At 54.7% G+C, this 47,767-nt stretch carries 36 protein-coding genes and 1 pseudogene; 13 read left to right on the top strand and 24 right to left on the bottom strand.

Annotation, left to right across the window (positions count from 1 at the left end):
- Window positions 1-191: 191 nt before the first annotated feature.
- From C4520_06785 to C4520_06745, 9 genes and pseudogenes are all read left to right on the top strand, one after another.
- The gene (locus C4520_06785; GenBank protein ID RJP23251.1) at window positions 192-956 is read left to right on the top strand and encodes a four helix bundle protein; all 765 of its coding nucleotides are present in this window, start codon (window positions 192-194) and stop codon (window positions 954-956) included.
- 30 nt (window positions 957-986) lie between these two features.
- Window positions 987-1,232, top strand: coding sequence for a hypothetical protein (locus tag C4520_06780; protein ID RJP23250.1), 246 nt, complete (start codon window positions 987-989; stop codon window positions 1,230-1,232).
- Window positions 1,233-1,294: 62 nt separating this feature from the next.
- The gene (locus tag C4520_06775; GenBank protein ID RJP23249.1) at window positions 1,295-1,561 is read left to right on the top strand and encodes a 4Fe-4S dicluster domain-containing protein; all 267 of its coding nucleotides are present in this window, start codon (window positions 1,295-1,297) and stop codon (window positions 1,559-1,561) included.
- Between the two features lie 219 nt (window positions 1,562-1,780).
- The gene (locus C4520_06770; protein RJP23254.1) at window positions 1,781-2,905 is read left to right on the top strand and encodes a 2-oxoacid:acceptor oxidoreductase subunit alpha; all 1,125 of its coding nucleotides are present in this window, start codon (window positions 1,781-1,783) and stop codon (window positions 2,903-2,905) included.
- A pseudogene (locus C4520_06765) lies at window positions 2,902-4,393 on the top strand (hypothetical protein). Before C4520_06770 ends, C4520_06765 begins: the two are co-directional and overlap by 4 nt.
- Window positions 4,390-7,764: a 4Fe-4S dicluster domain-containing protein gene (locus C4520_06760; GenBank protein ID RJP23248.1), complete on the top strand. Its 3,375-nt coding sequence runs from the start codon at window positions 4,390-4,392 to the stop codon at window positions 7,762-7,764. Before C4520_06765 ends, C4520_06760 begins: the two are co-directional and overlap by 4 nt.
- The gene (locus C4520_06755) at window positions 7,677-8,210 is read left to right on the top strand and encodes a hydrogenase iron-sulfur subunit (protein ID RJP23247.1); all 534 of its coding nucleotides are present in this window, start codon (window positions 7,677-7,679) and stop codon (window positions 8,208-8,210) included. Before C4520_06760 ends, C4520_06755 begins: the two co-directional genes overlap by 88 nt.
- Window positions 8,186-9,355 (top strand): (Fe-S)-binding protein, encoded by a 1,170-nt coding sequence (locus C4520_06750; protein RJP23246.1) that lies wholly within the window; start codon window positions 8,186-8,188, stop codon window positions 9,353-9,355. The genes C4520_06755 and C4520_06750 overlap by 25 nt, the downstream gene beginning before the upstream one ends.
- A 14-nt stretch (window positions 9,356-9,369) precedes the next feature.
- Complete coding sequence (locus C4520_06745; GenBank protein RJP23245.1) at window positions 9,370-11,805, top strand: hydrogenase iron-sulfur subunit; 2,436 nt, start codon at window positions 9,370-9,372, stop codon at window positions 11,803-11,805.
- A 50-nt stretch (window positions 11,806-11,855) separates the two neighbouring features.
- On the opposite strand, the gene C4520_06740 is transcribed toward C4520_06745, so the two are convergent.
- Window positions 11,856-12,242 (bottom strand): DUF2267 domain-containing protein, encoded by a 387-nt coding sequence (locus C4520_06740; GenBank protein ID RJP23244.1) that lies wholly within the window; start codon window positions 12,240-12,242, stop codon window positions 11,856-11,858.
- Between the two features lie 51 nt (window positions 12,243-12,293).
- Entirely contained in the window at window positions 12,294-12,752 is a 459-nt protein-coding gene (locus tag C4520_06735; GenBank protein ID RJP23243.1) for an Hsp20/alpha crystallin family protein, read from the bottom strand.
- Window positions 12,753-13,054: 302 nt separating this feature from the next.
- Between C4520_06735 and C4520_06730 the strand changes: the two genes are divergently transcribed.
- Window positions 13,055-15,238 carry an ATP-dependent RecD-like DNA helicase gene (locus C4520_06730; GenBank protein ID RJP23253.1) on the top strand — a complete coding sequence of 728 codons (2,184 nt, stop codon included), beginning with the start codon at window positions 13,055-13,057 and terminating at the stop codon, window positions 15,236-15,238.
- A 12-nt stretch (window positions 15,239-15,250) separates the two neighbouring features.
- A complete protein-coding gene (rlmB, locus tag C4520_06725; GenBank protein RJP23242.1) occupies window positions 15,251-16,030 on the top strand; it encodes a 23S rRNA (guanosine(2251)-2'-O)-methyltransferase RlmB in 780 nt (259 codons plus the stop codon).
- Here rlmB and C4520_06720 read toward each other — a convergent pair.
- The 10 genes from C4520_06720 to C4520_06675 form a co-directional block, all read right to left on the bottom strand.
- On the bottom strand, window positions 15,979-17,664 hold the full coding sequence (locus tag C4520_06720) for a hypothetical protein (protein ID RJP23241.1): 1,686 nt from the start codon (window positions 17,662-17,664) through the stop codon (window positions 15,979-15,981). The two genes, rlmB and C4520_06720, sit on opposite strands and share 52 nt — an antisense overlap.
- A 28-nt stretch (window positions 17,665-17,692) precedes the next feature.
- Entirely contained in the window at window positions 17,693-19,180 is a 1,488-nt protein-coding gene (locus C4520_06715) for a radical SAM protein (protein ID RJP23240.1), read from the bottom strand.
- A 22-nt stretch (window positions 19,181-19,202) separates the two neighbouring features.
- The gene (locus C4520_06710) at window positions 19,203-21,218 is read right to left on the bottom strand and encodes a hypothetical protein (protein RJP23239.1); all 2,016 of its coding nucleotides are present in this window, start codon (window positions 21,216-21,218) and stop codon (window positions 19,203-19,205) included.
- A gap of 3 nt (window positions 21,219-21,221) precedes the next feature.
- A complete protein-coding gene (locus C4520_06705; GenBank protein ID RJP23238.1) occupies window positions 21,222-22,004 on the bottom strand; it encodes a class I SAM-dependent methyltransferase in 783 nt (260 codons plus the stop codon).
- Window positions 22,005-22,034: 30 nt separating this feature from the next.
- Window positions 22,035-23,021, bottom strand: a complete 987-nt coding sequence (locus C4520_06700; protein ID RJP23237.1) for an NAD-dependent epimerase/dehydratase family protein — start codon at window positions 23,019-23,021, stop codon at window positions 22,035-22,037.
- A 42-nt stretch (window positions 23,022-23,063) separates the two neighbouring features.
- Window positions 23,064-24,071, bottom strand: coding sequence for a class I SAM-dependent methyltransferase (locus C4520_06695; protein ID RJP23252.1), 1,008 nt, complete (start codon window positions 24,069-24,071; stop codon window positions 23,064-23,066).
- Window positions 23,836-24,897 (bottom strand): radical SAM protein, encoded by a 1,062-nt coding sequence (locus tag C4520_06690; GenBank protein RJP23236.1) that lies wholly within the window; start codon window positions 24,895-24,897, stop codon window positions 23,836-23,838. Before C4520_06690 ends, C4520_06695 begins: the two co-directional genes overlap by 236 nt.
- Before the next feature lie 140 nt (window positions 24,898-25,037).
- Window positions 25,038-26,231, bottom strand: coding sequence for a glycosyltransferase (locus tag C4520_06685; protein ID RJP23235.1), 1,194 nt, complete (start codon window positions 26,229-26,231; stop codon window positions 25,038-25,040).
- 152 nt (window positions 26,232-26,383) lie between these two features.
- On the bottom strand, window positions 26,384-28,486 hold the full coding sequence (locus tag C4520_06680; GenBank protein ID RJP23234.1) for a hypothetical protein: 2,103 nt from the start codon (window positions 28,484-28,486) through the stop codon (window positions 26,384-26,386).
- A complete protein-coding gene (locus tag C4520_06675; protein RJP23233.1) occupies window positions 28,483-30,837 on the bottom strand; it encodes a hypothetical protein in 2,355 nt (784 codons plus the stop codon). Before C4520_06675 ends, C4520_06680 begins: the two co-directional genes overlap by 4 nt.
- A 448-nt stretch (window positions 30,838-31,285) precedes the next feature.
- Between C4520_06675 and C4520_06670 the strand changes: the two genes are divergently transcribed.
- Both C4520_06670 and C4520_06665 read left to right on the top strand, forming a co-directional pair.
- The gene (locus C4520_06670) at window positions 31,286-32,869 is read left to right on the top strand and encodes a radical SAM protein (GenBank protein ID RJP23232.1); all 1,584 of its coding nucleotides are present in this window, start codon (window positions 31,286-31,288) and stop codon (window positions 32,867-32,869) included.
- Between the two features lie 269 nt (window positions 32,870-33,138).
- Entirely contained in the window at window positions 33,139-35,508 is a 2,370-nt protein-coding gene (locus tag C4520_06665) for a spermidine synthase (protein ID RJP23231.1), read from the top strand.
- Window positions 35,509-35,524: 16 nt separating this feature from the next.
- On the opposite strand, the gene C4520_06660 is transcribed toward C4520_06665, so the two are convergent.
- From C4520_06660 to C4520_06605, 12 genes are all read right to left on the bottom strand, one after another.
- Window positions 35,525-36,310, bottom strand: coding sequence for a response regulator (locus tag C4520_06660; GenBank protein ID RJP23230.1), 786 nt, complete (start codon window positions 36,308-36,310; stop codon window positions 35,525-35,527).
- Between the two features lie 7 nt (window positions 36,311-36,317).
- Window positions 36,318-37,841 (bottom strand): HAMP domain-containing protein, encoded by a 1,524-nt coding sequence (locus tag C4520_06655; GenBank protein RJP23229.1) that lies wholly within the window; start codon window positions 37,839-37,841, stop codon window positions 36,318-36,320.
- A complete protein-coding gene (locus C4520_06650) occupies window positions 37,838-38,830 on the bottom strand; it encodes a protein kinase family protein (protein RJP23228.1) in 993 nt (330 codons plus the stop codon). The genes C4520_06655 and C4520_06650 overlap by 4 nt, the downstream gene beginning before the upstream one ends.
- A 180-nt stretch (window positions 38,831-39,010) precedes the next feature.
- The gene (locus tag C4520_06645; GenBank protein RJP23227.1) at window positions 39,011-40,165 is read right to left on the bottom strand and encodes a menaquinol oxidoreductase; all 1,155 of its coding nucleotides are present in this window, start codon (window positions 40,163-40,165) and stop codon (window positions 39,011-39,013) included.
- Window positions 40,166-40,172: 7 nt separating this feature from the next.
- Window positions 40,173-40,946 (bottom strand): 4Fe-4S dicluster domain-containing protein, encoded by a 774-nt coding sequence (locus C4520_06640; GenBank protein RJP23226.1) that lies wholly within the window; start codon window positions 40,944-40,946, stop codon window positions 40,173-40,175.
- Complete coding sequence (locus C4520_06635; GenBank protein ID RJP23225.1) at window positions 40,943-41,329, bottom strand: cytochrome C; 387 nt, start codon at window positions 41,327-41,329, stop codon at window positions 40,943-40,945. Before C4520_06635 ends, C4520_06640 begins: the two co-directional genes overlap by 4 nt.
- Window positions 41,322-42,950 carry a (Fe-S)-binding protein gene (locus C4520_06630; GenBank protein RJP23224.1) on the bottom strand — a complete coding sequence of 543 codons (1,629 nt, stop codon included), beginning with the start codon at window positions 42,948-42,950 and terminating at the stop codon, window positions 41,322-41,324. Before C4520_06630 ends, C4520_06635 begins: the two co-directional genes overlap by 8 nt.
- A gap of 2 nt (window positions 42,951-42,952) precedes the next feature.
- Complete coding sequence (locus C4520_06625; GenBank protein ID RJP23223.1) at window positions 42,953-43,990, bottom strand: menaquinol oxidoreductase; 1,038 nt, start codon at window positions 43,988-43,990, stop codon at window positions 42,953-42,955.
- The gene (locus C4520_06620) at window positions 43,987-44,553 is read right to left on the bottom strand and encodes a hypothetical protein (protein ID RJP23222.1); all 567 of its coding nucleotides are present in this window, start codon (window positions 44,551-44,553) and stop codon (window positions 43,987-43,989) included. Before C4520_06620 ends, C4520_06625 begins: the two co-directional genes overlap by 4 nt.
- A 354-nt stretch (window positions 44,554-44,907) precedes the next feature.
- The gene (gene tusE, locus C4520_06615) at window positions 44,908-45,225 is read right to left on the bottom strand and encodes a TusE/DsrC/DsvC family sulfur relay protein (GenBank protein RJP23221.1); all 318 of its coding nucleotides are present in this window, start codon (window positions 45,223-45,225) and stop codon (window positions 44,908-44,910) included.
- 81 nt (window positions 45,226-45,306) lie between these two features.
- On the bottom strand, window positions 45,307-46,170 hold the full coding sequence (locus C4520_06610) for a nitrilase (GenBank protein ID RJP23220.1): 864 nt from the start codon (window positions 46,168-46,170) through the stop codon (window positions 45,307-45,309).
- A gap of 15 nt (window positions 46,171-46,185) precedes the next feature.
- Complete coding sequence (locus tag C4520_06605) at window positions 46,186-47,631, bottom strand: cobyrinate a,c-diamide synthase (GenBank protein RJP23219.1); 1,446 nt, start codon at window positions 47,629-47,631, stop codon at window positions 46,186-46,188.
- Between the last annotated feature and the right edge of the window lie 136 nt (window positions 47,632-47,767).

The raw sequence follows: 47,767 nt of genomic DNA, 5'->3' as shown, positions 1-47,767 counted from the left end.
CAATTCGGAAGAATCATAACGCTGATGCTCAATTTCCCTCAGCATGCAATGCCTTAACAGGTCTGAGCATCTTGAAAAACATAATTATGGGACAGCCTCATAAAGCATGTTTAGCAGGTTCTTCAGCCGCTCCTAAAGCGGACGCAAGAATTCAAGAGGCGGAATGGAAGAAAAAGGATTAGGACAAGCAAATGTCTGGCGATAACACACTGATTCCGAAGCACGGCGGATATCGAAAACTGAAGAGCTTTCAGCTTGCGCAGTTGATTTATGATCTTACGGTTCGTTTTTGTAACCGCTACGTCGATAAGAACAGCCGGACGCGCGACCAAATGATCCAGGCGGCGCGGAGCGGAACTCAAAACATCGCTGAAGGCAGCCAAGCGTCAGGAACGTCAAAGAAGATGGAACTGAAACTGACAAACGTGGCGCGGGCAAGTCTGGAGGAGTTCCGGCTGGACTATGAGGACTTCCTTCGGCAGCGGGGGCTGGAGGTATGGACGCCAGGCCATGCAGTTCTGGTGCGTTTCAGGAAAAGGCGCTGGGCAACGCTGGATGAGGTCAGGGCATGGGTCGAGGAAGAAAGACGAAGACCAAAAAATGAGAAAGGACGAAAACTTCCGAATACGATCGAAGAACACAGACGAACACAGACCGACACAGATGGCGGGACCGTTTCAAATCGCACAGAAAAAGTCGCTCAACAGGCCGTGGTTCGGACAAATATGGGTAGAGAAGGCAGCAGAGAATCTCGCGTGTCCTTATCCGTCCGTGAAAGTCCTTGTCAGTCCGTGCCATCTTCGGCGCTGGTGGCCAATGCGGCCCTCTCACTGCTGAATCTCTGCGTCTATTTCCTTGACCGCCAGATCGCGGCACAAGCCAAGGCTTTCGAAGATGAAGGCGGTTTCACAGAACGACTCTACCAAAGGCGGACAAGCAGAAAGCGAGGCAAATGAATTTCCGAAAGAGCCGGTTTCAGAGATAACATGGATGAGGTCTGCCCTATGATGTTTACGGACGCCTTACAATCCCTTCCAAGCACCTTCGGCATAACCGGGAGGCCGTTCAGCTCGCAAAGGATCAAGGCCTTTCCTCCCCCCCTCTTGAATCCGACCCGATTCTTTAAGTGCTCGTTTGGCCATTTTTGGGTTTACTTTTCGCCCGCTTTCATGGTAAAATATCGCCACTTCGACCTCGATTTCTCGCTGCATCGCCAATATCCTCTGCGGTAAGCGAATGAGTTCCTCGCGCAGTATGAAATCCGATGTTCAGCAACGGTGAGGGAAGTGTATATATGAAATATTGGCGGACTCCACTGGACCTGCATACCATCCAGACGAGCAAGGGAAAGGTTGTCGTTCTGCGGGAACGATGCAAGGGGTGCCAGTACTGCATCGAGTACTGCCCGCGCAACGTGCTGGTCCTTTCGAAAGCGTTCAATCTCAAAGGATACCATTACCCTGAGGTGGAGGACGAATCGCAGTGTGTCAACTGCCATTTCTGCGAAGTCATCTGCCCCGATTTCGCCATATATTCCGTTGAAGCTCCCTCCAAACCCTGACCCATTTTGAATTTTAATCCCGCTCTTCGCGGGATTGGATTGAATAGGAGATACCCAGGGTTTAACAAGGACTACGGAAAAAGATTAGGATCCGCGGTCCCGCAGGGGGATCGATGACGTACCCCCCGGCGGATCGAATCTGCAGATGAAGATGAAATTAACACAATTGGAGTGACGAATACCGTGGCGGCGAAGGCGGTCCTTATGGGTACACATTTCATGAACGGCGACTACGCGTGCTGCGAGGGCGCGCTTGCGGCCGGCTGTCGCTTCTTCGGCGGATATCCGATCACGCCGGCTACCGAGGTTGCCGAGCGGATGTCGGCGCGCCTGCCGGATATCGGCGGCATCTATATTCAGATGGAGGATGAGCTTGCTTCGATTGCGGCGGTCCTCGGCGCAAGCTGGGGCGGCATGAAAGCGATGACAAGCACCTCCGGTCCCGGTTTCTCGCTGATGATGGAAAATATCGGGCTCGGCCTGTGCACCGAGACGCCGTGCGTGGTGTGCAATGTTCAGAGAGCCGGCCCGAGCACAGGGTTGCCGACGCTGGTCGGCCAGGCCGACATGATGCAGGCTCGATGGGGCTCGCACGGGCCGTACGAGATTATCGCGGTTGCGCCCTCAAGCCCGCAGGAGATGTTCGACTTCACCGTCTGGGCGTTCAATTTGAGCGAGAAATACCGCTTGCCCGTGATGATAATGGCGGACGAAGTGGTCGGCCACATGACGGAGAAAGTGGTGATTCCGGCGGAGGATGAGATCGAGATCGTCTCGCGCCCGAAGCCGACTGTCGCGCCTGCTCAATTTCTTCCGTACAAGCCGGATTCCGACGGAGTCGCTCCGATGGCAAATTTCGGCGACGGCTACCGCATCCACGTAACCGGCCTGACTCACGACGAGCGCGGATATCCGGTGATGGATGACGCGACACAGAAGCAGATGATAGAGCGGCTCGTCAACAAGATCAAGAACAACGCCGATAAGATCATTCGGTATGAGACGGCGGCTTTGGATGATGCCGAGGTGGCGGTGGTCGCTTACGGCATAAGCGCGAGGTCGGCCCGGCGCGCGGTCTGCGAGGCGCGCGCGAAGGGGATGCGCGCCGGCTTACTGAAGCTGAACACTGTTTGGCCGTTCCCGGAAAAGGCGATCGAGGACCTTGCCGGCCGGGTAAAGGCAATGATCATGCCGGAAATCAACATGGGGCAGATGGTGTTGGAACTCGAGCGGTGCGCGCGCGGCAAGTGCGATGTGCGGCTGGTGCCGCATGCGGGCGGCTCGATTCTCAGCCCGCGCACGATTGTTGCCGCTGTCGAGGCGGTGCTGGAGGAGCGTAAATGACAAAGAAAACGAAGCAACATGCGCCGGTGCATCCTCAGGATGAGATACTGCGCACCGATCGCATCCCGCACATCTGGTGCTCGGGCTGCGGCATTGGCACCGTTTTCGGCTGCGTCCTCTCGGCAATAAAAAAATCTACGGCGCCGCTTGACGATGTCGCGATGGTATCCGGCATCGGCTGCACGGGCCGAATGGCGGGTTACATAAAGGTCGACTCATATCATACGACTCACGGGCGCGCGATTCCGTTTGCCACGGGCCTGAAGCTGGCGCGGCCGCAGTCGCGCGTGCTCGTGTGTTCGGGTGACGGCGACCTGCTGGCGATCGGCGGCAACCATTTCATTCATGCGGCAAGACGGAACATGGACCTCACGGTCATCTGCGTGAACAACTTCAACTACGGCATGACCGGTGGCCAGCTTGCTCCGAGCACTCCGTTCGGGGCGAAGACGACTACCAGCATCATCGGATGTCCGGAAGAACCCTTCAATTTCTGTTACATGGCGGCCGCAGCGGGAGCGGTTTATGTTGCGAGGTGGACGGCGCTTCACATCAGGCGGCTGACCGACTCGATTACCGAAGCGATGAACAAGAGGGGATTCAGTTTTGTCGAAGTTCTCTCGCCGTGCCCGACGTCGTTTGGCCGCCGCAATAAGATGGGAAAAGGCATCGACATCGTGAAGTATTATCACGAGAAGTCGGTGATTCGAAATGACGTGGACCCGAAGGAGGCGACGCTCGATTTCAATAAGAACCTTGTGGTAGGCAAATTCATCGATATCGAGCGGCCGACGTTCCTCGATAATTATCAGCTTGTCAGCAGACGCGAGGCGCCCGCCTGGCCGGCGGGCGAAAAGCCGGCGGCGAAACGCGAGCCTGCGAAAGAGGCGAAAACTCATGCAGGATAAGAAGGAAAGGGAAATCCTTATCAGCGGTTTTGGCGGGCAGGGCATTGTGCTGGCCGGCAACATATTGGGGAAGGCCGCCGCATTGTATGACGGCAGGCATTCGACCCTCACCCAATCGTATGGGCCCGAGGCGCGCGGCGGCTCGTGTTCGGCTCAGGTGATGATCAGCGATGAGGAAATTCTGTTTCCATACGTTGAGGAGCCGCAGGTTCTGGTATGCATGAGCCAGGAAGCCTACACGAAGAATATAGACTTGCTGATCCCGGGAGGCCTGTTCATCTGGGATTCGGATTTGATTCAGGTCGGCGAGCTTGATCCGAGCCTGGTCACATACAACATTCCGGCCACCCGATTCGCGGGGGAGCTGGGAAACGAGATGATGGCGAACATCGTCATGCTCGGATTTCTTTCGGCGGTGAGCGACCTGGTAAACCCTGATTCGCTTCTGAAGGCGGTTCTGAGTTCGGTGCCACCACAGACGAAGGAGAAAAACCAGAAGGCATTCGAACGCGGCCGCGAGTATGGCGAGGCCATTTTAAGAAGCCTCTCGAAACAAGATGAAATCCGGAATGGAATATGACGCCGCGGAAAGCATCGAAACAGCCGAAGAAGGCGATCCTGCTCGTCGGCTCGGGCTACGGCGCGCTCAAAGCGGCCGAAGACCTGGCGCAATCGGGCATTCCGGTCGTGTGGGTGACGAACGCGCCGCATTTTCTGAAGTTGCCGGGCGGAACCGAGACCTTTTCCGAATGGCCGGACGACATCAACTTCCAGTTTCGCCCGCTCTATTTGCGCGTCACGCGCCATCCGCTGGTCACGCCGCTGACCGGCGCCCGGCTGGAATCGCTCGAACAATCGCCGGTCGGCATCCGGGCGGTTGTCACGCAGAATCCGCAGTACATTGATTATGATCTCTGCACCGGCTGCGGCCGCTGCATGGAGGTCTGCCCGCTCAACAATTCCGATCATCCTCCCCTCAGCAGGAGTCCCGCATACTGTCCCTCGCGAGCGTTAGAGTTGAATAAACGCAAGCTCGCAGAATGCCGCGTGAACTGTCCGCTCGGAGTCAACGTGCAGGCGTACATGGCTCTAGCGGCAGCCTCGCGTTTCGAGGAAGCGTTGCGTGTAATAAAGGAGGATAACCCGCTTCCCGGCATCTGCGGCAGAGTTTGCCATCATCCGTGCGAGGCCTCGTGCCGCAGGAAGGAACTGGATGAGCCGATCGCCATTCGCGACGTGAAACGATTCCTTGCCGACTACGAGGCGGAACACGGCCCGGTGAAACTCGACAGTGCGAAAAGCGACCATAATGGAGAGCGCGTGGCAATCATCGGGTCCGGACCCGCCGGCCTGACGGCGGCGCATTTTCTCAACCGGGCCGGCTTCTCGGTCACCGTTTTCGAGGCGCTGCCGGAAGCGGGCGGCATGCTGCGAGCCGGCATCAACTCGTTCCGGTTGCCGCGGAAAGTGCTCGATGCGGAAGTACTGGCCATTGCGGGTTCCGGCGTCGAAATCCGAACCGGCCACAAGATAGATTCGGCTGCCGCTCTTCTCAAGCAGGGATTCAAAGCCATCCTGCTTGCGACAGGCACGCATGAGGACTTGCGGCTGAATATACCGGGCGAAGATTTCGAGGGCATCGAGCACTGCGTCGCGTTTCTCAGCAGAATGAACCTTTATAAAGAAGGAAGAGTGAAAGCGCGAACCGTCGTGATCGGAGCGGGCAATTCCGCAATGGATGCCGCGCGGACCGCTTTGCGGCTGGGGGCTGAAGAAGTCACTATCCTGGCAATAGAAAGAGAGAATGAGATGCCCGCCCATCCACGCGAGATCCGGGAGGCGCGCGAAGAGGGCGTCAAGTTCGTTCTGGGGGCGGCGCCGGTGGAATTCGAAGGCGCGGCAAATCAGGTTAACAAGATCATCTGCAGGCCGGCTCACTGGTCGGAACCCGACTCTCAAGGTGCGCGGCGGATAGCATACGATTCAGACGAGACTTTTGCAATCGAGGCGGAGACGGTGATCGTCGCGATCGGACAGCGGCCCCATTTGAAGGAATTCGGCTTGGCGCAGGAAGGTTTTTTAACCGACAAGGCAGGCCGTATTCAGGCGGGCGATGATTTTTCAACCTCGATCCCCGGCGTTTTCGCGGCCGGCGACGTCGTGACCGGTCCGTCTACGGTCATCGGCTCGATGGCCTCCGGCCGGAAGGCCGCGGCGTTCATGATCGAACATCTCACAAGAAACCGGTCTCAATTTTCCGAGCTGACGGCCGAGAGCAGAGGCGTCGGCGAATATGTTGAGATATCTGAAGACATTCCGAAGCAGTCCCGGCCGGAGATGGCTCAGCGCCAGCCGAAAGTGAGGCGGCGCGATTTTGAAGAGGTCGATTTCGGGCTGACGCCGGAACAGGCAGTGGCCGAGGCAAAACGGTGCCTGCAGTGCGGCGCGTGCTGCGAGTGCAGGGTTTGCGAGAGCGTCTGCACCGATATCGGAGCGATCGACCATTTTCGCGAAGGAAGACGATTCGAATTTTCGTGTCCCAGCGTCATTATCGCGGATTCGCAGGAAATCGGCAGCATTGATCATGTCGAGGGCAAAAGGATTTTCCATCTGAGCGATCTCAAGGCGGAAATCGATCTGGTCGATGTGCTGGTATCCGGAAGCTCGGCCGCGGGCCGGGCGATGACAGAGGCCGCTCCTTTGAGAGTGACCGCCATTCCGAATGAAGTCGAGCCGCCCGAACCTGCGGGGGACGAACGCCTGGGAATCTTCATCTGCAACTGCAATGGCGCGATGGCCCCGAAGGCGGTAATGGATCGCATCATGGACCTGGCGGCGCGCGTGCCGTCGGTCGCCCATAGCGAGATCATTTTCTCCGCATGTCATCCGCGTGGGGCCGATCAAATCGCGCGCTCGGTTCGTGAAAAACGGCTGAATCGCGTGATTCTCGGCTCTTGCGTCTGCTGTCCGCTCGAATTTCAATGCATCTCGTGCAACGATCAGAGAACGCGCGCCCGCATTCATCTGTTCGACCGGCTTGGTTTGCCGCGGAATCACTTCGAGATGATCAACATCAAGGATCATCTGCTGCCGGGAGGACAGACGGACGATGAGATATTCGAGAAGGCCCGTGAAATATTAAAGGGAGCCTTGATCCGAGTGCATTTGCTCGGCCGTCTGCGACAGGGTATCACCGAGATCGGCAAGAACATCATGATCCTTGGAGGCTCCGAAGTGGGAATCAGTTGCGCGATGAACTTGAGCCTGCAGGGATTTCACGTGCGCCTGATCCACAAATGTACCACTGCCGGCGGTGCGAGACTTCCCGATTTCATCGCACGAAGGCCGATTGATGGGAAGATCGGCCGGTCCATCACTCATGTGGAAGAAGCGGAGATACAGGAAATCAGCGGCCATCTGGGCGATTTCAGGGTTTCCCTTGTTTCCGGCGGCGTTCATCACACCTGGCGCGCGAGCGTGATCTGTTTGACGGATGAGAACGTGCTTCCGCTCGCGATCCAGGAGAACATGATGGGACTGAAGAAACTGTACCGGTACAATTTTGCCTTTTTCCATACGCCCCAACTCGGGCTCTATCGGGTATTGCCGCGCACGTTAAAGCGGGTGAACGCGTTCGAGGCCGGCACGGCGCTTGCCGCGGAAGTGGCGACGGTGACGGCGGAAGCGTTCTTGAAGGATCACGAGCTGAGTCCGCGCGTTGATCCGGAGCTGTGCCGCGGGTGCGGGCGGTGTGCCGAAATCTGCCCATTTAACGCGATCAAGATGGTATCAAGCCAGCACGGCATCTATACCGCGGAGGTCATCCGTCACAACTGCGTCGGCTGCGGCGGGTGCGTCGGCCGATGCCCCGTTACGGCGATGGATATTCCCTATTTTTCGAACCAGCTTCTCGAAGATATCGTCATGAAGACGTTTTCCGGAGAACGATGATGGGACAGGTCAATCTGCTGGGAATCTGCTGCAACTGGAGCCCATATGCCTGCTATAATGCCGCCGGCATGGCCAAGCTGGAGATCCCCCGCAATTTCCGATTGGTGCGGGTGATGTGTATCGGCCGAATCAATCAGGCGCTCATTCTCCGGGCGTTCGAATACGGCGCCGATGGCGTCATTTTGCTCGAATGCAAGGATGAGGATTGCCGGTATGGACCGGGACCGGAAGTCGGGCATGTCAACGTAGAGCGAGTGCGCAAGCTCCTTCGTCTTCTGGGGATCAGACAAAAGCGGCTTGTTGAGCGGAATTTTGCCACGCACGAAAAAGAGGAATTTGTAAAGGCTCTTTGGGATTTTGCCGCCCGGATAGAAGCGCTGGGCCCGAATGAAGCGAAACCACGCCAGGAAAGAGAAGCATCGTGGACGACTTCGATAAAAGAATAGACGAAATAATCCGCAAGCACTCGCTCCACCAGTGTCTGGAGTGCGGGAAATGTTCCGCGTCGTGTCCGCGCCTGATTGCAGGAAAAGAGTATTCGCCTCGGCTCCTGGCGCACAAACTGATCGCCGAGCGCGAGGACGAGACCTTTATCGAGAGCTCCGTGTGGGAATGCCTGACGTGCGGACTGTGCGAAGAGCGCTGCCCCTCGGGCGTCGATATCAGTCATCTGATCCTGGAGATGCGCACGCTGCTGGCAAAATCGAAGGGGCTGAGAGGATATCGCGCTCATGACGGCGCGCTTCACTCGTGGATGCGAATGATGACGTCGCCCGAACTTCAGCAGGAGAGACTGGGATGGGTGGATCCGCGGGTAAAGACGGCGACTCATGGGCCTATCGCCTTTTTTACCGGCTGCGCCCCGTATTTCGACGTTTTTTTCTCCGGGATCGAGGTTGACACGCTTTCAATCATCCGCGACAGCGTGCGTCTTCTGAATTTTCTCTCAATAGAACCGGTGCTTCTTGCAAATGAGCGATGCTGCGGTCATGATCTGCTGTGGACTGGCGACCAGGAAAACTTTGAAACCTTGTGCCGCCTCAACTATGAGGAATTCAAAGCGGCAGGTGTTGAAGAAGTCGTGGTGACGTGTCCTGAATGCTACCATACGCTCGGCACATACATGCCGAAGGTCATTTCGGGCTTCGACATAAAAGTAACGTTGCTGATTCACCTCCTCGAGCGAGAAATAAAGAAGGGTGGCGTCGCGTTCAAGCCGTTCAAGCGCAAGCTGACGTTCCAGGATCCGTGCCGCCTTGGCAGGATATCCGGATGTTATGATACGCCGCGCACGCTGCTGTCGTTGATTCCGCAGGCGAGGCTTCGGGAAATGGAGAATTCAAAACACAGCGCGCTCTGCTGCGGCAACAACGCGTTCATAAACTGCGACGCCTATTCCAAGCGGGTCCAGGTTCAGCGCCTGAAGGAGGCGAAATCGACAGGAGCCGAGACATTGATTACCGCCTGTCCGAAATGCATGATCCACCTGACGTGCACGATGCGGGACCCTTACAGCCGCGGTTCGTTGAAGTTGGAGATACGGGATTTGGTGTCGGTGCTGGCGGACCATATCGAATGGTCGGGGAAATAGGGGGAAGGAGCGGAATGCAAGAAACGGGAACAAATGAGACGTGCCGAATCGGCGTGTACGTGTGCCACTGCGGGTTGAATATTGCGGGCGTGGTCGATTGCGAGGCTGTGGCCGAGCGTGCAAAACAGCTTCCCGACGTCGTTCTCGCGCGACATGACGGCTACCTGTGTTCGGAGCCGGGCCAGAACCTGATTAAGAAGGACATTCAGGAAGAGGGCTTGAACCGGATCGTGGTCGCCTCATGCTCTCCGAGACTGCACGAGCCGACGTTCCGGCAGTGCATCAGCGAGGCCGGCCTCAATCCGTACCTGCTCGAAATGGCGAACCTGCGCGAGCAGTGTTCCTGGGTCCACGGCCACGATCGGGAAGGCGCAACCCTCAAGGCGGGCGACCTCGTCCGATCGGCGGTCGCGCGCGCGCGCCGCTTGAAGACGCGGGCGGAGACCGAAGTCCCGATCCGGCGCTCGACGCTGGTGATCGGCGGCGGAATCGCCGGCATACAGGCCGCGCTCGATCTGGCCGATTCCGGCTATAAGGTCATCCTCGTGGAGAAGGAGCCGAGCATTGGAGGGATCATGGCCAGGTTGGATAAGACGTTTCCAACCATGGACTGCTCCATATGAATACTCGGTCCGAAGATGACTGATGCCGGTCGGCATCCAAACATAACGCTGCTCACCCTGAGCGAAGTCAAGAAGGTCACGGGGTACGTCGGCAACTTCCACGTGCAGGTGCTCAAACGGGCGCGGTACGTAAAGGAAGGCGAATGCACCGCCTGCGGCGACTGTATTAAGGATTGCCCTGTCACCGTTCCGGATGAATTCAACATGGGGCTGAACACGCGCCGGGCGATCTATTCTCCGTTTCCCCAGGCGGTTCCTTCCGCATATGTCGTCGACATGAAGAATTGTCTCGGCCACAATCCGATAATCTGCGGCAAATGCATCTTGAAGTGCGAGAAACACTGCATCGACTTCAACATGAATGATGAAATGCTCGAATTCGACGTCGGCACAATAATTGTCGCCACCGGCATCGATATTTATGATCCGACGATCCTTGACGAGTACGGATACACCAGGTATGAGAACGTCGTCACGAGTATCGAGTTGGAACGTCTGATCAATGCGGGGGGCCCGACCAAGGGAGAGGTAGTTCGCCTCACGGATCGCCGACAACCGAAATCTATCGCGTTCATCCAATGCGTCGGCTCGCGCTCGCAGACGCGCGGGCGTCCCTATTGCTCGAACATCTGCTGCATGAACACGATCAAGAGCACGCTCATGTTGAAGGAGCACTATCCCGATATCGAGGTGAAAGTGTTTTATATCGATATTCGGGCGTTCGGCAAGGGGTTCGAGGAGTTGTTCCGGCGGAGTAAAGGGACGGGCGTGCGCTACATACGCGGGCTTCCCGGCTCAATCAAGGAAGACCCGAAGACGCGCGACCTGATTCTGACCGTCGAGAATACCGCAAGCAACGAACTCGAAACACACCGGGTGGAAATGGTGGTGCTGGCGGTTGCCCTCCAGCCGCCGGAGGACATGAACATTGTGCAGGAGATGCTGACGCTGCAGCGCACGTCCGAAGGGTTCTTCCTCGAAGCGCATCCCAAGCTTCAGCCGGTCGATTCCGCCACGCGCGGCGTCTTTTTCGCCGGCTGCGCCGACGGACCGAAGGATATCCGCGAATCGGTGACGCAGGCGTCCGCCGCGGCGGCCCGGTCGATGCGGCTGATGAATCCAGGACGCCTGAAGGTCGAGTCGATCACGGCGGAAGTCAATCCGGATTTGTGCACCTCGTGCGGCCTGTGCGCGAAAGTATGCCCGTATAATGCCATCGATGTCGATACGCGCGCGAAAAAGCCCGCTGTTGTCACGACCGCCGCCTGTGCGGGCTGCGGGACGTGCGCGGCCGAATGTCCGGCTGGCGCCATCGAGATGCATCATTTTACCGACGATCAGATCGAGGCGCAGATCGATGCCATCCTTGAAGAGCAGCCGGCGGAGCGGATCCCGGTTTTCGCCTGTAACTGGTGCTCATACGCGGGCGCCGATTTCGCCGGAGTGTCGCGGCTTCAGTATCCGTCCAACGGCCGGTTGATCCGCACGATGTGCTCGGGACGCGTTCATGAGAAATTCGTGTGGCGCGCCTTCGAGAAAGGGGCGCCGGTCGTTCTGGTTTCCGGCTGCCATATCGGCGACTGCCATTATATAAATGCGAACCATTGGACGGAGCGCCGCATCGGCAAGTTGTGGAAGAAGATGGACAAGCTCGGAATCCGCAAGGAACGACTGGCGCTCGAGTGGATCAGCGCCGCCGAAGGCGTGCGGTTCCAGGAAGTGATGCAGCGCATGGAGCGCCTGCGCAAAGCCGTTACACCCGAGGAGATAGCCGAAACACAGCGAATCCTGCAAGGACAGAAGGCGGAAAGCCCCGTCGAAGGATAACGGAAACTCCGTATTCAAAAAGGTAGTTTCTGCAGCCATTTCCCTTTTTTTCAGGCGCTCTCGATCGTTGCTTTCCAGTCCGATGGGAGCGCGTGCTCCAGCTCAGACATCGTCTCGTCGCCAAGCAAATCTTTAGCCAGATGCAGAACAGTCTTAATAAGGGTTTCGGCCTGATCGCCCGCTATGCGGAACTGCTGAGCGATCTCGATGATGTATTCTTCAACGGAAATCTTCTCTGGCCGCACCTGATGGCCCCGCAGCCGCTCGAGGGTCAACGGGCCCGGAAGCTTCTCGACCAGTTTTTGCGCCTCCGCCTCTTCGAGCCGGCTCGCCAAAATGCCCAAGACTGCCTTGACGGCGGCATCGGCAGTGTCGCGATTAGGAATAAACTCCAGATTCTTGACTTCCTCTATGAAACGATCATATTCCATTCCCATCCTCCTTCCGGTAAGCAGGGAGAAGGGGCGCGCAAGAGAATCTGAAAGAAATCATTCAGTCTTTACTTTTATCTGTTTTGGTTTTGCCTCTTCCTTTTTCGGCATCTCTATTTCCAGGATGCCGCTCTTGAAGGAGGCTTTCACTTTTTCTGTATCAACCGCAGTCGGCAGCGGAATCGACCGCTGAAAAGCGCCATATGTCCGCTCGATCCGGTAATAATTCTTTTCTTTTCTTTCTTCCTCTTTCTTTTTCTCACCCTTGATGACCAGATTGCTGTCAATGACATTCACGTCGATATCCTTGTCGGTCAGTCCCGGTAATTCCGCTTTCACAAAGATATTATTTTCGTCCTCGTATACATCGACAGCAGGAGCCCATTCGGCCTCGATCCCCCGTCGTTCAGGAAATCCGAGCGAGAGATCGAACAAACGGTTGATCTCGTCCTGAATCCTCATCAGGTTCCGAAACGGTTCAAGCTCAAAACCGGGACGCCATCTGACCAGTGCCATGTTTTATCCCTCCTTTCAAAAAAGAGTTCGCCTAAATCCTCTTGCGACGTATTTGTTTGTCTCTTCTTCCCTCAATACTAGTATTACTCTGTTAACTCTTCAGTGCAATTATTCATTATTGTTTAACAACCAGCTCCGGGTGCCCCGGGACGTGCTGTGTTAGGGGGGCTTTCTTACCGCCGTTTATCCCAATCCTGAAAAATCTCCGCCCCGCATCAGCGCACCGTAAATTGGTTGAAGGAGGAGATTGCGATGTCTTATAATGAATTTGCGTAGAGGTGTTTGTGAAGTGGATCATTTCCATGACTACTAAAGAAAATGAAATAAGTCTTCGGGGAACACTCGAAAAGATCATTTACATGAACGCTGAAGACGGCTTTACCGTAGCCCTTTTGAACGTGAGCCGAAAGGGAGGAGCCGTCACAATCGTCGGCCATTTGAGCGGTGTGCGCGAGGGCGAGCAACTGCAGGCGCTCGGCAGTTGGGAGACCAACCAGAAGTTCGGCGAGCAATTCAGGGTCCACAGTTGCCAAATCATCCCTCCATCGACAACGGAGGGCATCGAGAAATATCTTGCGTCGGGGGTGATTCCCGGAATTGGGCCGGTGATGGCCGAGCGGATCGTACACCGATTCGGCATGAAGACGCTCCATGTTATGGAAGAGAGCCCGCAACGGCTCAAGGAAGTTCCCGGAATCGGGAGGAAAACCTTAAAGAAGATACTTGCAGCATGGGAGCAGCACAAAGACCTGCGCGATACAATGATCTTCCTGCAGTCGCTGGGTATTTCCGCCGCATATGCCGGGAAAATCATCAAGCAGTATGGCGGAGATGCATCACGCATCGTGCGGGAGAATCCTTACCGGCTGACCTATGACGTCTACGGCATCGGTTTCAAGCAGGCTGACGCCATCGCGATGCACATGGGTATCGCGCCGGATTCGCCGGAGCGAGCGGCGGCGGCGGTCGCGCATGTTCTCTCAGGGGCGGCGGCCGAGGGACACGTCTTTTGCCCGCTGCACGTTGTCCGCGAGCGCTGCCAGCGGCTTTTGGCGGCGCCGCCTGCCGTGATCGAGTCGGGAGTTGCCGCTCTGGTTACCGAACGAAAGGTTGTTATCGACAGGATGAATTCTCAAGACGCGGCGTATCTGGTTGCGCTTTACACGGCGGAAACCGGCGCCGCCGATTTCCTGCGAAGCCTGCGGGAAACGCTGAGGCTGATGCCGCCGATTCATGCGGGCAAAGCGACGACCTGGTTTGAGAAGCGACACCGGATGACGCTGAACGCGCGACAGCGGGAGGCGCTCGCCAAGGCGGTCAGCAGCAAGCTCCTCATCATCACGGGTGGTCCGGGCACCGGAAAGACCACGATCATCCAGGCGCTGGTCGAGATATTCCGCGCGAAAGATCAAAAAGTGGTTTTGGCGGCGCCTACCGGACGCGCCGCCAAGAAGATGGAGGAAAGTGCCGGAGCGACAGCTATGACGATTCATCGACTGCTCGAATACAGCCCGCTGTTTTCGGGCTTCTTGCGCGATCAGGCGAACCCGATCGAGTGTGACGTCCTGATCATAGATGAGGCTTCGATGCTGGATATCGTCCTCCTGTACCATCTGCTGAAAGCGGTCCCTTCTGAGGCCGGAGTCATTTTGATCGGAGATATCGATCAGCTTCCATCGGTGGGCCCGGGAAATGTGCTCAAGGACCTGATCGAGTCGCATATTGCCGAAGTGGTCCGTCTGACGGAGATTTTCCGGCAGGAGGCGGACAGCCTCATCATAGCTAATGCGCACAAAGTCAATCGCGGGGAAATTCCGATGATGCCGCGCGGCGAGGCGTCGCCGAAGAGCGATTTTCACTTCATCGAGCGCTCGAATCCCGATGAGGTTGTCGCCACCATCGAAAACCTCGTGAGTCAAAGGATACCCAATGCGTTTCATCTGGACCCGCTCCTCGACATTCAGGTTCTCAGCCCGATGCATAGAGGGCCGGCAGGCGTTGCGAATCTGAATCTGCGGCTTCAGCACCTGCTTAATCCTTCAAATCATGAAATCAAACATGGCGCCCGCGGATTCAGGCTGCGCGACAAGGTCATGCAGATACGGAACAATTATGAGAAAGAGGTGTTTAACGGCGATATCGGTCTGGTTTCCGAGATCGATCCGGAGGCCGGGCAGGTGGGGGTCGATTTCGATGGAAGAATTGTGGATTATGAACAGAACGAGCTCGATGACCTTGAACTGGCCTACGCGATATCGGTGCACAAGTCGCAGGGGTCGGAGTACCGCGCAGTGGTGATGCCGATGGTGAATCAGCATTATATGCTGCTCCAGAGGAATCTGCTCTACACGGCCATCACGCGGGCGAAGGAGCTGGTTGTTCTGGTCGGCTCAATCCAGGCGCTCTCTCAGGCCGTGAAGAACGCGAATGTGCAGTATCGGAATTCGGGTCTGGCCTCGAGATTGAAATCACATTCGGGCGGATGAGGCGAAACGGATATGGAAGAGACGGGATACGTGTATGGACGGCGAGCGGTCATGGAAGTGCTGACCTCTTCGCCCGAGCGAATAAACAAGATATTTCTTGCTGAAGGAGACCACGGCCGCATTATCAGCGAGATTCGCGAACTGGCCAAACAGCATCACATCGTTTTGAAGTTTGTCCCGAGGCGCGCTTTAGAGAAATATGTTCCACACGGAAGCGCGCATCAGGGGATAGTCGCGTCGGTCGCTCCCGTCGAATACGCCGATCCTGAAGGTATCATGCAGCCATTCAAAGGAACTACTCCCGCGCTGATCGTGGTGCTCGACGAGATATCCGATCCGCAGAATCTGGGAGCGATCCTGAGGACGGCCGAGGCCGTCGGAGTTTCCGGAGTGTTGATTCCGCGCCACCGATCGGCAGGGCTCACGCCCGTTGTTGCAAAGCATTCCGCGGGCGCCTCACAGTACGTGCCGGTTGCGCGGGTGACGAACCTCGCTCAGACCATCGATGCCTTGAATGAGAGCGAAGTATCAACGGTGGGGGCCGCCGGCGACGCCGAAAAGACCCTTTATGAGATGGATTTCGCCGTACCGACTGCGATCGTGATTGGGAGCGAAGGGGCGGGTTTGAGGCCGCTTGTCCGCCGCCAATGCAGCGAACTGGCCCGCATCCCGATGGTGGGGAAAATCGAATCGCTGAATGCAAGCGTCGCGGCCGCTGTCTTCCTTTACGAGGCCTTTCGTCAGCGTCGATTTACCTCGTCGTCGCGCTCGAGCACCTCGAATCCGCCGTAACTTCCTTTTGCTTTGTAGTTCTCAGAAATATAGTTCAGCAAAGGATTCCGCTCGAAATCCTGGAGGCGGGCATATGGTAGCGCCGCCTGATATTGTTGCCAATCGGCCAGCGGATCAAGAATGATTATTCGGGGGTTCTCCCTCCGCAACTCCTCGATCACCTCCGCCATCTGATCTTCATCATTGAGGCTCGACATGAGCATCGGGAATTTTGTCGCGTTCTCCCGTTCGCTCAGATAATACAAGAAAGGGGACGAAGGCATAACAAAGATTTTTTCGCTCTCGTCGGTGGAGGTTTTCAGGAAGAGCAGCAGCTTTTCCATGGGAGCGAGCGCCATCGATCTCTCTACTTCGCCTGAACGCGCGGCTAGCAGACCCAGCGGAGAACCCAATTCAACGACCCTTACGAGAGACGCGGACGCAATGCTTGCGATTCCAATCCACAGGGCCGGAACGAGCACGACTGCGGAAAGCAGCCTTCCGGAATATCGAGATAAGCGGCCGGACCCAAATGACGAAATGCAATAGCTGAACGTCAGCAACGCCGGCGGGAGCGCAGTGAGGAGATGGTGGAAATCCGGCCTGCCAAGCGAGGCCGCAAAACATGAGAGAGCCGCCACCGATGCAAAGAATGGGATTTGAAATTCCGGCTTTGCCGGCGATGTTTTTCTGATGATCAGTCCGAGCGGAAGCAAGACGGCGGATACGGGAGCCGCGAAAGCCATAAAAGCGTACACCACTTGCGTAGAGATGGCATTGATTATCGGGGTTCCGAAGATATCCGTAGTTCTTGCAAGCAAACCAAGCGAGTACGCGCCGTAGGGGGCGCTGTAGTTCGGATTCGCGATGCCGGCCAATTCTTCGGAAGGAAAAACGATGATCGCGTCCCAGGCGTCCTTCAACAGACCCATTGCGGCCAAACATGCAAACGTTGCTCCCACGAACAGGATCGGGCACAAAGAATAGATGGAAGCCTGGCTGACGAATTCTCTTTTGCGCGACCGTCCATCGGGCGGCGCCGAGATGACTGCAAGCCCCAACACCAGCAGCCCTCCCACGAGAAGGGGAAGTCCCTTATGGAGTTGGAGCAGTAATGTCGTTCCGGCGAAAAAACCACTTAAGCCCAGGAAGATGTATTTTCGTTCCTTCAGGAAATAAGCCATGAAGAGGGCGCCGGCTACGACGGAAAACGTGCTGGTCCAATGGTGGCCGAAAACCGGCCACAGGTTGACTCCGACTGCGATAAAGAGCAGGCATGCAACAGCCGAATAGAATTTCGACATGAACGTGCGGCCCAGCAAATATATCATTAAGGTTGTAACAGAGGCGCCCGCTATCAATACCAGCCTCAGCGAGAACAACGACTTTCCCAGCAGCACAAACGATGATATGACGAGAAGAAAGATACCCGGCGGATAAAAGACCCAAAAATCCCGGTAAATGACTTTTCCCTTCATCATCTGAAGAGCGCCATAGATATATATTGATTCGTCCGCCTGAACCCCTTGCGTTTTCCAGCAAACCAGCAGCACCCCAAGGTTTATCAAAGACAAGACGAGAGCGATCACGATGTCGGAGAAGACCCTGGTGAGAATCGTGTTTGTGGTTTCAGGCTTTTGCAGTGCGTTTTGCATAGGGAGCGGGAGTTTTTCAGCCCCCGTACTATTTCTCCTGCACCCCTTTTCGGGAAGCAGCAGTTTCCGCCTTGGTTTGCGGACAGGCTGCCGACCCCTGCGCGCTTGCGGAGGAGATCGAGGTTCCCCACCGCTTCCAGAAGACCGCGGGGATGGCGCGGCTGATGGTTTTCAAGCGGCCGAAGAAATGTTCATACGGATGACAAATGCATTTCCACAAGTAGGACGGGCTCAAGTAAAACGTGCGATATGCTTTCTTTGCCATGGAACGGATCTGCTCATTGGAAAACTGTGGCATGTCGGGCTCCCCGTTCGAATTAAGCCATCCGCTCTCGAGCATGTCCTGGTAGTATTCCGTTCCCGGAAACGGAATCATCAACTGGAACTGAGCCGTGTGGGGGTTGAGTTTGCGAGCCCAAAGAATCGTTTTCATTGCCGATTCGGGCGTCTCCCCAGGGAACCCGATCGCGAAATCTCCATGGATTCTCAGTCCGACCCGTTTCGCGTCTTCGGTGAAACGGGTCATCCGGTCCACGGACAGCCCTTTCTTGATCCGCTTTAGAACATCGGGATCGGCAGACTCGTAGCCGACGTGTAGATTTCGACATCCGGCTCGTTTCATCAAGCGGAGTGTTTCGTAGCTCACATCGGCCCGCGCATAACACGACCAGGGTAATGTAATCCCGGCGCTGAGCTTCGCCTCGCTAAAAGCGCGGGCGCGCTCCCCCACAAACGTATCGTCCTGTATCATCACCGAGCGAATCTGCGGCATCTCTTTGGAGATAACTTGGAATTCCTCCACCACGCTCGGAATACTTCGCACGTTATAAGCGGGGCCTTTTATATACGTATAGACCCAGAGGCAATAAGTGCATCGGCCCCACTTGCAGCCTCTGCCGGTCATGATATCGATAAAAGGATAGTATTCGGAGGGCGCCTTATACGAGCGGATATTGACATGATCGCGGAAGAAGCGCGATACGAATGGGATCGCATCGAGGTCGGCCCCCGAGAGATTCGGGCGGACCGGGTTGGAAACGATCGCGTCGCCATTCTTCCAAACCAAATTCTGAATCTCGCCCGGCTGACGGCCTTCGGCAAGTTCGCCGACCGGGTGATCGAATTCTCCTCGAATTAGCTTGTCGATCACCTTCGTCCTCCCAAGCGTCTTTTCCGGCGCTATCGATGCGTAGGGGCCGACTATGACAGCCTCGCATCCGAGCGCTTGAACGATGGGATCGGCAAACTCGATGTCGTTTGTCTCGCTCATGCGGCCACTGTACAGGACGAGGAGGTCGGGCTTGTATTCCTGAATGATCCGCCGGGTTTCGTCGTGACTCAGGTAGTTGGCGGGAGCATCGACGAGCTTAACATCGTGCCCCTGTCCTTCCAAGTAAGCGCCGCAATAGCCGAGCAGGATCGGATACCATTGCGTCGCGGACAGAGACACGAAGTCACAGCGCGCATTGCGCATATACTCGGGGAGGTAGGGCGGCGAGAGCAACAGGATTTTCATGCTTTACCTCTAATATGAGAATTCAATTCGTTTCCTTTGTCTTTGAGCTTGCATACCATATCGAGCGTAAAATAATGTAACGTTCATTCGCATTATGTTTGATAGGGGCATAGCCGGGAATCGACGAGCCATTTCGCTCAAACTCGGCGTAGTTTTTCGGCCCGTCACGCGCGTCATCAATGAGGATAAAATCCGGATGGTACCGATTCACGATAAAATCGATGTTTTCGGTCAACCACGTTCCGCCAACGCTCTTTCGGCCAGTCATACAGGAAATAAGCTGCGGGTAACTGGACGCGATCAGATCGTCAGCGTCGCTCATTTCCTCGATATCTTCGAGAATTTTGACGTAACTCGTATTCTCAGGAGCCGACCTGATTCGAAGCAGATTCCACGCGTTGGCGCCGGTAAGCGTCAGCACGAGGCAACCTCCGACGGCCAAAAGCCAGCGGTTTGAGCGAGACTCGAAGGAAAGCGGCTGCCAGGATTTGAAAAAGGGCCGGAGCGCAAAAGCCAAGGCGGTCGGCGTAACGGCGAGCATATGCCTGATTTCGATGCCGTAATTGAATGCCGGAATAACGAAGAGAAAAATCGCTATTGCCGCAGCAAAGAATGCCCCTCCCGGGGTGAGGCTCATGAGCACCAGGAATACCGCAAGAATGCCAAATGAGGGAAATCCCCTCAGCCACTCGAACTGCGACTGGGCAGAGCCGAGCGCATGTACAAAACCGAATGCGCTCGAGCCTGAATTGTACAACAGCATGCGAAAAAACGCCCACGGGTGCGCCTGTATTTCATCCCCGATTTCAGGATTAACAAGGGTTTTTGGGCCTACGCCCGATAACGTGAGCCTGCAGAACAAGCGGCTCAACTCCCACCATTTTATATCGCCCAGTAGGGGCTCTCCTTCGACTTCGACATATGAGCCGTGCGGAACAGGAAGAAAAATTCCTGAACTCGCATGGTATCTCGAATACAAGATTGAAAGATTGCTCAGACTATCGGGCAAAGCAGGAAGCAGATTGGGCAGAATCCGCCAAACCAGGACCGCCAGAAACAAGCACGCAGCGGCTACGCCTGCCCGAACGTGGAAGCTTCGCAGTTTATGCACGAACAGAAATCGCATTGCGGCCATGCCTATAACAATCAGAGCGAGAAGCGCCGATTCGGGCCGGCTCCAGAACATGAACGCCAGTGAAGTCAAAACGAGAAGAATTCTCAAGTTCCGCCTGATATCCTGCACAAGAACGGAAGCAGCCAGAGTCAAAAAGGCCAACCCGCCGGGAACAGTTATCGCGCCGAGTCCGAACAGCAGGAAATGGGCCGGCAGAAGAGCGACGATTGCGCCCAGCAAAAAGATATGCGGGCCATCTCTGAAGCTCTTGTCCGTCATGTTACATGCCACCGAAACGATCAGATAGATCAGAATCGCCGCAGCTATCGTATTATAGACGTATAACGAGTAGAAGTTTGGACCAAAGATCAAAAAGAAATAGCTTGTGATCAGAATCAGAATGGGATGCTTTTCCACATAAGAAAGCGTCCCGCCGACGTAGTCGGCGCTGAAATAATCGGCGGCCCATCCCTTACCGCTAACCAGATTTGCAGCCGTATGATAGTATACCGGCGTATCTCCCAACTGCACGTTCAGATGGCTGGGGTACGGCGAGAGCGGCATCGACACAAGCCAAAATGCGGTCACGATTGCAAGGAACATGAGCGAGCGGCGCTCCCAGACACCAAAGCGCGCAATCAATTCTCTAAATGCGTTAACCTTGGTCTGCCACGCAATTGCGGCAATGGAGGCGAGCAAGAGATAAGCGAGAATGCGGGAAGCAAATGGACTCGGCAATGACAGGGAAATCATCTGTAGTCCGGCAATGAAAACGGAAGACACGAGAAAAGCGCCTGCAAACAGGAAAGCGGCAGGCCAGTGCGGCAGCTTCCTCTCGGAAAACAAAGCCAGCAATTCAAGAGCGGGAACGATGAGGATGAAGATACCGAATAGCCCCTGGAGAATGACCAGCACGTAATCCATGATCTATTCTCCGTTCTTCCTGCAGGTGAGCGACACGAGGGGCGCCCAGCCGTGGCGGGAGAGCCTTTCGCCGAAAACACGATCGGTTATGCTGGCAAGCCCGAACCAGTGGAAACTCGATTCAACTGAGAAACCTGCATTCGCAAATAAGCTCGCCAGGCTTGAAGCGTTGATACCCTTCTCCTGCCATTCAGCCAGGTGGTACAGCTCGTCCGTGATTTGCTCGCTGGCTTCCCGGTATTTCGAGCCGGAATCGCGGAGGCGCCGGTAGACGGCCAACGGCAATCTAAACCGCCTGCAGAAGAGGCTGTCTATATCATGATCGGAGTAAAACAAGCCGCCGGGCTTCAGGACTCGAGCCGCTTCCATTACCAAGTCATCGAAAGAATACAGGTGATGAAGCACCGCAAAACACGTCACCACATCAAAGCTGCCATCGGAAAATGGGAGATGATCGACATCGGCGGCGACACCGGCGTCAAAAGCTTGGGAATTGGCAACGAGGATTCCCGACGACATGTCCGTTCCCACCCGAAGCGAAAAAAGACTTTCCGCGCATCGAGTGACAAAGCCGCTTCCGGAGCCGATATCCAGGAGGCGCCCCCCCGGCGCGCTCCGGCGCAAGTTTTCCAGTTTGCCTCTCAGCCACATCTCCAAGCGGGGCGAGCGTCTTCCATCGATTTCCTCATACGCGCCCGCAATCGCATCGTACAACCGCCGATTGGCCATTTTCACCCTGCTACGGGTGTCCTGGTCTTTTGCCTGCCGACCGCTATGCCTGTTCATGATGCGCTTTCGCTAACTTGATTGGTTCAATCACAGAAGACCCTCGCGCCTGTAATACTCGAAGGCGCTTCCTACAGCTTCTTCGAAAGTTCTAGCCGGATGCCAGCCCAGCTCGCGCCGCGCTTTTTCGGAACTGAAATATTTATAGCCGAATGTCTCTCTCACTATTTGAGGAGTGACAAGATTGACCTGGTCGCCGCCGGCAGGAGCCAGCAGGTTCAGCGCCGTTACCGCCAGAACGGCGGGATAATAGGCGATCGAGGGCAGGGTCATCAGCGGCCTCTTCACCTGCAAAACCGCGCTGATTCTATTTACAAGCTGACGGTATTCCATATTCTCGGAGCACAAGATGTACCGTTCTCCGGGACGACCATTTCGCGCAATCAGTATCAGCCCTTCCACAACATCCTCAACCGAGACAAAGCTTGTTCCGCCTGGAGGAACAAACCGCATCTTTCCTTCGTATACCGACTTTATGACCGAGCCGGAATTCAGCTTCCGATCGCCGGCGCCGTAAACGGTGGCGATATTCGCGATTGAGACATCAAGCCCCTTCCGGACGTACTCCAGAACCTTTTCCTCCGCCATTTTCTTCGTATACGCATAAACATTATCTTTCGAGATGGGAGGTGCAGCAGCCTCATCGAGCACCTTTTCCGAAGTGGTCGAAAACCCAAGCACCGCACATGCGCTCAGATGAACCACCTTCTTGACGCCCGCCCGATGCGCAGCCTCCAGGATGCGCTCGGTCCCTTCCACGTTCACTTCGAACGCTTGTGGGTAATCTTTTTTATCGAATGAAACACAGGCGGCACAGTGAAAAATGAGGTCGCAGTCGTGAAGAACCGCTTGAAAGCTTTTCGGATTCAGGATATCCCCCCTGACATACGATAGCCCCTCACCCGACTGTTCCGTCGGATTCCGCGCCAAAGCGTAGACCCGGTTGCCGTCCGCCACAAGCCTTTTGCACAGGTTGCTTCCGATAAAACCTGAGGCGCCTGTAACGAATACATTCATTTTATTTCAAGGACCCTCTTCAGGAATCGCCTCTTCGCGCTCTCAGGCATCCAGCTTCTGAGCTATAATTTTGTATGACAGAAACGCCTGTTTCAGGATTCTCTTACGTTTACTATTTACCAGCATCTCTTGAACAATAATCGATGAGAGATTTATGCCCGTCTTCTTTATAATGTCGCCGATAAGAGACAGGTTCGTGAAGTAGAGGTCGACCTGATAATTCATCGCCTTCAGATGACGACTCACCTCGAACAAATCGAGATATCCATGGAACTGGTGATATTCCGCGAGGAGAAGGTCGCGGTGGCGACGGTTCTTGATGCGCGCAAGAGATATGTACGCCCGCGCAAGCAAGCTGTCTAGAGGCTCGTGATCCAGGTAGAGGATGCCGCCGGCATTCAGCAATCGATCCGCCTTATTTAGGAATGCCGCCCAATCAGCGAAATGGTGTAAGACGCTGTACGCCGTTATCAACTCGACTTTATCAGGAAGCGGGAAGTCAGACAGAAAGTCGCCGATGTAAAAGGTGACGCCCGGATAGCGTTGTCTTGCGACCTCGATGTTCCTTTCCGCGATGTCAATAGCGAAAATGTTTTGCGCCAGGGCATGACTCATGATATGAGCCAGCAGGTGACCTATTCCGGTGCCAATATCCAGGACGCGAACGGAGTGGTGCGCTGGTAAACGGGTGAAGCAGTCTTCGATGGTTGTGGCAACTCGAGAGGCCACGTAGGGGATATCTGCGAATTGCTGAAAATCAATTGATACCTCGGGCGAAATATTGTAAAGATTCCTGTTGGCTTCCGCAACCTGCTTATGGTCGTGGCGGTTCTTGTTTGAAGACATCCTTATGTCCAACCGGCAGGGCCGCCTCATGCTTGCTAATTTTTGCGAGAAACTGTTGAATGAAATCTTTATCCGTTGCACACAAGCATTTCTGCCAATAATCGGCAAAGTAAGGGTTCTGCAGGGCGATCGTTCTGATTTCATCGAGACTATTCTCAAAAACATTCCCGAACGAAATATGAATATAAGGACAGGGAAGCACATCTCCGTAAGGGGTTATGTAAAGGATTTCCTTGATCGCGCCGCAGCCCCACTTCAGATAATTGGCCTCGAAATCAGTGCGCACATACGGATACTTCTTTTGAAGATTTTCGAGATATTCCAGGTCGTCTTCCGTCAATACCACATCAGGGCTTCCCGCCCACTCGCCGACCGGAACCGCTAGCGAAAGGCAAAGGGTGAGCTTTCTTCTGCACACCCACTCGAAGAGCTCCTCGATTCCTTCCGATCTGATATTCTGATGGGAAAGGACGGTGCCAACGGTTACATTGCATCCGTTGGCAAGTGCCGCCTCGATCCCCCTCATCGTTTTCTCGAAGGTTCCCTTCTTGTTTCTGATACTGTCGTGATCTTCAGCCTGCATGCTGTCGAGGCTGATGGTGAAAATGTCGACGCCTAATCTTCTGAGCGACCGAGCCCGCTCGGGCGTAAGCAGCGTCCCATTAGTAGTAACGGAGATGACGTTTTTATAGGGCATTGCCGCCCGGATCAAATCCTCCAATTGCGGAAAGAGCAACGGCTCCCCGCCCTGAAAAGAAAAGTTGACCGCGCCCAGTTCGTTAGCCTCCTTCATGACCCGGCGATAATCGTCAAGCTCCATTTTTCGGCGGTCGCTGGAGGTGAAGGCGGTGGCAAAGCAGTGCTTGCACGTGAGGTTGCATTTATCGGTGATATTGAAATCCACATACCGAAGCGGGCTCTTCTTCAAGATCAGGATTTTGAAAAAAGTCAGGGCAAGCCGCGCCATCATTACCGGCTTATGAGGCCGGAAGGCGTACTTGAAGTTCATGAGGTATTTTTGGGTATTCATTCGTCTAATTTGTCAAATACATCTAATTCGTGTTCCAACATGTCGGTTGCGGCTTTGCCGCGCTCTATTTAGCTTGTGGAAATCCCGGCGCATGAAAGCCGCGAACATGTATGAGAATGACGAAAGCTTCGAGTTCGGCATCACACTGTTTCCGGCTTGTCGGAGGCGGTCATTCCGGCTGGCAAACGGGCATATGAGCTGCTCTGCCGGAAAAAAGGATAGCTTAACCCTGTCATCAGCAACAGCAGCAGTGTCATGAGAAAACTCTTAAGAACAGCGGAAAAAGAATAATGGCGTGGGTCACCGGGGAGTTTGACCGAAGCGAAAACCCGGTTGGTCAGAAGGAGGAGGAGCAGGAGGAAGAGAATGGCGAAGAAAACGAGATCGACCCGAAAGAGAGTCAACAGTGAGCCGGCGACTAATGCCCACACCAGGAGCATCCATGGCAAAAGCAGTTGCTGAGCGATACGGGTGCCGTGCATCAGCTTGCAAAAGGTATCCATTTCCGGCAGTCGATACAGGAAACGCAGGGATTCCCGCAAGAAGGCATTGCCTTTGCGGAATTTGTGCTGAAGGAATTCGGCATACGTTTGCGGGCTTCGTGTCTCCCGGGAAATCGCGTGCCGCGAATAAACGGTTCTGTAACCAAGAGTATTTGCCAGATAGGCGATGTAAATATCATCGGCGACGACATCTTCGGGGAAGGCCGACAACAAGCTCCGCCGGAACCCATAGCATTGTGCGATGACAATTGACGCAGTCCACACTTCGCTTTCGAGGAAGCGCCCTTTGTTTTGGGCATCCCAATAATAATGTTCAAGATCAAGCGTGTCGAGGGGGTGTGAATAGGCCCCGACCACACGGATGTCGGGCGAAGCTTCGAACTCGGCAACTATCCATTTCAGTGCATCCGAGCTCAGGCGGGCGTCTACGTCGGTATTGATGACGAGATCGCCGCGCAGTTGCGGCAGCGCGAAGTTGATTTGATTGATTTTGCCCTTGCGAGGGCACCGGATGACCCGGAAAGGCTCTTCCTGATTGAGAGCGTTTTCCAATATAGCAAGGGTTTCGTCGGTCGAGCCGCCGTCGGCGAATACCACCTCGAGGCAATCGGACGGATAGTCGAGAGCCCTTAAATCGTTAAGTTTGTCCAGAATTTGGCTCTGCTCGTTGAAACAGGGAACGATGACCGATATCATCGGCCAGGATTCAGGAAATGCCGGCTCCTTCCTGTTCTGAAAGAGTCCCTTGAAGGCGATAAACAGGAAGTAGCCGAACATCATCCAGCCGATAAAAAGGGTGAGCCCGAAGAAAAGCAGTTCAAGCAACCACATGCCTACACCGTCGTATTCAGCCGAATATCCATCCTAAATCGCAACTTCCGAGTTTCTATTGTATCATAGTACTGCCCAAGAAAGAAGCTAAAAGGGCGCTTCAGGCGTCGCTCAACAAAGAGGTTTCGGCCACCGTTTTGCCGTTTGCCCAGCTACATCGACGGCTTTAAGGCGTCCTTCCGCTTATACAAATAAAACCGCCCAATTTTATAGTCGAACGTGTAGTTGCTCGATACATACTCGCCGATCGGCGGGAATTGTCGGAAAAACTCCAAAGCTATGACCGGATCGGGATTTGTATCATAATAATGGTCGTAAATGTAGTACTTCGGTTTCTTTTCAATCAAGGCAGCCGCCATCTCATACTGCTGTCGAGAGGAGACGGCGTCGAAAATAAAATAGCGGTGCCTCGAGGGGAAAGGCATTCCGGTGAGGAAATTGAACATATTGATCGCGGGACCGCCAAAAAGATAATCCCCTTGTGCCGCATTCTCCCGCAGATAGCTAACCACCGTCTCAATATCTTCGAGAAATGCAGCATTAATATAGATGCCGCCACGCTCGATCTCCATCTTTCCGAAAACGACATTACCGCCTGCAGGAAACGCGCTTTTCGAATAAGCTTTATTCGATTGGTATTGATCCATGACTATTGCGAGAGGTTTTCCGACAACGAGGAGAAGCAGCGGCAAGGATGCTGCCGTCAGTATTGCCAGTTGTCTTGTCTTTCCAAGATAACCGGCATTCCTGAAAGAGCATGAAGATTTATGGTGCACGATATACAGCAGATATCCCGCAGCCGCAAGCCATGGGAATATCAGCATCTGGTAATGATACCTGTCCACGAGGATTATCAGGCTCAGGTAACTGAAAGCGCCATAAACCGCAATCGCGAGAATGCCCGCCGCTTCTTTTTCGTTGAGCAAGTCGCCCTGGAAATACATCCTCCTGTAAATAATGGGGAACAGGACAGCTTCCAAAGCGACCGGCAGATAATACATAGGCACGAAACCCGAATCCAGCGGAAAAAACATGAGGTAAGACATGACGAGGAGCGAGGCGACAGCTATGATGCTGGCACAGAGCATCCTTCGTGAACCACTGAAAATGAGAAGAAGTATGACTGCACCGCACAACGCGCACATCACTGCGGCAAGCAAAACAGAGTGAGCTGATAAAGAAGGCAGTCGAAGAGCCTGGAAATAGCCCTGCTGAAAACTTTGCTGCTCCGGATGTGTGATCGTGATTATCTGAAAGAAAGTCTTCCATCCAATTATCGTCGAAAAATGAATATACCATGGGAGAATCGGAACTAAAAAGCCTATGCCCAGCCCCGCTTCCCGTTTAAGGAGGAGCATGAATAACCGGCGGTAATCGGTAGTTGTATCATCTCTTTCGATCCGCCGAAGAAAAATCATGATAATCAGCAGGTTGAAAGCGAAGACGGGCAAGAAGAAGACAAGAAAATTTTTTATTGAGAGGCCTTCAGTTGTTGCCATTGTTCGCCTGAGAAAAACAAGCGGCATGAGAACGGCGCTAATGACAAAAAGTACTGCATACGAGAGGAACACAAGCAATTTGAAGTAACCGGACCGTGGTTTGGCTTCAACCTGCCAATTCTCAAAGAACAAAACGGCTATGGCGACCAAAAGCGCCACCGCAATAAGATAGAACAGTCCTATATGTTGTCTGAAAGTGAAAGCCATACCCAAGGCCGCCCCGCAAAGAAGGAGCAACAACGTGTTGTTTTTCATCGTTTCCTGGTACTCGAGAAACGCCAGCAGAGCAAGCAGTCCAAAACAGTTTGAAAACCACCCGCCGTATGGAATGTTCAGGATTAGATTTCCCCAGAGAACTGACACAAACGCGACAGCCATGGCGAAAGGTACAGGCATAATTTTCTTTGCAATCAGAAACAGGATAGCTGTGGAAAGCGTCAGTACCAGCGCAAGGAGAAGCTTCATTGAATAGAGATTCATTCCAAACAGTTTGAGTGCAATCGCTCCGGCATAAAAGAGGCCAGGGGTGTCATTCTGCCAGAGATCGCGATATGGAACATCTCCCATCAGCACCCTTTCGAAGACGTACATATGAGAGCCGAGATCGGCAAAAGCGCGGTAAAAATCGAGATCGATCATCGAGATTGTGAGATAAAATAGCAGACTCGATGCGATGATTACAAGGAGATGGATGTGGCGCTTTAAGAAGCTGGATGATCTCAACGTGAGAGAATTGGGCGAGATCTCTGCCTTCATGCCCGACCCCTTTGTTTCAATCGGCCCCAGAGCAGCTCGGCAACTAACAGTATCAAGCCAGCAATGCCAAGCCCGATCCCCCAGCGAAAGCTTGCCGGCATGAACTTTATTCTGATCTTGTGGGGCCCGGCTTCGACGAACACCCCCTTGAAAGCATGATTCACGCGCAGCACGTCCGACTTGGTTCCGTCGACCCATGCCTGCCAGCCGGGATAATGGCAATCCGAGACCCATACGATCCCGGCCTGAGGGGCCTCGACATCAATTTCGATATTCTCATGATCAAGTTTCACCGACCGTATGGGATCATTTCCTGGAAGAGCGACATCAATCAGCTTCTGTTCCGTTCCGCCACTGGGCCTTTCTTGCAGAAACACAGTCGAGCTCGCATTGAAATCCGCCCCCTCGACTTTGCTCAGAAGGTCGGCCGGGCCATTTATTAAATCCCACTGAGGCGCGAAACCGGCGATTTCGAGCGCGCGCAGGTTTTCATAAACTTTTGCTGCTCCCAAATCCTTTACCAGGCGATACCGCGGCTCTATTGGATCTTTTCGAAGGCGCCCTTCGATCCAATCGGCGGCCCCATCGGAAAAGACAATATACCTTGCGGAAAGCATGTCGAACATCTTTTCATTAAAAGGGCGTCCGGCAAGTTGAAACCTCCCGTAATACCAGTTCCTGCCGGTCAGATAATTGCAGAATTCCTGGTAATGCCGCAGGCTCAGCGGCTCCCAATTGGTGGTGACGGGCCGTTCAAAGAGCGATCCGAATTTCTCGGGAACTTCCGGCGAACCGTAAAACCCCATCCCCCAGCCGTTCTCTATGTGCGCGCGCCCTGCGGGAGATAAAACTGCGGCAACGGCCCGGTTATACAGCTTTTCTTTGGGCTTCACCTTCATTGGAAACGGCAGCAGGTTCCTGTACCAGAATCCGCTTTCTCCGAGAATAACAAGAATGAGCAAGAGCGTCAGATATTTCCGCTCAAATCTCCTTCCGTTTCTCGTGGCCATGATAAGCGCTGAGATGAGCGCAAGGTGAATGACAATCAACCCGAGAACAAGAAAGAACCAATCCTTCACCAAAAAGATACCGGCGCCGGCGAAGACCGCTGAGATTATTATAAGGAGCCCACACAGTCGAAGCACGTCGAGACGCTTTAATTTTCCCGCGACCTCGGAATCAATCGCCGCGCTCAAGCCGGCTCCAGCCAACAACGACAAGCTGAAATAGAAAAGAATCCGTAAACGAATGGGAGTGGTGAACCAGTTTCCGGAGGGGAAATAATCCCAATAAAATCGGTAAAAAGGTGCATTTGTGCCCAAGGAGAGAACGAAAGAAAGAAGTCCAATCAACAGGAAAAAGAGGGATATGCCCCGATCCTGCTTCCGAAGGAATGCAAGCGGAACCACAATAAGAAAGAGAGACCACGGCGGGATCGGATTGCGGCCGTCAACCAACGTAAAGGCTCCGGAATAATCGACCATTCCCTTCAGCCACGGAAGAAAAGCGTTGGCTTGGGGACCGTACACCTCGGACATCTGCGGTGTGAGCGTCCCGAGCGAGCGCGCGCTGAGACCGACGAGCTCATAAGTCGGTAGAAGTTGCGGCCCCGCAAGCATTGCCGCCGTTACTCCGGCCAAAAGCAACATCGCCAAAACCTTGAGCGTCGCCCTCGGATTCTTGTCTTTCCAGTTGTGCTGCAGCAGGCGAAAGAGAAGAAATGCCGCCATAACTTCGTAAACATACGCCGTCGCCTGTGCGAAGCCTGCCAGGAAGATCATTGAAACCGAGAGGGCCAGCCAGCCGACTCGGGCAAGCGTCGGTTTCTCCACAATCCTCTCGGAGAAATACATTCCGGCGGGCAGCCAGCATATCGTCATGAAGTTTCCGGGGAACAGGACAAATTCATACATCCTCGGGTTGAAGACAAAAGCGAGGGCCGCGACCAGCGCTCCGGCAAAATGAGCATCGGGAAAAATGCGTTTGACGAAAAGGTAGAGAAAGACCGCGGCCAGGCAGAGGTGAAACAACGTGGAATAGCTTATCGCCGCTTCCGCGGACATGAGCAGGAACAGCACGTTGGGAGGATAGAGCGCCCCTCCCTGCAAACCCGCCAGCGTCGGAAACCCGCACCCCTGAAACGAGTTCCACAAGGGGAATCTCCCACTCGCCAACCGCCGGAAGACATAATCGTACTCCGGCAGGTAGTAGTTGTACATGTTATGGGCCCACAGCCCGCAATCCTCCACCGAGCGAGTCGTCAACTGCAGCGGCCCATAGTTGAAAAGCCAAAAAAGAAAGAGCACGCAGATCAGCACCAGAGGCGGCAAATAATGTTCAGCTTTTCTCATTGAACCAATTGTTCCCGCTTTTGAACAAAGGGAATTCAGCCCGCCAACAGAGGACTGAAGCAAAGCAAAAGAGACGAGGAAATACTCCTGGTTTTCTGGAGGATGGCGGATTATTTCGACAGGAGGTTGGGAAAGATACGACACTCGCAGTAAAGAAAAAAATGTAACTTCGGCGCTCGGACAATTTCACCCGCTCTGCTCTTTAAAGCTTTATCACAATTTGATTTAACTATACAGAGTTCGCAGAGAAAAAGTCAAGCAGCCGGCTCGTCGTCACTAGCTGATTCTCGCATCGAAGCGAAGAGGGCACGGTTGACTTTAACTGCATTCTTGAATAGAATATCCGGAGACTGAGGAATAGCCGCCGGGAAAAAATAACAACCATTCGCATACACGAAAAGGCCTTGCAAGCTTATATCTTAACGCTCCCCAGTAAGACCTCTCGAACATGACTCAAAAAGTGCTCTTGATACGGCCATGGATGATTGTTTCGCCACGCATGTCGGCATATTTTACAGTGATACCGCCGCTGGGAATCGGGTATGTGGCCGCTGCGCTTGAGCAAGCAGGTCGCGAGGTCCGCTTGCTGGATATTGCAGCCGAAGGATGGAGCACGTTACTGCCTTCGAGCGTGCATCCCGATCTGAGCGATGAGGGAATGCCCGAAGAAGCAGTAGTAGAAATATTCAATGATTTCCGCCCCGATCTTATCGGAATCTCAAACTCCTCGACTCCTCAGTTTCCAAGCGCTCTTCGAGTCGCTCGCCTGGCGAAACGCGTATTGCCCAAAGTCCCTGTGGTGATGGGGGGCGTGCACCCTTCAAGTGTTCCGCAGGAGGCCATTTCGGAAGAGGCAGTGGATTTTGTTGTGCGTGGTGAGGGAGAAATACCGGCAGTTGAGTTATGTGAAGCACTGGGAGGAACGCGACCCCTTTCTGAAGTCGGCTCACTCTTGTGGAAAGCAAATGGGAAAGTCTGCAGCAATCCTCTTGCGAGGGCATTCGAGTTGACGTCATTAGTGCCTGCATACCATCTGCTTCCAATGGAGCGTTATTTTGAGGCGGCCGCACTGGACACTACGGTGCGGGGAGGACATGGCCGCCGCTGGGCGCCGATCCTGACAAGTCGAGGATGCCCATACAGATGCAATTTCTGCAGCGTTCATCTTCTGGAAGGCAGAAAATGGCGCGGCAGACCGCCTCAGCATATAGTCGCTGAAATGGAACAGTTACACGAGAATTATGGGATAAGCGTCTTTACGATCGAAGACAGCAATTTCACGTTTGATATCAAGAGGGCAGTTCAAATATGCGAGCTAATAGCCCAACGCCTTCCGGAGGCGACCTTCTCGCTTCCAAATGGAATCAGAGCCGACAGGATACCTCAGGAACTCGTTGATGCGCTGGCGCGGGCCAATTGCTCGGAAGTGACGGTCGCCATCGAGCATGGGGACCAGGAGTTTCTCGATAGCGTGATAAAGAAACGGCTGAAGTTGAAAGGAGTTGTCGAAAGCGTTCGGCGCGTTCGCAGGAAGGGCATTCCGGTAAGCGGGTTCTTTATTCTCGGCATCCCTCCCGAGACAAAGCAAACCCTGTGGGCGACCTGGAAAATGGCGCTCAAACTGGCAAAGATCGGGATGCTGCCTCAGCTAAACATCGCGATGCCGATGCCAGGCACTGAAATGTATGAACATGCTCTTACTAATGGCTTCATAGCTCATCCTCTGCAGGCAACGGACTATCTCGTCATCGCCGAAATGAGGCCGCTGATTGACGGTCCAACCTTGAGCGGACACAGTCTTCTCAGAGCCAAAACAGGTATTTACCTTACGGCCCTGATAACGGCATTTGTTTTCAATCCGAAGTATTTCTTCACCTTCCCGTTCATCCGGTCAACACTCCGAGATTTTTCCAGCTTCAGAACTTTCAAGCGCAGGCTCCGGAAGATACTGGGATTATTAGGTTTTTCAAGAGCTTCTCTTGAACGTCGTGCAGAAGCGACACCGGAAAAGAGCGACAAGGCTGCGACATAACGATACGTCAATCATGCTCTCCGGAATCATGATTAGCCCAACTTTCACCGCCCATCAAAATTTCGCCCTCATTGAGCATCCGGGATTTTCCTGCACCACGCTCCAATATTTAAATCTCAAAGAGACCGCATTCTCCTGATTTCGCCTCATGCGCGGGTTTGACTTTATTATGGTGTATCGCATAAAATGATGCGGAGTTTCTACATTTTCATGTCCCTTTCGCAGGTGGCGGGAGGTCGAGTTGAACACAGACGTTCTCAAAAGGATTTATGATGGAAGGAAGTTCATCGCAACTCTGCGAGAAACCTGCTGATAGCGTTCTCCTCGTCCACTCCCGCGATTCCATCAAAGGCAGCATCTACTACGTACTCTTCTTCTTGTCCGGGATGTCGGCGCTGATTTACGAGATCGTATGGACGCGCAGGCTCACGCTCATTTTCGGGATCACCGTCTATTCCATCAGCACGGTGCTCGTTGCGTTTATGGGCGGCCTGGCCCTCGGCAGCATCCTCGTCGGCAGCCGGATAGATAAAAGGCGAGACCCGCTCCGCGTCTATGCTTTTTTTGAAATCGGGATCGGTATTTGCGCATTGCTGCTCCCGTTCGCGCTCTCGGCACTGAACCCGGCTTACCGGTTCCTTTACCAGACGATGGAAGCGTCCCCCTATCTGATGAGCCTCGCGAAATTTCTCATGTCGGCCGGAGTCCTCATCGTCCCCACAACCATGATGGGAGCTACGTTGCCGGTACTCTCGAAGTTCATCGTGAAACAGATGGACCGGTCAGGCGCCGCAGTCGGCTCTTTGTACGCCGTCAACACTTTGGGCGCGCTCTCAGGATGTTTCCTCGCCGGCTTCGTCTTATTGGGATGGATCGGGGTCAGCCGCTCGGAATGGCTCGCCGTCTCCATAAATATCCTGATCGGAATAGCGGCCCTGATAATATATTACATGATCGGCCCGAACCTTCCCGCAGACGATCCTGAAGAGCTCCCGGCCCGCGAAGCCGAAGACAGCACGTATCATCCGGCAAACCTGCGGCTTATTCTCCTGATCTTCGGCCTTTCCGGGATGGCGGCGCTGGCATACGAGGTCTTATGGTCACGAATCCTGGTGTTTTTGCTCGGAAGCTCCATCTACTCTTTTTCCATGATTCTCACGGTGTATCTGCTGGGCATCACCGGCGGAAGCTTCCTTTTCTCACGACATGTAGATGGCATAAAGAAACCGCTGACGGTTTTCGGATGGCTTGAGATACTCATCGGTCTGACCGTGCTCGCCGGCCTCGTGCTTTTCCAGCGGCTGCCGTTCAGCCCCTATTCGCTGAAGTCCAATCCCGTCGCCTTCATCGCCATCAACTTCTTCAGCACCGCAATTGTCGTCTTGCCACCGACCCTCTTGATGGGGGCGGTGTTTCCGCTCGTGGTGAAGATTTATGCGCGGCGGCTCGGCACGCTCGGAAGACAGACGGGTACGGTATACGCCGTCAACACGGTCGGGGCAATCATCGGCTCATTCATTGCCGGATTCATCCTGATCCCGCTGTTCGGCTCCAAGAACAGCATGCTTGCGCTCATCCTGTTGAGCATCTGCTGCGGACTCGGTCTGCTGTTTCTCGCGGTCAGGGAGCGCGAATCCGGCGCGTTGAATTATGCGGCCGCCGTTCTCGTTGTCCTTCCCATGGCCGGTTTTCCCATCGGCAACGATCTGATGGAGACGCTTTCGGTCCGCCTGATGCAACAGCGAACGAATCGAGATTGGAAGGTAATCGCGTTTAATGAGGATGCCACGGCCGCCGTCGCCGTTGCGGAGGATGAAGAAGGCACGCGCCTGCTGACGGTCAACGGCATCTCGATGACGTATCGCCACGCCGAGACGCAGTTGATGGCGCACCTCCCGCTCGCGATGATGCAGAATCCGAAGAAAGTCCTGATCATATGTTTCGGGATGGGGACGACGTTCGTTTCGGCCAGACACGCGGGCATGGACGTCGATTTCGTCGAGTTGTGTCCGGACGTCGTGGACTCCTTTCAATATTATCAGGAAGACCCATCGATGCTGACCGAACCCGGCGCGCGCGGAATCATTGCCGACGGGCGCAACTACCTTTTGCTTTCAGACAAGAAATATGATCTTATCACCATAGACCCGCCGCCGCCGCCCTACAGCGCGGGCACGGTCAATCTGTATACCAAGGAGTTCTATGAATTGTGCAAGCGGCGGCTGTCGCCTGGCGGCATCGTCTGCCAATGGATTCCAATACCGGCATCCACGGAGGCGCAATACAAGATGCTGGTGCGGACGTTCATGGAGGTGTTCCCGCACACGTCGGTCTGGGGATCGGTCAACCGGCTGGGCACTTATCTGCTGGCGACGCCGGAAAGGCTTGATATCGACAGAGGCGCTTTTGCCGCCTACTTCCTCAGGCCGGAAGTCAGGGACGACCTCTCTCTGTACATGAAGGAAGCGCCCGGCGCAAAAGACATGTTCTCGCTGCTCCTGCTCGATGAGGATTCCGCGAAATACTATGTGCAGGGCGCACCGGTATTAACCGATGATCTCCCCTTGATCGAATTTCCGCTGTTTCACGTCAAGCCGTACGACGAGATCATGAGCATGTCGCTGATCTATGGGCGGTAGACCCTGCCATTGATTCTTATTCTTGAAGCGGCGTGATATTTTCCAACTCATTCTGGAAATCCGTCGGGATCACATGCAGCAGCCAGCCCTCGCCGCGAGGGTCCTCGCGGACGATCGAGAAATCTCGCACAGCCTTTTCATTGATTTCGACGATTCTCGCGCTGAACGGAGCGCGCAGATTGAACACGCGCATATTCGAGCCGGTTATGGTGGCAAAGGGCAACCCTTGGGGAACGGTCTCCCCGATTTTTGATATCTCGATGCTCAACGGCGCGCCAATCGTGGCAAGAAAACCGGGTTCAACGCCGAAATACATGGTGCCATCGGGAAGCATCCGCGCGTAGGTCTGGTTGAAGAAGCTGCGAATCTCGTCGGTGGCCGCGACCTCGACCGGTTCTTCGGCGCCCTCAGACACCTTCTTCACTTGTGCCGCGTTCTTCACAACGGTCCGCAGCTCCTCTTTCGTGAACGGCTTCGCGATGTAATCGAATGCGCCCTTGCGCAATGCCTGCAGGGCGGTTCGCATCGTGGCATAGCCGGTGATCATGATGATCCGCGCGTCGCGGTCGACCTGCCGAACGCGGTCGATAAGCTGGAGGCCGTCGATTCCCGGCATCATCAGGTCGGTCACCACAACATCATACTTCCCTGCATCCAGCAGGCGCAGTCCCTCATCCGGCGAGAGCACCGAATCTATCACGAACTCATGCTCCTCATCCGACTTCAGCACTTTCCGCACGCTTTGAAGAACGATCTCTTCATCGTCAACGACGAGCACTTTCACGCGTTCAGCCATACGCATCTCCGTCTCATACGACCGCGTCGGCCGAGGCCGGCGCCGCCTTTCCCCAAGGCATCATGATGTGGAAAGTGACTCCCTCACCCAGCTTCGACTCGACCTCGAGCCTGCCGCCATGTTGATTAATTATGTTCCAACTGACTGCGAGGCCGATTCCCATTGATTTGCCGCCCTTCGTGGAGAAAAAGGGCTCGAATATTCTCGGAAGATTCTCCTCCGCAATGCCCGGCCCGGTATCCCGCACGACCACCTCGACCTCATGCGAACGTTGATGCGACAGCGAAGAAATGAATATGTTTCCGCCGTCGGACATGGCCTCAGCGGCATTCACAAGCAGATCGAGCATCACCTGCTCTATCTGAATCGGGTCCGCGATCACCGGAGGCAGATCGTTCTCAAGGTCAGTCGTGATCACGATGTTCCTGAAGATCGCCTGTTTGGAGATAAACTCGATCGTATGCACCAGGACCTCGTTGACATTCACCGGCCGCAGATTCGGTTTCTCCTGGCGCGAGAAATCCAGCAACTGCCGAACGATCTCCCGGCAGCGGACGGCCTGCCGCCGGATCACTTCGAAATCGGACCGGCGCGGATCGCTGTGATCGGCATTCTCCGCCAGATCCTCCGCAAACGTCAAGATGCCGGTCAAGGGATTGTTGATCTCGTGCGCGACCGACGCAGCGAGTTTTCCAATCGACGCGAGCTTCTCGGCGGTGACAAGTTGTCGCTGGCTGGAGAGCAGTTTCTCCTGCATCTTGTTGAAAGCACGCGCCAGCCCGCCGAGCTCGGCCTCGCCGACCGGAATGATATGGCCGATCTCGCCTTCGGCAACACGGCGGGTGCCGTCGAGCAGGTCCTTCACCGGGTTGGACACCCAGCGCCGGATGAGCGCCATGACGATGAGCGAAGTGACCAGGGCGATCACGATGGAAAGCGCCATGAGCTGAAAATACGAGCGGTTCAACATCTCGTTTGTTTGCGCATAGGAAATGTTCATTTGCATGATGCCCAACACGCTTTCGGCCGGCGTATGAGCATGACAGGCCGCATTCGCGCAGGCCGGATCATTATAGATCGGCAGGCTCACTTCCGCCACCTTCGCATCATGCAGCAGCCGAACCTCTGCCGGCTCAGCCAGCCGCGGAAGCGGCTGCTCCGAGCCGTTGCCGTGGCAGCCGGAACAGCGGTTGTCCCCGATAGTCACTTTTTCGGGGTCCTGTAACGCATCCCCGTAAACAATATCTCCGCGATGGCTCACCAGCGTCACGCCGTCGATATCGTCTTCTTTGGCGATCTGCTGGATTGCCGCTTGTATCTCGTCGCGACGGTTTTCGAGCATGCTGAACCGCAGGATGCGCTCGAGTGACCGGCACATATTGATCGAGTTGTGGACAAACAGTTCCATCGCTTCGCTGCGCTGCTTCATCAGGCTGAAGAATGCAAAGGAACCGGTGGAAAGCACGATCAGCACCGCCACCATAATAGCCAGGCGGACACCGATTCCGATTCTCTTCTTCAGCTTCAGCAGTTTCATGGCCTGGTATCCGTCGGAGAGGACATTTCCTCGAGCGTAGCGTCGATATCCGAAACGATCTGAGAAATCGAGGTGTAAAATCGGTTGGTATTCACTGCGAAGTGAAGCAGGATGTCGTTAAGGCTGTCGGGAATATATGGGAAAAGTTTCTGCAGGTTCATGATCCTGTGCTCGTAAAAGGCCGAGGCGTCATCGGCGCACAGATCATTTTTTACAGATGCCGGATAATCATCTGATTGGAGAACTTCCCGGAACGTCTTCATCCCCATTCCCACACAGAATTGCAGGATATTGCCGACGCTCCAGATATCGAGGTCGGAGAAATCCTGAGTCAGGTCGAAATCGATCCACCGGTACAACCCGGTGTCCTGCTCGATCAGGATATGGTCGTTCCGGATATCGCCGTGGCAAAGATTGTGATCGTGCAGGAACTGCAGAGATGCGATGCAGCCCGCGACTTTTCTGAGAATTCCGGGAAACGGGCCATAGAAGTATTCCTCATGAGTCGTATTCATGTTCAAGATGACGTCGTAAATGCTTTTCCCGCGGATAATATCGACCACTCTCACCTCGTTCCCGCGCCCGTCGAACAGAGAATACCCCTGCATGAAGTTGGGGTTCCCGCGGACAAGTTCAAGCACCTGCGCTTCCTTGTGCGGATTCCGGTAGCAGCGAATCCTGAGGCGGCCGATACGCATGTGAAACTCCTCACGGTGCGAAAGCTTGACGATCTGCTGGCTCCCCGCTTCCAGATCTATCGCCTTTTTCACCCAGTATTTCGGCTCGTCACTGAGACCGAAGCGAGCCTCGTAGATGTAGCCTGTCACCAGGAAATGCCGCCCGTCCAATTCGAGGATGTGTCCCCGGTGGATATTCATGAATTCGGTTGTGTCGCTGACAACCTTCAGGTCTTCCACCGGAATGCTTGAAAACTCGGCGGCGCGCCGGCACAGCCAATCTCGAGATTTTTCACCGAGAACCTTACCCATCCGACTCCTGGCGCTCACAGATGTCCCCTAAAAGGCCGATCGAGCGTTTCCTTCTCAAAATGGATTATATCACAGCATTTAAAAGTATGTGCGGTTGCCAGCGGTTGCTTGGGACCCCCAGCAAACAAAGAGAAAGCCCCGCCGGTTGCGAAAAAACAGGCGGGGCCAATTCCTTTCAGCTTAAGCGGCTTCTTCCTTTACGGAGATGGCCACCTTATACAGCACCGTCAGGATCAGCAATCCAATTGCATAGATAGCGAACGTGATCATGAGTTCCGGCGCCGTCGGCGAATATTCGGTAATATGCTCGAATGGGTTGGGAATGAAGCCGGCCAGTACCAAGCCAAGCCCTTTCTCGATCCAGAGCGAAATGAAGGTGAGTGCGGCAGCGACAGCCAGCGTTTTCTCATTCCGCCGCGTTGCAGGATTCACGAGGAAAACAAGCGCGACAATCGCGAGCAGCGCCGAGATCCTCATCCAGGGGACCAGCTTCGCGTGGCCCTCAAGACCGAAGTACAGGTACTCGAGGCTGTGTATATGGCCGGGAACCTGACTGTAGTATGCGGTAAAGAATTCGAGTCCGACAAAGAATATGCTGGCGATAAGCGCGTACGTCACGATCTTTGCCAGGCTCTGGATGGCCTCGCGGCCCGGATCGAACTTGCTCACCTTCCTCACGAGCAGACACAGGAGTATGAGGAGCGAAGGACCTGCGGCAAATGCCGATCCCAGGAAGCGGACGGCCAAAATTGCGGTCAGCCACAGATGCCTTCCCGGAAGACCCGCATAGAGAAAAGCGGTCACGGTGTGAATGCTCACGGCCCAGGGGATCGACAGGTAGATGAGCGGCTTCACCCATCCGGGAGGCGGCGTCGACTTGCGCTCCGCCGAAAGAACGTTCCAGGCGATCACGATGTTGAGCACAAGATACATATTCAACACGATCATATCCCAGAACAGGATCGAGTTGGGGGTCGGATACAGGATCAGGTTGAAGGCGCGCGCCGGCGTGCCGAGGTCGACGATAACAAAGAGCCCGCACATGGTGACGGCCGAAACCGCCAGAAATTCTCCCAGAACGGTGATCTTGCCGAATGCTTTGTAATTATGCAGATAATACGGAATGACGACCATCACCGCCGACGCCGCCACGCCAACCAGGAAGGTGAGTTGGGCGATGTACAGCCCCCACGAGATGTCTCTGCCCATGCCGGTGATGCGAAGGCCGTCAACCAACTGATATGCGTAGCAGCCGGCGCCCGCCCCGATTACAATGAGCAAGAACAGAATCCACGCGTAATAACTTCGACTTCCGTAAAAAGCTTTTTCCAACATGGCTCCCTCACAGGATATAGTACACTCTCGGCCTGGTTCCAAGCTCGGGTTTGCGCTGAATGGAGTAACGCTCTCCAAGGACTTTCCTCACCTCAGAATTGGGATCATCCAGATCTCCGAAGGTGAGCACGCCCGAGCTGCAGCTTTCGACGCATGCCGGCTGAAGTCCCTTTGCGAGCCTCTCGACGCAGAAATTGCATTTCTCGACAACTCCCTTGGTTCTCGTCGGGAAGTCCGGATTCATCCTCCCCTCGGGAATATACGGGCGCGGATCGGTCCAGTTGAAGCTCCTCGATCCATACGGGCACGCGGCCATACAACACCTGCACCCGATACAGCGATGGAAGTCCATCATTACGATGCCGTCCTCGCGCTTCCAGGTGGCCTGAACCGGGCACACGCGCACGCACGGCGGATTATCGCAATGGTTGCACAGCACCATGAACGGCTGATGCTTGACGCGCTCCTCGACGAACTCGTGCTCAACGCCCGGGAAAGCGTGCTCGTAGGATTCATTCCATATCCATTTCACTTCCTCTTTCGTTCTTCCAAGATCGGGAATATTGTGAGCGCGATTGCAGGCGTTTATGCAGTCGGTGCAATCGTCCCGGCACTTTGTGATATCGACCACCAGAGCCCAGCGCCCGGCGCGAAGCGCGTTCGGATTCGGCGCGATCTCCATCCGCTCCGCCTGCGCGAAGGCATTGAGCACGGGTTTCACTCCCAACCCGAGAAGGCAGGCCCCGGATATCTTCAGAAAGCTCCTTCGGCTCTTCATCAGGCACTCTCCTTCGGCTCAACATGACAATCCCAGCAGTACGGAGTGCTCACGCCGGAATACGCATGACACTTGTTGCAGAACTCCTGCCGGCTCGTGTGGCACTTCATGCAGGTGCGGGTGAGGCTCATCTCGTACATCTTTCCGGTGCTGGACAGGTACGTCGCCTGTCCCTCCCGAACGACGAAGTCTCTCCATTCGTTGAGCATCTGCATGTGAGATGCCCGCATGTAAGCGGTGGGTTCCACGCATTCGGTCTCGTCTGCCGGAAGCAATAACTGCGGTTTCTCAATGGCTTCTTCATTTGCTTGAGTGTACCAGAACGGGAAAGTCACCACACCGAGGAAGATGACCAACCCGGCAATGATTTTTCCGCCGTCATACATCCTTCGTGTCCTCCTCCTTCATGAGGGGCTCGCCGCGTACGTCGGTCGTCCTCTCCTTTTCGCCCGTTAACACCAGCGCATTTGCCACCAGCTCATGAATACCGCCCACCTCGACTCCTGGCACCCAATACTCCATCAACGGCGGCAGGGTCGCTTTATCGATGGCGCACATGCAGAGCAGAATATTGACGCCGTGCTTCTCGTGCACGTGCCTGACGGCGTTCGCGCGCGGAAGCCCGCCCCGCAGGCGCATCTCCATGTTTTCATCGTTGCCCAGACCCGCGCCGCTGCCGCAGCAGAAGGTTTGTTCGCGGATGGTATTGTCGGGCATCTCGAAGAAGTTGTTGCAGACGTTGCGGATAACGTATCTTGGCTCCTCGAACAGGCCGAGCGCTCGGGCCGGATTGCAGGAATCGTGGAATGTGGCTCTCCAGTGATTGTTCCGGCTGGGATCGAGTTTCAGTTTGTTATTCCGGATCAGGTCCGACGTGAATTCCGTAATGTGGACCATTTTCGTGGACCGCGCATTCTCGAACCTCGTCCCGGTAATAGGCGAAACCGGCTCCTGGAGGAAATCGGCCGGGCCGTTCATCGTATCCATGTACTGGTGCACGACCCTCCACATGTGGCCGCACTCTCCGCCCAGAATCCATTTCACGCCCAGTCGCTTCGCCTCTGCATACATTTTTGCGTTCAAGCGCTTGATCATCTCGTGCGAGGTGAACAAGCCGAAGTTGCCGCCCTCGGAGGCAAACGTGCTCCACGTGTAGTCGAGTCCGATCTCGTGGAACAGGGCGAGATACCCCAGCAGCGTGTAATAATGCGGAGAGGCAAAATAATCGGCTGAGGGCGTGATAAAGAGGATCTCCGCGCCCTTCTTGTTTATCGGGGCGTCGACCCGAATCCCAGTGATCTCCTCGAGCTCGTCAACGGCAAACTCAATACTGTCTGCGAATCCGTGCGGCTGGATGCCAAGATGATTGCCGGTGCGGAAGCAGTTGGCGCACGGCTCGATCGTCCACCCGATGTTCAGGCCGACCAGATTCAGCAGCTCGCGCGCGAGCATGGTGATCTCGGCGGTATCGATCCCGTATGGGCAGAAAACAGAGCAGCGGCGGCATTCCGTGCACTGATAGAAGTAGTAGTACCATTCCTTCAGCACGTCCACCGTCAGTTCCCGTGCGCCCGCAATCTTCCCGAGAATCTTTCCGGCGGTAGTGAAATCTTTTCGATAGACGGACCTCAGAAGCTCGGCCCTGAGGACCGGCATGTTCTTGGGGTCGCCTGAACCGATGAAGAAGTGACATTTATCGGCACACGCGCCGCACCTTACGCAGATGTCCATGAACACCTTGAGCGAACGATACTTGGACAGTCTCTCGCGAAGGCCCTCGTGGATAATCCTTTGCCAGTCATTCGGCAGTTTCCAATCCTTATCCATCGGCGACCAGTCCCGCGGGTTCGGCAGGTCCAGATAGCTCATGAATTTGGATTTTGCGCTGTAGCAGTAGCTGCCGTGTTTGAATACAACAGGCGTATCCATCCAGTCGCTGCGAGGCAACTGCTGATCGATCACTCCCAGCTGTTCCGGTTTTGGAATGCTTTCTGGAATATCTGACATTGTCACTCCTTTTCCAAAGGCAGCCCGGCCGGTTTCAAATCACCGGAAGCCTCTCTTTCCAGAGGCAGTCCGGCAGCCTGCATCTTGTCCCTGAACTCTTCCTCATACTCATCATAAGTGTGAACCTTGACAGGATAATTCCAGGGATTGATATGCCTGCGCATGCGGTTATTGTTCGCCAGGTTCCGGGTCGGGCTCAGGAAGATGCCCCCCAAATGCATCAGCTTGCTGAAAGGGAAATATGCAAACAGCACGCTGACGAGAAACAGATGAACGTAGAACAGCGAACCGATTCCGGCGGGAACAACCGGTCTGAATGCAGCCAGTCCTATCGTGAGCTCCTTGATCGCTTCAACATCCACTCTCAGCAAATAGCGCATCAAGATGCCGGAAGTCGCCAGCCCAAGAATCAGAAACAGGGGGAAGTAATCCGCCGGCAGCGAAATATACTTGATCTGCGGTATGACGATTCTTCGCAGGAACAGATAGGTGGCCGCAGCCACGAGAATGATATCACTCAAATACAGTGCGGGCACACTGATCTGGAAGAATCCGTCCAACTGATCCAGCGCATTAACGAAGAAGGGCACCGGCACGGTAAAAAAGCGCAAATGCCTGAGAAGGATCATCAGGAACGCGTAGTGGAAGGCGAGCGCCGCCAGCCACAGCCACTTCTCCCATTCATAGGAAAGCTTTGGCCCTTTCCTGAGCTCGAGCCGAGTGTTTCTGAACAGCGACCTGAAGAAAAGAATTTCAAGCGCCATCCGCCCGATGACTCCTGCGGTTGAGTGCGGATTATCAAGGGTGCTCGACTTTATCCACGGATGCGTTTTCTGTTGACCACACGACAGTGTGATGCGGAAAGGAACAGGCGAGCGCGCCCATTTCAAGACCCGATATACGAGTCCGCCGAGAAAGACGGCGAGCGCCGCATAGGGAATGACAATCCCGAAAAATACTTGCAGATTCGCCAGTTCCACCCCCGCGAGTGCAATACCTACCAGCGCCAAAACCGCGATGAGGGGAAGGAAGATTTTCATGAACCCTTACCTCGCTTTATATTCTCCACGTCGCCGGGACCCTCCTCGGGGTCGGGGATCTCCACGACAAGATTCGCTCTTTTCAACAGCCGAAACGTCCGGTCCTTCACCTGGCTTGCTTTCAGATCGTAAATTTTCTCCCGACACTTCATAAAGAGCGTAAATCCCTGAAGAGCCAGATTGTCCAGCCTGGTTTCAAATTCAAGCAACTCCCGCACGGAAAGCGCGTTCTCCCGGAGAAAAGGATCTGCTTCCTCTCTCACAACCGCTTTCAATCTGAAGAGAAAATCAAGCGCCTCGGCCGGGGTAAAATCCTGAACCGCCTTTATCCGAATGATGTCATCCAGATGCCGTAATACTTGCTCCGAATCAGTTCCGCTTAGGAGATAATCGTATACCGCTTCCACTCCCCGCGTAAGAGCATCGCCCACGGGGTTAGCGAACCGGTCTTTTTCTCCTTTCAGAAAACGAGACGTCTCCGGCGCATATGTCTCAAAAACCAGTCGCGCCCACTTTGCGACGATTTCAGAGCGTTTCTCCGTGAGGAGCGTTCTCAGATCCATAAAATGTGTCACCGGCTGCGACCAGGGGCATAGAATCCTCCCACTGGTATTTCGCGCAGTGTGTTACCACGGCAGTAACGTGTCGTACAAATTGCCCCTAAAGGGATGAAAAATTCCTTTTGGCTGGAATACCTCCCAATAAGGATACCTCTTTTGCGAAGGCTGCCGCAGAAGCTGCCGCCTTTCCATCTTTGGGGCGCCGCATAACCCCTTCCCGGGTTATCATGAATCAGCAGCCGATGAGCTGCTCCGTATGCAACTTGGCCACCGGAGAGAAGGGGCATGCGGAAGATGGTGCACCACCGGGATACCGCGCTTGTTCGAAACGCGGCATCCCAGCAATAAGTCTTTCGCCTATACGCAACCCGTCGGCTTGGGAAGACCTGCAATCTTGCAAGCGCCTTTCGCCGGCCCTGACGGGAACAACTCGTAAATCTTCTTCAAATTGCAGCCGGTCTCCTTGCAGAGCTTGCGAATCATAGGGGCAACCCCGAATTTCAGGTAGTAGTCGCGGATGTAATGGACTACTTTCCAATGTTCGTCCGTCATAGCCTGAATTCCCTCAGTGGGTGCGAAAGCTGCGGCGACCTCGTCATCCCACAGCTCCGGGTTCTGAAGAAATCCATCTTCGTCGACGTCAAATGTTTTCCCCGCTAATACGATTGATCCCATTCTCTCTTTCCTTTCTGAAAATGAGCACCTTCATTGCCTCATGGGAAAAATATCCCATATCAGTCCGTAATTGCCTTCACCCTACACTTTTCTCCCTTTTCTCCAGACCATTTTCCTGATAGCGTGAGCGGAAAGCCCCTCATACAGTTCCGGCCTGCGATTGGCCAGGAAAAAGCCGACTCTCGCCTTGCGCACTTTTGCCAGAGCGTCAGCTTTGAGGTCCGCAATCAGCATTCTTTCTTCCTCGCCCGAAGTCTCTCCCAGGACTTCCCCGCGCGGGTCCAGCACCAGCGCGACACCGGTGAATTTAATGCCTGCGCCGCCGTCTCCAGTCTGGTTACAGGCAACCAGATACACGCTGTTATCGTATGCCCGGGCCGCAAGGTAACGCAGCCACCGGCCGCGCTTCTGATCGGGCGATTCCGGAGGCGGCGACGCATGCGGCACAAACAGGACCTCCGCCCCCTTCAACGCAAGCAGTGTGCTGAGTTCCGGGAAATGCGCATCGTAACATAACTGCACCCCGAAAGTGGTCCTGCCGAGCCTGAATGTCGGAATCCGGTTGCCACCCTCAAAAAACTTCCGCTCGCCCCGCGAAAGATGAAGTTTACAGTACTTCCCCATACGGCCATTCGGTGTCACGACAACCTGCGTGATCGCGACAGATCCCCGCGCCGTCTTCTCGGGCAAGCCGGCGAGGATGACGATCCCGAATTCTCTGGCCATCCGCTGCACTTGTCGAGTGCTTGGCCCCGGGATCGGCTCGGCATATTGCTCCATTTTCTTCGTCAATGCATATCCGGTAATGTTCATTTCTGGAAAACAGACAAGATCGGCGTCACATGCCGATGCCTGTCTCACGAACTGTCTCATCTTTTCCAGGTTTGCATCAACTTCTCCGAACCCGGACTGCATAACAACCGCTGCAATGCGCAGGTCGTTCATTCTCCAGCCAATTCCTCAGAAAGCGCGATTTACCTCCATCGTATTTTCCAAGCGGCCGCCGCTCAGCATCCTGCGCGCAGCCAGTCGAACCACGGCCTCGGCCCATTTCTTCTCACCCGTCGCATGGATATGGCAGAAGGAAGCGAGGACATTCTTGTAAAGCAGGCCGTCGCGACCGCAGTCGAAGCCATAGCCGCGTTTCACCTGGAAAATCGTTCCCACCTCGGCTGGATCATATTTCTGCACGGCTGCATAATGGAATTCGTGCCCTCGAAGGATTGTTCCCACTGAAAAATACGGATTCGGTTTGTCGATTTCAACGACAACATATCCATGCCCCTGGGGCTTGCGCTTTATGCTGAATCCAACCGGAAAAACGCCTGCCATGGGATACGTTTCACCGCCGAATTCAAGCGTCTCTCCCAGATAGATCAAGCCGCCGCACTCGGCATAAACCGGCAACCCGTTTTCAACCTCCTGCTTGACCGCCGCCCGCAACGACTCATTTTGAGCCAGCTCGCGTGCGTGGGTCTCAGGGAACCCACCACCGATATATATAGCATCAACCTGCGGCAGTTTTCTGTCATGGAGCCCACTGATCTCAACCAGCCGCGCTCCACAACGCTCGAGTGCCTCAAGGTTTTCCGGATAGTAAAAGGTAAATGCCGAATCTCTGAACACCCCGATGCGTGGCGCCCCTTCAACAGCGCCTCCGCAGCCGTTGCTCCTCAGGGCCGGAATTGCAAGCGGCAGCGACGACGTTGCAATTCGAAATACGGCATCCGAATCAAGATTCGGCGCAATTACGTCATGAAGCCGCTCGAGCGTCATTTTTGCGAGAGGATGTTCCTCGGGCGGCAACAGACCGAGATGACGCTCCGAGAGCGAAAAATCCTTGATTCGAGGGATCGCCCCAACAACAGGTATTCCCGTTTCCTGTTCGACGGCGGCTCGAATAAGCGATTCCTGCCGGATATTAGCCACCTGATTGAGGATTACGCCCGCCAGATTCACCTGCGTATCCATCAGTTTGCATCCCAGCACGATCGCCGCAACCGTTCGCGTGATCTTGGTGCAATTCAACACCAAAAGGACGGGGGCGCCGATCAGTTTCGCGAGCTCGGCCGTGCTGTGAGTTCCGCTGGCATCCATCCCGTCAAACAGGCCCCGGTTCCCTTCGATAATAGCGATATCCGCGAGGCGAGTACGCGCCTCAACCTTAAGAAGGATATCCTCAGAATCCATTAAGAAGGTGTCCAAGTTATAACTGGGGCGGCCGGCCGACAGAGCGTGCCACGCAACGTCGATATAGTCGGGCCCCTTTTTGAACGGCGCTACCACAAGGCCCTTCCGCCGACATAGTTCAATGAGGCCGAGAGCAATAACAGTTTTGCCCGACCCACCGCTCAACCCGCTTATTACAACGCGGGGGCACGTTATATTTGTTTCAAACGAAACCATGGCAGTTTTCAACTCGTCTTACCAGCTAACGGGGAACTGGGAAGAGGGTTCTCACTCTTCCGGAGGCGTTTCGCCCGATCCGGGTGTAAAGCCGGCAAGGACGATATAGGTCGTGCTTCCGCTCGACCAGTAGTCC

This window comes from Candidatus Abyssobacteria bacterium SURF_5, assembly GCA_003598085.1.
Classification (GTDB): domain Bacteria; phylum Abyssobacteria; class SURF-5; order SURF-5; family SURF-5; genus SURF-5.
The sequence above is the reverse complement of the archived record's forward strand: the minus strand, read 5'-3'. Positions and strand labels throughout refer to the sequence as shown.

What these genes read in the sequence shown, in the direction of transcription:
- C4520_06655 (RJP23229.1), bottom strand. Translation starts at nt 37,841, where the DNA reads ATGAAACTGCTGAAGCTGAAGAAGAGAATCGGAATCGGTGTCCGCCTG.
- C4520_06770 (RJP23254.1), top strand. Translation starts at nt 1,781, where the DNA reads ATGAACGGCGACTACGCGTGCTGCGAGGGCGCGCTTGCGGCCGGCTGT.
- C4520_06665 (RJP23231.1), top strand. Translation starts at nt 33,139, where the DNA reads ATGATGGAAGGAAGTTCATCGCAACTCTGCGAGAAACCTGCTGATAGC.
- C4520_06670 (RJP23232.1), top strand. Translation starts at nt 31,286, where the DNA reads ATGACTCAAAAAGTGCTCTTGATACGGCCATGGATGATTGTTTCGCCA.
- C4520_06610 (RJP23220.1), bottom strand. Translation starts at nt 46,170, where the DNA reads ATGAACGACCTGCGCATTGCAGCGGTTGTTATGCAGTCCGGGTTCGGA.
- C4520_06775 (RJP23249.1), top strand. Translation starts at nt 1,295, where the DNA reads ATGAAATATTGGCGGACTCCACTGGACCTGCATACCATCCAGACGAGC.
- C4520_06755 (RJP23247.1), top strand. Translation starts at nt 7,677, where the DNA reads ATGCCCCGTTACGGCGATGGATATTCCCTATTTTTCGAACCAGCTTCT.
- C4520_06680 (RJP23234.1), bottom strand. Translation starts at nt 28,486, where the DNA reads ATGAAGGCAGAGATCTCGCCCAATTCTCTCACGTTGAGATCATCCAGC.
- C4520_06780 (RJP23250.1), top strand. Translation starts at nt 987, where the DNA reads ATGGATGAGGTCTGCCCTATGATGTTTACGGACGCCTTACAATCCCTT.
- C4520_06630 (RJP23224.1), bottom strand. Translation starts at nt 42,950, where the DNA reads ATGTCAGATATTCCAGAAAGCATTCCAAAACCGGAACAGCTGGGAGTG.
- C4520_06675 (RJP23233.1), bottom strand. Translation starts at nt 30,837, where the DNA reads ATGAGAAAAGCTGAACATTATTTGCCGCCTCTGGTGCTGATCTGCGTG.
- C4520_06705 (RJP23238.1), bottom strand. Translation starts at nt 22,004, where the DNA reads ATGAACAGGCATAGCGGTCGGCAGGCAAAAGACCAGGACACCCGTAGC.
- C4520_06700 (RJP23237.1), bottom strand. Translation starts at nt 23,021, where the DNA reads ATGAATGTATTCGTTACAGGCGCCTCAGGTTTTATCGGAAGCAACCTG.
- C4520_06720 (RJP23241.1), bottom strand. Translation starts at nt 17,664, where the DNA reads ATGCAAAACGCACTGCAAAAGCCTGAAACCACAAACACGATTCTCACC.
- C4520_06785 (RJP23251.1), top strand. Translation starts at nt 192, where the DNA reads ATGTCTGGCGATAACACACTGATTCCGAAGCACGGCGGATATCGAAAA.
- C4520_06620 (RJP23222.1), bottom strand. Translation starts at nt 44,553, where the DNA reads ATGGATCTGAGAACGCTCCTCACGGAGAAACGCTCTGAAATCGTCGCA.
- rlmB (RJP23242.1), top strand. Translation starts at nt 15,251, where the DNA reads ATGGAAGAGACGGGATACGTGTATGGACGGCGAGCGGTCATGGAAGTG.
- C4520_06730 (RJP23253.1), top strand. Translation starts at nt 13,055, where the DNA reads ATGACTACTAAAGAAAATGAAATAAGTCTTCGGGGAACACTCGAAAAG.
- C4520_06740 (RJP23244.1), bottom strand. Translation starts at nt 12,242, where the DNA reads ATGGGAATGGAATATGATCGTTTCATAGAGGAAGTCAAGAATCTGGAG.
- C4520_06660 (RJP23230.1), bottom strand. Translation starts at nt 36,310, where the DNA reads ATGCGTATGGCTGAACGCGTGAAAGTGCTCGTCGTTGACGATGAAGAG.
- tusE (RJP23221.1), bottom strand. Translation starts at nt 45,225, where the DNA reads ATGGGATCAATCGTATTAGCGGGGAAAACATTTGACGTCGACGAAGAT.
- C4520_06690 (RJP23236.1), bottom strand. Translation starts at nt 24,897, where the DNA reads ATGAATACCCAAAAATACCTCATGAACTTCAAGTACGCCTTCCGGCCT.
- C4520_06710 (RJP23239.1), bottom strand. Translation starts at nt 21,218, where the DNA reads ATGGATTACGTGCTGGTCATTCTCCAGGGGCTATTCGGTATCTTCATC.
- C4520_06685 (RJP23235.1), bottom strand. Translation starts at nt 26,231, where the DNA reads ATGTGGTTGCTTGAACTGCTTTTCTTCGGGCTCACCCTTTTTATCGGC.
- C4520_06605 (RJP23219.1), bottom strand. Translation starts at nt 47,631, where the DNA reads ATGGTTTCGTTTGAAACAAATATAACGTGCCCCCGCGTTGTAATAAGC.
- C4520_06715 (RJP23240.1), bottom strand. Translation starts at nt 19,180, where the DNA reads ATGAAAATCCTGTTGCTCTCGCCGCCCTACCTCCCCGAGTATATGCGC.
- C4520_06645 (RJP23227.1), bottom strand. Translation starts at nt 40,165, where the DNA reads ATGTTGGAAAAAGCTTTTTACGGAAGTCGAAGTTATTACGCGTGGATT.
- C4520_06695 (RJP23252.1), bottom strand. Translation starts at nt 24,071, where the DNA reads ATGTGCTTCCCTGTCCTTATATTCATATTTCGTTCGGGAATGTTTTTG.
- C4520_06735 (RJP23243.1), bottom strand. Translation starts at nt 12,752, where the DNA reads ATGGCACTGGTCAGATGGCGTCCCGGTTTTGAGCTTGAACCGTTTCGG.
- C4520_06650 (RJP23228.1), bottom strand. Translation starts at nt 38,830, where the DNA reads ATGGGTAAGGTTCTCGGTGAAAAATCTCGAGATTGGCTGTGCCGGCGC.
- C4520_06635 (RJP23225.1), bottom strand. Translation starts at nt 41,329, where the DNA reads ATGTATGACGGCGGAAAAATCATTGCCGGGTTGGTCATCTTCCTCGGT.
- C4520_06625 (RJP23223.1), bottom strand. Translation starts at nt 43,990, where the DNA reads ATGAAAATCTTCCTTCCCCTCATCGCGGTTTTGGCGCTGGTAGGTATT.
- C4520_06760 (RJP23248.1), top strand. Translation starts at nt 4,390, where the DNA reads ATGACGCCGCGGAAAGCATCGAAACAGCCGAAGAAGGCGATCCTGCTC.